The sequence below is a fragment of the Candidatus Bathyarchaeota archaeon genome, assembly GCA_023131225.1.
Classification (GTDB): Archaea; Thermoproteota; Bathyarchaeia; order Bathyarchaeales; family SOJC01; genus JAGLZW01.
The window spans coordinates 1-57,671 of record JAGLZW010000019.1 but is presented as its reverse complement, the minus strand read 5'-3'; the positions used below and the strand labels follow the sequence as shown (position 1 = coordinate 57,671).

53 protein-coding genes and 3 tRNA genes are annotated in these 57,671 nt (G+C 42.9%); 32 read left to right on the top strand and 24 right to left on the bottom strand.

Annotated features, from left to right (window positions below):
- Positions 1–64: 64 nt before the first annotated feature.
- Positions 65–547: a hypothetical protein gene (locus KAU88_05015; GenBank protein MCK4477869.1), complete on the bottom strand. Its 483-nt coding sequence runs from the start codon at positions 545–547 to the stop codon at positions 65–67.
- Between the two features lie 162 nt (positions 548–709).
- On the opposite strand from KAU88_05015, the gene KAU88_05010 reads away from it, so the two are divergent.
- Positions 710–1,882: a pyridoxal phosphate-dependent aminotransferase gene (locus KAU88_05010; protein MCK4477868.1), complete on the top strand. Its 1,173-nt coding sequence runs from the start codon at positions 710–712 to the stop codon at positions 1,880–1,882.
- A 106-nt stretch (positions 1,883–1,988) separates the two neighbouring features.
- Here the strand turns inward: KAU88_05010 and KAU88_05005 are convergent, their stop codons facing one another.
- The gene (locus tag KAU88_05005; protein MCK4477867.1) at positions 1,989–2,822 is read right to left on the bottom strand and encodes a carbon-nitrogen hydrolase family protein; all 834 of its coding nucleotides are present in this window, start codon (positions 2,820–2,822) and stop codon (positions 1,989–1,991) included.
- A gap of 1 nt (position 2,823) precedes the next feature.
- Positions 2,824–3,672, bottom strand: coding sequence for an NAD+ synthase (locus KAU88_05000; GenBank protein MCK4477866.1), 849 nt, complete (start codon positions 3,670–3,672; stop codon positions 2,824–2,826).
- Positions 3,673–3,865: 193 nt separating this feature from the next.
- Between KAU88_05000 and KAU88_04995 the strand changes: the two genes are divergently transcribed.
- Together KAU88_04995 and KAU88_04990 are read left to right on the top strand one after the other, a co-directional pair.
- A tRNA-Ser gene (locus tag KAU88_04995) sits at positions 3,866–3,979 on the top strand.
- 769 nt (positions 3,980–4,748) lie between these two features.
- On the top strand, positions 4,749–5,900 hold the full coding sequence (locus KAU88_04990) for a trypsin-like peptidase domain-containing protein (GenBank protein ID MCK4477865.1): 1,152 nt from the start codon (positions 4,749–4,751) through the stop codon (positions 5,898–5,900).
- Between the two features lie 47 nt (positions 5,901–5,947).
- Here the strand turns inward: KAU88_04990 and KAU88_04985 are convergent, their stop codons facing one another.
- On the bottom strand, positions 5,948–6,484 hold the full coding sequence (locus KAU88_04985; protein ID MCK4477864.1) for a ribonuclease VapC: 537 nt from the start codon (positions 6,482–6,484) through the stop codon (positions 5,948–5,950).
- The gene (locus KAU88_04980) at positions 6,478–7,311 is read right to left on the bottom strand and encodes an NAD(+)/NADH kinase (protein MCK4477863.1); all 834 of its coding nucleotides are present in this window, start codon (positions 7,309–7,311) and stop codon (positions 6,478–6,480) included. The genes KAU88_04985 and KAU88_04980 overlap by 7 nt, the downstream gene beginning before the upstream one ends.
- Positions 7,312–7,411: 100 nt before the next feature.
- Here KAU88_04980 and KAU88_04975 point away from each other — a divergent pair, with 100 nt between their 5' ends.
- The 10 genes from KAU88_04975 to KAU88_04930 all read left to right on the top strand — a co-directional run bounded on the left by KAU88_04975 (position 7,412) and on the right by KAU88_04930 (position 16,177).
- On the top strand, positions 7,412–7,807 hold the full coding sequence (locus KAU88_04975; GenBank protein ID MCK4477862.1) for a translation initiation factor IF-5A: 396 nt from the start codon (positions 7,412–7,414) through the stop codon (positions 7,805–7,807).
- Positions 7,808–7,856: 49 nt separating this feature from the next.
- Positions 7,857–8,780, top strand: a complete 924-nt coding sequence (locus KAU88_04970) for a deoxyhypusine synthase (protein MCK4477861.1) — start codon at positions 7,857–7,859, stop codon at positions 8,778–8,780.
- Positions 8,781–8,903: 123 nt separating this feature from the next.
- Entirely contained in the window at positions 8,904–10,685 is a 1,782-nt protein-coding gene (locus KAU88_04965) for a M3 family oligoendopeptidase (protein MCK4477860.1), read from the top strand.
- A 134-nt stretch (positions 10,686–10,819) separates the two neighbouring features.
- Complete coding sequence (gene ffh / locus KAU88_04960; GenBank protein ID MCK4477859.1) at positions 10,820–12,154, top strand: signal recognition particle protein; 1,335 nt, start codon at positions 10,820–10,822, stop codon at positions 12,152–12,154.
- 12 nt (positions 12,155–12,166) lie between these two features.
- Positions 12,167–13,498, top strand: coding sequence for a tRNA pseudouridine(54/55) synthase Pus10 (locus tag KAU88_04955; protein ID MCK4477858.1), 1,332 nt, complete (start codon positions 12,167–12,169; stop codon positions 13,496–13,498).
- The gene (locus tag KAU88_04950; protein ID MCK4477857.1) at positions 13,495–13,797 is read left to right on the top strand and encodes a 50S ribosomal protein L21e; all 303 of its coding nucleotides are present in this window, start codon (positions 13,495–13,497) and stop codon (positions 13,795–13,797) included. The genes KAU88_04955 and KAU88_04950 overlap by 4 nt, the downstream gene beginning before the upstream one ends.
- Positions 13,798–13,801: 4 nt before the next feature.
- Complete coding sequence (locus KAU88_04945; protein MCK4477856.1) at positions 13,802–14,140, top strand: RNA polymerase Rpb4; 339 nt, start codon at positions 13,802–13,804, stop codon at positions 14,138–14,140.
- Positions 14,141–14,198: 58 nt separating this feature from the next.
- Positions 14,199–14,753 carry a DUF655 domain-containing protein gene (locus tag KAU88_04940; protein MCK4477855.1) on the top strand — a complete coding sequence of 185 codons (555 nt, stop codon included), beginning with the start codon at positions 14,199–14,201 and terminating at the stop codon, positions 14,751–14,753.
- A 10-nt stretch (positions 14,754–14,763) separates the two neighbouring features.
- A complete protein-coding gene (rsmA, locus tag KAU88_04935) occupies positions 14,764–15,582 on the top strand; it encodes a ribosomal RNA small subunit methyltransferase A (GenBank protein MCK4477854.1) in 819 nt (272 codons plus the stop codon).
- Positions 15,566–16,177, top strand: coding sequence for a tRNA (adenine(22)-N(1))-methyltransferase TrmK (locus KAU88_04930; protein MCK4477853.1), 612 nt, complete (start codon positions 15,566–15,568; stop codon positions 16,175–16,177). The genes rsmA and KAU88_04930 overlap by 17 nt, the downstream gene beginning before the upstream one ends.
- A gap of 176 nt (positions 16,178–16,353) precedes the next feature.
- Here KAU88_04930 and nifU read toward each other — a convergent pair whose 3' ends face one another.
- The 5 genes from nifU to KAU88_04905 all read right to left on the bottom strand — a co-directional run bounded on the left by nifU (position 16,354) and on the right by KAU88_04905 (position 20,041).
- Positions 16,354–16,734, bottom strand: a complete 381-nt coding sequence (gene nifU / locus KAU88_04925) for a Fe-S cluster assembly scaffold protein NifU (GenBank protein MCK4477852.1) — start codon at positions 16,732–16,734, stop codon at positions 16,354–16,356.
- Positions 16,727–17,905 (bottom strand): cysteine desulfurase NifS, encoded by a 1,179-nt coding sequence (nifS, locus tag KAU88_04920; GenBank protein MCK4477851.1) that lies wholly within the window; start codon positions 17,903–17,905, stop codon positions 16,727–16,729. The genes nifU and nifS overlap by 8 nt, the downstream gene beginning before the upstream one ends.
- A 12-nt stretch (positions 17,906–17,917) precedes the next feature.
- Positions 17,918–18,148, bottom strand: a complete 231-nt coding sequence (locus tag KAU88_04915; protein MCK4477850.1) for a sulfurtransferase TusA family protein — start codon at positions 18,146–18,148, stop codon at positions 17,918–17,920.
- A 121-nt stretch (positions 18,149–18,269) separates the two neighbouring features.
- On the bottom strand, positions 18,270–18,821 hold the full coding sequence (locus KAU88_04910) for a DNA replication complex GINS family protein (GenBank protein MCK4477849.1): 552 nt from the start codon (positions 18,819–18,821) through the stop codon (positions 18,270–18,272).
- 2 nt (positions 18,822–18,823) lie between these two features.
- A complete protein-coding gene (locus KAU88_04905; protein ID MCK4477848.1) occupies positions 18,824–20,041 on the bottom strand; it encodes a DNA primase small subunit PriS in 1,218 nt (405 codons plus the stop codon).
- Positions 20,042–20,318: 277 nt separating this feature from the next.
- Here KAU88_04905 and KAU88_04900 point away from each other — a divergent pair, with 277 nt between their 5' ends.
- Both KAU88_04900 and KAU88_04895 read left to right on the top strand, forming a co-directional pair.
- Entirely contained in the window at positions 20,319–22,145 is a 1,827-nt protein-coding gene (locus tag KAU88_04900) for a DUF2079 domain-containing protein (GenBank protein MCK4477847.1), read from the top strand.
- An 83-nt stretch (positions 22,146–22,228) separates the two neighbouring features.
- Entirely contained in the window at positions 22,229–23,350 is a 1,122-nt protein-coding gene (locus tag KAU88_04895) for a glycosyltransferase (GenBank protein MCK4477846.1), read from the top strand.
- A gap of 184 nt (positions 23,351–23,534) precedes the next feature.
- Here KAU88_04895 and KAU88_04890 read toward each other — a convergent pair whose 3' ends face one another.
- Positions 23,535–24,332 (bottom strand): polyprenol monophosphomannose synthase, encoded by a 798-nt coding sequence (locus tag KAU88_04890; GenBank protein ID MCK4477845.1) that lies wholly within the window; start codon positions 24,330–24,332, stop codon positions 23,535–23,537.
- Between the two features lie 406 nt (positions 24,333–24,738).
- Between KAU88_04890 and KAU88_04885 the strand changes: the two genes are divergently transcribed.
- Genes KAU88_04885 through KAU88_04865 form a run of 5 tightly spaced genes read left to right on the top strand, consistent with a single transcriptional unit; the run spans position 24,739 to position 30,683 of the window.
- Complete coding sequence (locus KAU88_04885) at positions 24,739–24,984, top strand: hypothetical protein (protein MCK4477844.1); 246 nt, start codon at positions 24,739–24,741, stop codon at positions 24,982–24,984.
- The gene (locus KAU88_04880) at positions 24,977–25,702 is read left to right on the top strand and encodes a glycosyltransferase family 2 protein (protein ID MCK4477843.1); all 726 of its coding nucleotides are present in this window, start codon (positions 24,977–24,979) and stop codon (positions 25,700–25,702) included. The genes KAU88_04885 and KAU88_04880 overlap by 8 nt, the downstream gene beginning before the upstream one ends.
- A gap of 30 nt (positions 25,703–25,732) precedes the next feature.
- Complete coding sequence (locus KAU88_04875) at positions 25,733–26,833, top strand: glycosyltransferase family 4 protein (protein MCK4477842.1); 1,101 nt, start codon at positions 25,733–25,735, stop codon at positions 26,831–26,833.
- Between the two features lie 56 nt (positions 26,834–26,889).
- Positions 26,890–27,468, top strand: a complete 579-nt coding sequence (locus KAU88_04870) for a class I SAM-dependent methyltransferase (protein MCK4477841.1) — start codon at positions 26,890–26,892, stop codon at positions 27,466–27,468.
- 8 nt (positions 27,469–27,476) lie between these two features.
- Entirely contained in the window at positions 27,477–30,683 is a 3,207-nt protein-coding gene (locus KAU88_04865; protein ID MCK4477840.1) for a glycosyltransferase, read from the top strand.
- Positions 30,684–30,778: 95 nt separating this feature from the next.
- Here the strand turns inward: KAU88_04865 and KAU88_04860 are convergent, their stop codons facing one another.
- The 3 genes from KAU88_04860 to KAU88_04850 form a co-directional block, all read right to left on the bottom strand.
- On the bottom strand, positions 30,779–31,795 hold the full coding sequence (locus tag KAU88_04860; protein MCK4477839.1) for a DNA primase large subunit PriL: 1,017 nt from the start codon (positions 31,793–31,795) through the stop codon (positions 30,779–30,781).
- 4 nt (positions 31,796–31,799) lie between these two features.
- Positions 31,800–32,555 (bottom strand): proliferating cell nuclear antigen (pcna), encoded by a 756-nt coding sequence (pcn, locus tag KAU88_04855; protein MCK4477838.1) that lies wholly within the window; start codon positions 32,553–32,555, stop codon positions 31,800–31,802.
- A 189-nt stretch (positions 32,556–32,744) separates the two neighbouring features.
- Positions 32,745–34,046, bottom strand: a complete 1,302-nt coding sequence (locus KAU88_04850) for a TrpB-like pyridoxal phosphate-dependent enzyme (protein ID MCK4477837.1) — start codon at positions 34,044–34,046, stop codon at positions 32,745–32,747.
- Positions 34,047–34,656: 610 nt separating this feature from the next.
- Between KAU88_04850 and KAU88_04845 the strand changes: the two genes are divergently transcribed.
- Both KAU88_04845 and KAU88_04840 read left to right on the top strand, forming a co-directional pair.
- The gene (locus tag KAU88_04845) at positions 34,657–35,256 is read left to right on the top strand and encodes a hypothetical protein (GenBank protein ID MCK4477836.1); all 600 of its coding nucleotides are present in this window, start codon (positions 34,657–34,659) and stop codon (positions 35,254–35,256) included.
- Entirely contained in the window at positions 35,237–36,031 is a 795-nt protein-coding gene (locus tag KAU88_04840) for a nucleotidyl transferase AbiEii/AbiGii toxin family protein (GenBank protein ID MCK4477835.1), read from the top strand. Before KAU88_04845 ends, KAU88_04840 begins: the two co-directional genes overlap by 20 nt.
- Before the next feature lie 167 nt (positions 36,032–36,198).
- On the opposite strand, the gene KAU88_04835 is transcribed toward KAU88_04840, so the two are convergent.
- The gene (locus KAU88_04835; protein ID MCK4477834.1) at positions 36,199–37,053 is read right to left on the bottom strand and encodes a DUF2240 family protein; all 855 of its coding nucleotides are present in this window, start codon (positions 37,051–37,053) and stop codon (positions 36,199–36,201) included.
- A gap of 297 nt (positions 37,054–37,350) precedes the next feature.
- Here KAU88_04835 and KAU88_04830 point away from each other — a divergent pair, with 297 nt between their 5' ends.
- Positions 37,351–37,659, top strand: coding sequence for a translation initiation factor (locus KAU88_04830; GenBank protein ID MCK4477833.1), 309 nt, complete (start codon positions 37,351–37,353; stop codon positions 37,657–37,659).
- An 18-nt stretch (positions 37,660–37,677) separates the two neighbouring features.
- Complete coding sequence (locus KAU88_04825; protein ID MCK4477832.1) at positions 37,678–37,887, top strand: zinc ribbon domain-containing protein; 210 nt, start codon at positions 37,678–37,680, stop codon at positions 37,885–37,887.
- A gap of 143 nt (positions 37,888–38,030) precedes the next feature.
- On the opposite strand, the gene KAU88_04820 is transcribed toward KAU88_04825, so the two are convergent.
- The 3 genes from KAU88_04820 to KAU88_04810 form a co-directional block, all read right to left on the bottom strand.
- Positions 38,031–38,960, bottom strand: coding sequence for a threonine/serine dehydratase (locus KAU88_04820; protein ID MCK4477831.1), 930 nt, complete (start codon positions 38,958–38,960; stop codon positions 38,031–38,033).
- A gap of 319 nt (positions 38,961–39,279) precedes the next feature.
- Positions 39,280–40,290, bottom strand: coding sequence for an aminopeptidase (locus tag KAU88_04815; GenBank protein MCK4477830.1), 1,011 nt, complete (start codon positions 40,288–40,290; stop codon positions 39,280–39,282).
- A 131-nt stretch (positions 40,291–40,421) separates the two neighbouring features.
- Positions 40,422–40,871, bottom strand: a complete 450-nt coding sequence (locus KAU88_04810) for a hypothetical protein (protein ID MCK4477829.1) — start codon at positions 40,869–40,871, stop codon at positions 40,422–40,424.
- A gap of 184 nt (positions 40,872–41,055) precedes the next feature.
- On the opposite strand from KAU88_04810, the gene KAU88_04805 reads away from it, so the two are divergent.
- Both KAU88_04805 and KAU88_04800 read left to right on the top strand, forming a co-directional pair.
- Entirely contained in the window at positions 41,056–41,616 is a 561-nt protein-coding gene (locus KAU88_04805) for a TATA-box-binding protein (protein ID MCK4477828.1), read from the top strand.
- A 349-nt stretch (positions 41,617–41,965) separates the two neighbouring features.
- Positions 41,966–42,112 (top strand): hypothetical protein, encoded by a 147-nt coding sequence (locus tag KAU88_04800; protein ID MCK4477827.1) that lies wholly within the window; start codon positions 41,966–41,968, stop codon positions 42,110–42,112.
- Between the two features lie 292 nt (positions 42,113–42,404).
- Here KAU88_04800 and albA read toward each other — a convergent pair whose 3' ends face one another.
- Entirely contained in the window at positions 42,405–42,782 is a 378-nt protein-coding gene (gene albA, locus KAU88_04795) for a DNA-binding protein Alba (GenBank protein ID MCK4477826.1), read from the bottom strand.
- A 243-nt stretch (positions 42,783–43,025) separates the two neighbouring features.
- On the opposite strand from albA, the gene KAU88_04790 reads away from it, so the two are divergent.
- Positions 43,026–44,396: an MBL fold metallo-hydrolase gene (locus KAU88_04790; protein ID MCK4477825.1), complete on the top strand. Its 1,371-nt coding sequence runs from the start codon at positions 43,026–43,028 to the stop codon at positions 44,394–44,396.
- A 266-nt stretch (positions 44,397–44,662) separates the two neighbouring features.
- On the opposite strand, the gene KAU88_04785 is transcribed toward KAU88_04790, so the two are convergent.
- Both KAU88_04785 and KAU88_04780 read right to left on the bottom strand, forming a co-directional pair.
- The gene (locus KAU88_04785) at positions 44,663–51,091 is read right to left on the bottom strand and encodes a hypothetical protein (protein MCK4477824.1); all 6,429 of its coding nucleotides are present in this window, start codon (positions 51,089–51,091) and stop codon (positions 44,663–44,665) included.
- A 93-nt stretch (positions 51,092–51,184) separates the two neighbouring features.
- Positions 51,185–51,259, bottom strand: a tRNA-Ile gene (locus KAU88_04780).
- A gap of 93 nt (positions 51,260–51,352) precedes the next feature.
- On the opposite strand from KAU88_04780, the gene KAU88_04775 reads away from it, so the two are divergent.
- A tRNA-Arg gene (locus KAU88_04775) sits at positions 51,353–51,427 on the top strand.
- Here the strand turns inward: KAU88_04775 and KAU88_04770 are convergent.
- Together KAU88_04770 and KAU88_04765 are read right to left on the bottom strand one after the other, a co-directional pair.
- A complete protein-coding gene (locus tag KAU88_04770) occupies positions 51,428–52,456 on the bottom strand; it encodes a hypothetical protein (GenBank protein ID MCK4477823.1) in 1,029 nt (342 codons plus the stop codon).
- Positions 52,384–53,355, bottom strand: a complete 972-nt coding sequence (locus tag KAU88_04765) for a hypothetical protein (GenBank protein MCK4477822.1) — start codon at positions 53,353–53,355, stop codon at positions 52,384–52,386. Before KAU88_04765 ends, KAU88_04770 begins: the two co-directional genes overlap by 73 nt.
- A 158-nt stretch (positions 53,356–53,513) precedes the next feature.
- Here KAU88_04765 and KAU88_04760 point away from each other — a divergent pair, with 158 nt between their 5' ends.
- Together KAU88_04760 and KAU88_04755 are read left to right on the top strand one after the other, a co-directional pair.
- Positions 53,514–54,668 carry a cysteine desulfurase gene (locus KAU88_04760; GenBank protein ID MCK4477821.1) on the top strand — a complete coding sequence of 385 codons (1,155 nt, stop codon included), beginning with the start codon at positions 53,514–53,516 and terminating at the stop codon, positions 54,666–54,668.
- A gap of 54 nt (positions 54,669–54,722) precedes the next feature.
- Positions 54,723–55,208: an adenosine-specific kinase gene (locus tag KAU88_04755; protein MCK4477820.1), complete on the top strand. Its 486-nt coding sequence runs from the start codon at positions 54,723–54,725 to the stop codon at positions 55,206–55,208.
- A gap of 51 nt (positions 55,209–55,259) precedes the next feature.
- Here the strand turns inward: KAU88_04755 and KAU88_04750 are convergent, their stop codons facing one another.
- On the bottom strand, positions 55,260–56,225 hold the full coding sequence (locus KAU88_04750) for a radical SAM protein (GenBank protein ID MCK4477819.1): 966 nt from the start codon (positions 56,223–56,225) through the stop codon (positions 55,260–55,262).
- Positions 56,226–56,442: 217 nt separating this feature from the next.
- Here KAU88_04750 and KAU88_04745 point away from each other — a divergent pair, with 217 nt between their 5' ends.
- The gene (locus KAU88_04745; protein ID MCK4477818.1) at positions 56,443–57,174 is read left to right on the top strand and encodes a glycosyltransferase family 2 protein; all 732 of its coding nucleotides are present in this window, start codon (positions 56,443–56,445) and stop codon (positions 57,172–57,174) included.
- 116 nt (positions 57,175–57,290) lie between these two features.
- On the top strand, positions 57,291–57,671 hold a 381-nt coding region (locus KAU88_04740), incomplete at its 3' end, for a glycosyltransferase family 2 protein (protein ID MCK4477817.1).

The window sequence follows — 57,671 nt, the reverse complement described above, 5'->3', positions numbered from 1 at the left end:
AAAATTAACTTCTCTTAAGTTCTGAGAGTTTTAGTAACTTCCATAAATTGTGTGACATGTGACATCACGAACTGGGTGAAGTCCACGTTTTTGATAGTTGGTTAAGCATTGTTTCAAGTTCTTCGCGCAACATATGTATCATTTGCAGTTGTTTTTTTGCTTGTTGATGGTTACCTTGGAGATCCCTGTATGCTTCTGTATATGATTTTAATTTATTTGCAACTTCGAGATAAGGCATTAGGCTTGCGTCTTCGAGGATGCCAAAGTAGCCAAGAAGAAGTATCGTGTATATTGATTGTATGATGTTTTTTTTCGCTTGCTTTAGTGTTCTATTGAAGGCACCGCGGCTTATTGCTGCCTTTGTTTGCCTTAATTTGGCTTTTTCTTCGTATTTCAACGATTTGGAGGCTAAATTTTCGGCTAAAACGTCTATAAGCAGCGTTTCTAGCTGTGTTCTAGTTAAATTACTGTTTTTTGCAAGTATTTTAGCAAGCGGGTCTTCTAATGAGCGTTTCAGCCAGTTTTGAACGTTTTTTCTGAAGGACAACATCTACTCCCTAGACTTACATGTTGATTGGATACAATTTTGTATACAGGGCGAATATAGTTTTTGTGGTGAAGTTAGAGTGCAAATATGCGCTTTTGAATTGACAAAGGTAAACATTTTATGCTGGGAGAATTAAAGAAAGTCAGGGGAAAAATCTTGCAAATGCGTAGAAAAAAGGCTGAGAGACTAGAAAATATTAAACCATCTGGGATTCGCCGTCTTTTTGCGCTAACTCAGAATATGCCTAACCTCATAAGCCTTGGTTTGGGAGAGCCGGACTTTACACCACCTGTGCACGTCTTGGAGGCCGCTAAGCAAGCAATAATTGAAGGAAAAACGCATTACACACCTTCAAACGGAATTCCAGAATTGCTGGAAGCCTTGGCGAAGAAGTTCACTCGAGAATATGGCCTTTTTTATAATCCAGAAAACGAAATCTTAGTTACTGTTGGTGCAACAGAAGCAGTTTTTCTTGCCTTGTTAGCTTTCATAAATCCAGGCGATGAGGTGTTGATACCGGACCCTGGCTTTGTGTGTTATGAACCAGCAGTGTTAATTGCGGGAGGGACTCCTGTTTCAATGCCGATGCTTGAGGATGACGGTTTCAAGCCGGATATAGAGACTGTGACGTCACTTATCACGGAGAAGTCACGTGTGATTATTCTCAATTTCCCCAATAACCCTACAGGATCCATTTTGACCTATGATGAGTTAGCTGAGTTGGCGAAGCTTGCAGTCGAAAAAGATCTAATTATTATTTCTGATGAGGTTTATGAAAAAATTATTTATGATAATGCGAAGCATTATTGCTTGGCAACGTTTCCTGGTATGCGTGAGCGGACGATAGTTGTAAATTCTTTTTCTAAAACATATGCCATGACAGGTTTTCGTGTTGGATACGCGTTAGGACACGAGGATTTAATCTCACCTATGTTGCTAACTCAGCAATTTACAGTGGCATGTGTCGATGGGCCAGCTCAATATGCTGCTACGGCGGCTTTGGAAGGCCCACAAAAGTTTGTGTCGGAAATGGTTTCTAAATTTGATAAACGACGCAGACTTATCTATAGACGATTAGATGAAATTGAAGGGTTCAGTTGCTTTATTCCAAAAGGTGCTTTCTATGCGTTTCCGAATATTAAATCGTTCAAAACAACATCTGCTGATTTTTCTGAGTTCCTATTAAAAGAGGCAAAAGTGGCTGTGACGCCTGGCTCTTCGTTTGGCAAATATGGCGAAAACTATTTGCGGTTTTCATTTGCTACGTCATATGAAAAAATCAATGAGGCGCTGGATAGGATAGAGAAAGCTGTTGGGAATGCTAAGACCACGTAATTTCGTAAGCTAGGTGTAGACAAGCAGCTTTTAACGCTTTTTGACATCGTGTTCTATATGCTTATTTGTATCACGTAGACATCACATATGTGTGATTCTTGTGACATCACAGGTTTTCCGAAAGTTCCTTCAATGAAGCGTATAATTCTGGTCTTAAATCGCGAAGGGTGGGAACAAAGGCTTCTATTGGCTTTAGGTCTTCATAGTTTACGCGTCCAAATGAAATGTCTTCATCATTATATTTTGATTGGGTAATTATAGTGCCACTTGGACTTATGAGACGGCTTCCTCCCCAAAATTGAAGACCATTTTCTATGCCAACGAGGTTTACGTATGCCAAGAAGCATGTGTTTTCTATTGCTCTAGCGGCTGTGAGAGTTTCGAAGAATTTTTTCCTTACAGCAGGGGAGGCTGAGATGCAGATTATGAATTTTGCTCCTTGCAGTCGCAGTGCACGTGTTACTTCTGGGAAGAATATATCGTAGCATATGATTATGCCGAGTTTTCCAATGCTTGTTTCGAAGACGGGTGTTTGATATCCTAGTCTGAAGTATCTTTTTTCTTCGAAGACACTGTGGGTTGGTAGGTGCATTTTTCTATATTTGCCGATGTAGCCTTCTGGACCTATCAGTACGGCTGTATTGTAGAGTATTCCTTTTCCTTTTTCGCTGAACTCCGGCGTTCCGTAGATTGTGTAGAGGTTTTCTTTTTTGGCTATTTTCTCGATTTTTTCGGTGGTGGGTCCCGGGATTTCTTCAGCGAGTTCATATGTTAGGTCTCGAGTGGTGTAGCCTGTCAGGGACATTTCAGGGAAAACGATGATGGCGGCTTTTTGCTTTCTGGCTTGTTGGGCATATTTTGCCATTTTGTTGATGTTATGTCTTTTGTTTCCAATTTTGCATGGGAATTGTGCGAGGGCTACTTTAAATTCTTCTTTCATGTTATACTACCTCTGTTACACGGGCGAGTCTGAAGTCGGCGTTTATAGTTCGATATTGGAGTTTGGTTGTTAGGGGCATTTGTCTTTTATGTTCTGTTTGTAGCCATCTTTTTTTAACGGTTGCGATTGTTTTGGCGGGTAGATGTAGTTGTTTTGCTATTGATTTGGTGGGCATGAAGTGTTCTAGGCCGTAGAGGATTAGGTCGAGGATTTCATATTTTAGGCCGATTTCTTCTTCTGCGGTTTGGTTTGGCCAGAGGCCCGGGGTTGATGGCTTTTTTGCTATTGCTGGTGGTATGCTTAGGTGGAGGGCGAGTTGCCGGACTTGGGTTTTGTATAGATCCATGATGGGGGAGATGTCTGCGGCTGCGTCTCCCCATTTGGTGTAGTAGCCTATCATTGTTTCGCTTTTGTCGCTGCTGCCTGCAACGATGCGGTTTTGGCGGTTGGCATAGTAGTACCAGACAAGCATGCGGGTTCGAACCTTGAGGTTGCCTCGGCTAAGTTTGTCTTTTGGGTTGTAGTCTGGGATGGTTTTGTATAGAATGCTTAGAGTTTGAGTGAGATCGATGGTTTTCAATTTGAATTTGAATTTTTCAGCGAGGAGCTTTACGTGTTTGTGGTCAGTTTTGTTGTAGGTTTCCTCTTCTGGCATGTATAAACCCAAGACTTTGTTAGGGCCTATGGCTTTTGTGGCTAGGACGGCTGTGGTGGCGCTGTCTATTCCTCCTGAGATGCCTAGGACTATCCCTTTTGTTTTGGTTTTATTTATGTAATCCTTGATGAAGCGTGTGATTTTCTGTTGCGTGGTTGCTGGGTTGATTTGGAGTAGTTTGTTTGTTAATTTCATGACGCGGGTTTCCTTTCTGTCTGTTTGGTATTGGTTGCTTTTATCTTTAAAGGATTGAGAACTTTGTATGCGCTTCTCAGAGCTCTATAGATTTTGTTTGGGCCCAGACAGGCATCCATCAGGTTTAAAATATGAGTAGAGACATGAGGCAAAACGCTTTTAGATATGTTGCAGTCTTTTTGACCTTGTTGGTGCCGGGGTGGCAGAGCGGTAATGCGCCGGCCTCGAGATCCATAGTGTTTAGAAGTGGGCTAGTCAGCCGGTGGGTCTTTGACCCTCAGGGGTTCAAATCCTCTCCCCGGCGCCAAAATTCAAACACCAGTGCTAGTGACTGGATATCTACAACTTTCAAAAGGGAATAAGGGACAGATAGCCGCTGATACGAGCGAAATTAAGTGGTAGAGCGTGGATTCTTTCCTTCAGCACAAGGTTCCGATATGGTTGATGACTCTATTTGCAATCGTAGGTGCATTGGGCCTATTTTTCTTGTTATATCAAAAGCGCCATTGATATTCTATGTTGCAAATGGTCTGATACATGTCCTATTATTGATGGGTTGGCCATATTTACCTTTAAAGGATGAACTTGAACATGGACTGCACTTTTTCTGGGGTCCCTATTTTCTTTTCACAATCTCTTGGTAACACTCACAGTGTTTCTCACTTCTGTAAAATATGAGGGCGCTTCTGGCTTTCTTCATCTTTCAGAAACCTTCTGGTACGCCCTTGCGCACGGTCTATTCTTCGCCTTCTATAAGCTTGAAACCGCAAAGCCCTTGTAGTATTTAGTGTTTTTTATCGCTGTTTTTTTGGAATTCGCGAACCATCATGTTAGCATTTCAAGCTGCAGGGGTGCAGTGTAACTTAACGTGGAGATGATAAGACACAGACTAAAAAACGGTAATGGCTGCAAACTCGTATGCTGCTTCAATTCTATTGTCTCCTCCATACGTGCCATATTGGAATACGGTTGCCTATGTTATTAAAAGAGAGTCTAGAACACTCTTTACCTTTAAGGAACGCTTATAAGAATCAAAGGCCAGCATCTGATGATAAGATTTTGGGATACCGCAAAACTTGTTCAACGAATATGAACCTCGCTCAAACCGCCTTTCACTTATAACAGTGGCAGTGATTGCCCTCATAGTAGTCGCCGGTATTGTTGGAAGTATCTACACATATCAACTATGCTCAAGTAGGATTAGAGAGCTAGAAAACAAAGTTGCAACCCTTCAAACCCAAATCTCCGCCATGACAGAGGCTCTAGGAAGCTACAACCAAACCCTTGTAGGAAATATATCGCTTTCCGAGCTCTACGATGGCATCAAAGACTCTGTAGTTTTGATTCGTGGGCAAACAGCTCACGGGGCGGTGGCAGGCTCAGGGTTTGTCTATAATTATTCAAGTGATTCCTTTTCAGGTCCGATTGTGATCACGAACTACCATGTGGTTCAAGGTACAACGAGCTGTTCCGTCACTTTCACAAATGGCTATGCATATTCTGCCAGTGTTCTTGGCTCAGACGTTTATGTTGACCTTGCTGTTCTCTCCGTTGACGGTGCTCCTCCAGAAGAATTCAAACCTCTTCCTATAGTCAGCTCCTCGCTGGTCAGAGTGGGTGATTTCGTAATAGCCATAGGTAATCCCTACGAGTTAATCGGCTCCATGACAACGGGCATCGTTAGCCAGCTTGGAAGAGCAATTCCTGAAGAGCTTGCAGGCGGATATTCTATTGCCAATGTCATACAAATTAGTGCTCCTATCAATCCGGGTAACTCCGGCGGTCCACTGTTGAACTCTAAGGGTCAAGTGGTGGGCGTTACATTTGCCATAATCGAAAACTCGACAGGAGTAGGCTTTGCCATACCCTCCGATGCAATCCTCCGCGAGATTGCTTGGCTTGTGAATGGTGACAGTTATCCACATTCTTGGATCGGAGTGATGGGAATGGATATGACCTATGAGTTTGCTCAGGAGATGGGCACCTCAACCACTTATGGATGGTTAATACTGGATGTGACTTCTCTCAGTCCCGCCGCAAAATATGGGTTAAAAGCTGATGACATAATCCTCATCATGAACGACACACAAATAATAAACGGCGACGAAATTTCCAGCTACCTTGAAGAATATACATCGCCAGGCCAAACGACCAACATAACGGTGGAAAGAGTCGGTTCTGAAATGATTATTCCTCTTGTGCTTGGGACTCGCCCACCACCAAGCTGAAAAAAGAGATGACAATAAATCTTCTAAGTTCAACGTTTAGTGCCGCTTCATAGCGGCGTTTTTCCGACAGGTTTCCGTTTCAACTCAGTTCCGCAAATTTCGCAACGTTTATGCTGATAATCTGCTGGGTATTTGTGGTGGCATGCGGGGCAGTAAAGCATCCAGTGGAAGCGATAGCGTATTCCAAAGGTCATTAACGGCGCAAATTTTATGCCTACTTGGTTGGCCACGTTTTGTATGGAGTAGTCGTCTGTGACGATTTGAGGGTTGTAGCCCATGTCTTTCAGTTCTAATGCCAATGCTAAGACTTGTTGATCTGCGTCTGAGAGGAAGAGCAGGTCGCCAACGGCTTTTGATGACGCCTTAATCCTTTTAACATAGTCTGCTCGGGGTGTTTTGACTTTCAGCTTTCCGTTTTCAAGGGCAGCAATAAATCGGGTCCAAGGTAGCGAGTTAGTAATAAGTTCGTGTTCAACTTCTGGCACTGAATATTGAATGTCTTGGATTGAGAGGGGTTCGAATCCAGCTATGAAGGCCGAAGTGTCTAAGACGATTGTTTTTTGTTTGTCAATTTTTGTCAGCATCGTCCTCCCTTCGGATATAACAGCCTACTCTTGAGCCGCCGATAGAATCCCTCTTTGAAGCGAATAAACGAAGTTACATTATCCGACTTCATAATCGTTAAATGAGGGTTTCGTTTCTCAACGAGTTTCCGATAGTGTCCATCAACCACAACTAACACTGCATGTGGTCTCTCTATTTCTATTGTAAGTGTGCTGTTTTCGGAGAAAACGATTGGCGGGAACGGTACTAATGGACATACTGGCGTAAGGACAAAGACGTTGGTCTCAGGGTCTAAAACTGGCCCCCCTGCTGCTATTGAATAGCCTGTTGAACCAGTCGGTGATGCAACCAGAATGCCATCTGCTTGACAATCCAAAATCCGGTCGCCGTCTTTCCAGAGATTTGCATACAACAACTTGACAGGTGCGTCTGCAGAAATAAAAACTTCGTTTAGCGCATCTGGCAGTACTTCACCTTCGACAGAAGCTGCCAACTTCTTGCAGCGTTCAAGTGTAAACTTTTCTTCAAAGACCTTTTCCACTGCGGATACTGCATCTTCGGGGGATACTTCAGCCAGGAAGCCTCGCTCACCCATGTTGATGGCGAGGATTGGAGGTTCAGGCTTCGGGATGTGAATGCAGGTTCTTAGTATGGTTCCGTCGCCGCCTATAGTGATGATGAAATCTGGTTTCCATTCTTTGAGGGGCGTAGCTATGTCCGTTTTATTGATTTGCTCAGCGATTTCAGGATCCACAACAATGTCTAGCCCTTTCTCTTCTAGATGATTCAGCAGTTTTATGGCCAGGTCTAATGCTTTTTTCTTGTCATTTCGGGCCGTCAAGCCCACACTTTTGAACACCATTGCAATCGCATCTAAAGCCTTTGCAGTAACCTTAACCTATTTATTTTAGTTGTTAAACATTGCTGTATATTGGTTGCTGATATAGATGAGCAAACCTGTTGATGTTGGGGCTCTTCGCGTCGGTAGATATGTGATTGTTGATAACGAGCCGTGCCGTGTTGTAAGCCTTACAAAGTCCAAACCTGGCAAGCACGGCGCTGCTAAGGCGAGAGTTGTTGCTATAGGAGTTTTCGACGGCACCAAAAGAACTTTCGTTAAGCCCATAAGCGCGCAAATGGAGATGCCCTTGATTGAGAAGAGGAGTGGCCAAATTCTCGCTCTGTTGCCAGCTGCCATTCAGATAATGGACCTGGAAAACTACGAAGTTTTTGAGGCAACATACCCTGACGAGGAAAAATTAAAACAGAAGTTAGTGTCTGGCATCGAAGTCGAGTACTGGCGCATCTTAGGAAGAACCAAAATAATGCGAACTAAGGGATAACTGCATCTATTACTTTCTTCAATAGCTTTTTCTAAAGAAGTTGAAACCGTTGAAAAACGTAACTCAGATACGACTTAAGCGTGGAATAACCGTCGCCCAATTGACCAGAGAAATGGACAACTGTGGAGTTTTAGGTGCTGGAAAACTAGGGAAGGCAGCAAGGCTTGTCACAGGAATGTTCAAGAACCCAGACTATACCGTCTTTTTAACCTTAGCCGGGGCACTTGTTCCTGGCGGCTTGAGAAACATAATTGCTCAACTCATCGAGAGCGGCCATGTAAACGTGGTTGTGACCACTGGTGCTAACATGGTTCATGACATGGTTGAAGCTTTAGGCTACAGGCACAAGGTAGGCACGTTCAGAGCTGAAGATGAACAACTAAAGAGAGAAGATATTGGTAGAATAGGCGACATTTACATAGAACACAGAGCCTTTAAAGACTTGGAGAAATGGCTTTATCAACTTCTTGAAGAAATACCAGAGCAGAGACGTCTACGAATTTCTCCTTCCGACCTGCTTTTCGAAATTGGGAAACGGATAGCCGACCAAAACTCTATTTTAGCGACGGCTGCAAGAAAAAACGTGCCAGTAATTTGCCCAGGCCTACCAGATTCGATAGTGGGATTCCAACTTTGGATCTACGGACAAGACAAAAAACTAGTTCTCGATCCTCTTGGCGACGTGTCTAAGCTTGTGGATGAGGTTTATGAGGCTAAAAAATCAGGCACCATAATTCTAGGCGGCGGATTACCAAAGCATTTTGCCTTATTTGCCAACACTTTCCGTGAGGGAGTAGATGCGGCAGTTCAGATTACTATGGATAGGCCTGAGCCAGGCGGCTTGAGCGGTGCATCTTTGGAGGAGGCCATTAGCTGGAGCAAAGTCAAATCCGCAGAGAACACCGTTACCGTTATCTGTGATGCCACAATCGCTTTTCCGCTTATTGTTGCGGCTGCTTTGGAAGAGTTCTAGCTTTCCCACCAATGCAGGCATATGTGCCTGGGCTTGCATTTTAGACTCAAAGCTAAACGTGGCGAATCCCAGAGACTTTAAAAGCTTACTAGAGATACTGGGAGTAAACGAAGTGACTTGGAAATGGCTGAAGTTGAGATGATCTGGGATCTCTCACAACTTGTTAAGAAAATAGACACAGCTTCAATTCGAGAAGAACATGAGTCCATGGTTGCTGAAGCTGAAAAAATGAGAAAGGAATATCGTAGTAGAATCGAGAATCTTGATGCACAAGGGCTCCTGAAATTTTTGGAGATGAAGGACGCATATACTCTGAGATTCGAAGGAGTGACACGGTATTGTCGTCTAATGTATTCCGCCGACACCACTAACAGCGTGGCCAAACAGCTCAACGATGCGGTACTCAAAGCATCCACGAAAGTTGGTCAGGCATTGGCGTTCATAGAGATTGAGTTGGGCAAGCTCCTTGCCAAGAAGACATCATTAGTGGAGAGCCCGGTACTGGCAGAGTACAAACATTATCTTGAAAGAATCCTGAGAATGGTGCCTCATTTGCTCTCAGAGATTGAGGAGCGTTTGATAATTGTCAAAGACAGGAACGGGATTAATTCTTGGGAGAGACTTCAAATTGATTGGCTTTCTACTAGAACCTTCGACATAGAAATCGAAGGGAAGAAGAAGACACTTCCATATGGCGAAATTATAGGCTTGTACGAGAGTCAGAATCGTGGCCTTCGAAAGAGAGCAAACCAGATAGTTTACGAAAATCTTGGGAAGGATGATATTATTTGGGCTAGCGCTATCCGCGCGGTATGTGAAGATCACATGCAAATGTGTAAACTGAGGAAATATCCTACTCCAATGACTCGAAGCTTGATTGATAACGATGTTGACCAACAAACTATTGATAGCTTAATGAGAACTATTGAAAAGAACGTAGAATTATACAGAAGATATCTGCGGCTAAAGGCTAGGCTCATGGGTCTAGAAAAGATAGCTAACTACGATTTAGTTGCTCCTCTATCCAAAGCGTTAGAAACGGACTACAGCTGGAAGGAATCCCGACAGGAAATAGTAGAGGCCTATATGGGGTTTGATGAGGAGATTGGGGTTTGGGTTGATGAGATGTTCCAGAAAAGGCACATTGACGGAAAAATACGGAAAGGCAAAGAATCGGGAGCCTTCTGTGCTTCTTGGCTCGCTGGAAAGAGTGCATACATTCTCCAAAGTTTCAACGGAAAGATGGGCGCGGTCTACACGTTGGCACACGAACTTGGTCATGCCATCCACGCATATCTCGGTTCAAGAGCCCAGAAGCCAAGTAACTACGAGATAGGTAGTTGCATTGCGGAAACTGGAAGCACATTCGGTGAACTGCTCTTAACTGAAAGGTTACTCTCTAAGGCAAAGTCAAAAGAGGAGAAGCAGGTGATTCTCGCCCACATACTCGACGAGTTTGGCATGGCAGCTTTCCAAGTTTCGGGACGACTATTCTTTGAGCAAAGCATGTATGGCGCCATAGAACGAGGTGAGTTCCTAGATGGGGAAACCATAGCCAAGTTATGGGTGGCGGCACGAGACAAAATCTACGGGGCCTCAGTTGATTGGCTAAAAGTGATGAAATGGGAGTGGACGATGAAACCCCACTACTACATGGCGAACTATCGCTTCTACAACTATCCATACGTCTATGCTCAGCTATTCGTATTTGCCCTCTACCGAATCTACAAAGAAGAAGGAAAAATTTTTGTCCCCAAATTAAAGAGGATCTTGGCTGCAGGCTCCAGCAAGTCTCCTCGTGAACTTGCTGTTGAATTAGACTTTGACATTACCAAGGAGACATTTTGGGAGAAAGGAATGCAGCAAGCTAAAGAATTCATTAGTATACTAGAAGAAACACTCTAGCCACATCAAATGGACACAATCATTCAACTGTTCTCGCGTACGTGGAGAGGACCTAATTAGACGTGTATAAGGCCTTCTGGAAAGCTCCAAACCCTATTTAAGCATGCACCAGTTTTAAAGATAAAGTGAGAAGTATGGCGTTAGAACGTCTTGGCTCATCTATTCATGGCGCTTTAAAAAAGGTTTTTAGAGCCGCTGTCGTTGACGAAGCAACAGTGAAGGAACTTGTCCGCGACATTCAAAGAGCGCTTTTACAGGCTGATGTAAACGTACAGTTAGTTCTCAGCATATCAAAACGAATTGAAGATAGAGCTTTGAAAGAAGAGCTTCCCCCCGGCATCTCCCGAAAAGAACACGTAGTGAAAGTTGTTTATGAAGAAATAACCCGCTTTCTCGGAGAGAAACCCGTCCCATTAAAGATTGAGCCGGGCAAACGCCGTATTATTATGCTTGTCGGTATTCAAGGCTCAGGAAAGACTACCGCCTCTGCTAAGCTCGCTCGATATTTGCAAAAAAGAGGTTTGAAACCCGCCTTAGTATGTGTAGACACGTTCAGACCTGGTGCCTTCGACCAATTAAAGCAACTAGCCAGCCGCATAAACATTCCTGTGTACGGCGACCCAAAATCAAAAAACACAATTAACATTGCTCGGAAAGGATTGAAAGAATTTCAAAACCGGGACTTTGTTATTATTGACACATCAGGACGCCACAAAGAAGAGAAAAGCCTTATCGAAGAGATGAAACAGCTAGAGAAAGCCATTAAGCCAGACGAGGTAATGCTTGTTATAGATGGCACTATAGGGCAGCAAGCTGCGATTCAAGCCAAGGCGTTCCACGAAGCCACTCCAATAGGCTCAATTTTGATATCTAAATTGGACGGCTCTGCTCGTGGAGGCGGCGCACTGTCGGCAGTTGCGACCATAGGTTCTCCAATCAAATTCATCAGCACCGGTGAGAAAATCGAAGATATCGAAGCCTTTGTGCCATCCCGCTTCGTTGGGCGTCTCTTGGGCATGGGAGACCTAGAAAGCCTCATAGAAAAAGTCCGAGAAGCTGAAATCAAAATTCCAGAGAAAAAAGCTAAACAGATACTCAGCGGCAAATTCTCCCTCACCGATATGTACCAGCAATTCGAAGCCATGAAAGGAATGGGCACCTTTAAACGTCTCTTAAAAATGTTACCTGGCATGTCCTATAACATTCCAGACGACATGATTGACATGGCTCAAGACCGACTGGAAAAATGGCGTGTCATCATTCAGTCAATGACTCCGAAAGAGCGGGGAACCCCGAAAATCTTGTCTTCTTCTCGTATACGCCGGGTCGCGAGAGGGTCGGGGACTTCGGAGAAAGAGGTTAAGGAGCTTTTGCAGCAGTACAATATGATGCGGCGAATGATGAAACAATTGCGACGTAAAAAGCTTCCTTTCTTGACTGGAAAGAAACTTCCAAAGGGCTTCAGGTAGGCAGCAACACCAATGGGAATCCTGGAAAAAGCCATGCAAATGCTGACAGAGCATCCTCTTTGTAACCATTGCTTAGGCCGACAATTTGCCCTCCTTGGATACGGCGCAGAGAATATGAACCGCGGCAAAGCAATTAAGCTGCTACTTACTATGAGGGGACATCAGCTTACACTTTCTGAAGGCAAAACTGGTATTGCTCTGTTGAAGACAGTTGCCTCTAATGGTTCTTTTGAAATGGCTCGTGACATTTTAAAACGCTTCAACAAACGCGCACCAGCAAAGAGGACATGTTGCCTCTGTGATGGCAGGTTCGAACGCATCACTGCCTTAGTGAAAAAAGCTGTGAATGAATTAGAGAATTATGAGTTTGCCACTTTTTTGATTGGTGTAGAATTACCACTTGAAGTGGCGGAGCGAGAAGACGAGTTTAAAGCCAACTTCAACGTGACTCATGGCGAAAGCATGAAAAGCCAATTCAGCCGCGATATCGGAAAAGAAATCTGCGAAATAACCAACAGAGAAGTTGACTATGGAAAACCTGACATAGTTGTGCTTGTGAAGCCCTTTACAAATAGTATTAGGCTACAGATAAATTCTCTTTTTATTGCTGGTAGATACAAAAAACTTGTCCGTGGCATTCCCCAATCGCGGTGGCTGTGCGGAAAATGTAATGGAAGAGGCTGCGAGAGTTGCAACTGGACCGGCAAAAAATATCAAGAATCCGTTGAAGAGTTAATCGGCATTCCAATGTTAGAACTGGCAGAGGGCCAAGAAATTGCTTTTCACGGTGCTGGAAGAGAAGATATCGATGCTCGTATGCTTGGCTCTGGGCGCCCTTTCGTCCTAGAGGTTAAGGAACCCAAGAAACGCTTTATAGACTTACAGAGACTTGAGCATGCGATAAACGAGCGTGCGAGAGGAAAAGTTGAAGTGCACAACCTTCGTTTTGCTGATAAAGATGTGGTAAGGCGGGTTAAGAAGGCAGAAGCAGCCGAGAAAGTTTATTGTGTGATAATGAAGTTTAGCCGTAATGTTTCTGGCGATGAGCTGGAAGATGTGGAGAGAATGCTTTCTAATGTTACTGTTCGCCAGCAGACGCCTCAACGCGTTTTACACCGCCGTGCCGATTTGATACGGGAAAAGTACATATATAAGGCAAAGGTAAAAAGGTTGGCACATAACCGCGCGGAAATGCAAATCCGTTGTCAAGGAGGCCTCTATATAAAAGAATTAGTTACTGGGGATGAGGGTCGTACAAAGCCCAGCATTGCAAGCATCTTAGACATCAAAGCTACGCCTCTTCAATTAGACGTGTTAAGCGTGGTTGCAGGAGAAGAAAAATGAAGTCAAAAGGCTACCGTCGCAGAACCCGTTCGTTGCTGAGAAAAAAAGCAAGAGAAAAAGGAAAGGTGGGTCTAAGCAAGATACTTAGGGAATACAAGCCTGGTGACCGGGTGGTTGTGAAGCTAAACCCAAGCGTTCACAAAGGCATGCCTCACCGCCGCTTTCATGGGAAAATTGGGATCATCGAGGATAAGAGAGGGCAAGCCTACGTAATGAATGTTACTCAAGGTAAAGCAGTCAAAGAAATAATAGTTAGACCGGAACATCTTGAACCCTTCGGAGTAACTAAGGGAGAATAGAAGAATGCCTAGAAAAGCGTTGAAAGAAAAAATATTAACTGTGCCAGAAGTTAAGCAACTATTGGAATCCATCGGCGAAGAGAATCTGGACCAGTTTCAACGCCGAGCCCTAGACTACACAGCTAAGTTTGGCAAAACAGACGCAAAATCCGCTAAAAAGCTTGTGAACGGCTTAGTGGAAAAGTTTGAACTTGAAGAAGAGGAAGCAGTGCAGATGGTTAATTGCATGCCAGAAAGTATCGCGGAGATTCGCGTTTTTTTAGCGGGAGGCCGAAAAATTGTGGAAACTCAAAAATTGGAAAACATTTTAACATTCCTGAATCAGTATAGAAAAAAGGAATAATAGCTTTCACAATAATAATACGCTATTATCTCGGTTTGAAGGGGCGAGAGAAGAGAGTATGGAGAAGAGATACGAAGAACACGCCTACGTACTGGATTTTCTACCCCACGGTCGTGCTGGCATGAGACCTGGATACCGAGCAGGGGCAGTTGTCCAAGTGATAGGCGAAGATTTCTTCACCCTCTTAGAAGCTATAGTGAAAGAAGGTCTAGCTCTCAAGCCTCATGACCGAGTTTATGTTGGAAAAGACAAAAGGAAGGAAATCACATACATAATTGGCCGCGTCAGCTTCGACGATTTAACCGCGAACGCCAGGATGGAACTATCAAACATAATTGAAAAAATCGTTTCAACGCGTGAGAGTTGGATCGTCAACTTTTTCAATACTACTCAAGCCCTGACTCCGCGCATGCACTCAATGGAACTCGTTCCCGGCATTGGAAAGAAGTACATGTGGCAAATTATCAACGAGCGTGAGAGAAAACCCTTTGAAAGTTTCAAAGACCTGCAAAAGCGTACTAACATACCTAATCCAACCAAACTAGTTACTAAACGTATCATCGAAGAATTAGCTGGAGAAAGCAAATACCGACTGTTTACTCGGACACCCTAGTGGAACCTTCATGGACCTCTACCAAAAAACAAAGTATCTTATGCGCACTTACAAAATTATTCCCAAGAAGCGCTTAGGTCAAAACTTCGTGGTTAACAGTCATGTTTTGCGACTTGTGAGTTCATATGCGGCTGTGGGGCAGGCAGATGTAGTTCTGGAGGTTGGCGCGGGGTTTGGTTTTCTTACACGTTTTCTCTCTCAGAAGGCAAGGAAAGTTATTGCTATTGAAGCCGATGCCTGTTTGATAGAGGTTTTGCAGAATGAGCTTAGTGAGTTCAAAAATGTAGAGGTAGTAAAAGGCGACATTCTTAAAGTCACCTTGCCCTCCTTCGACAAGATAGTTTCCAATCCGCCCTTCTCGATCTCCTCACCACTGCTTTTCTGGCTTCTTAACAAAACTTTTGACTGTGCCGTCTTGACCTTCCAAAAAGAATTTGCAAATCGTCTCAATGCACCAATAGGCAGCAAGGACTACAGTCGCCTAACAGTCTACACGTCTTACCACGCTGAAGTAGAACTGTTGGACCCTATACCCAAAACAGCGTTTTATCCTCCACCCGACGTAGACGCTGTCATAGTGCGGTTGAAACCCAAGAGACTCCCCCCCTTCAAAGTAGAAGACGAGAAAGTCTTCGATGAAGTCGTACGAACTCTATTTACGCAACGCAATAGAAAAGTCCGAAAGGCCGTTCTGCCGCTTCTTCACAAGTATGGATTGAAGAGCACAGCGGCTGTAAGGAAAGCTGACATTTTGCCTTTTCGTGACAAACGCGTTCGAGAGTTGGCGCCTGAAGATTTTGGAGCGTTAGCGAATGAACTTTCGGTCTAGAAAGGTCTTTTTTGAGAAGTACATTTTTGTCGTTCCTGACGATGTATACCTACCTTCAGAAGACACTTTTCTTCTAGCTCGGAACCTGTCGGTGATCGAAGATGGGAGGGTCTTAGACATGGGTACCGGCTGTGGCATTCTAGCTGTGTTAGTTGCTGAGAAGGTGAGCAAGGTGATTGCAGTAGACGTCAACCCTCACGCTGTGGCCTGTGCACGGAAAAATGTTGAGCTGAACGAGGTTGTGGCGAAAATTGAAATACGTCAGGGAGACCTTTTCGACGCGATTGGAGGTGACGAAAAATTCGACTTAATTCTCTTCAACGCGCCATATCTACCAGTTGAGCCAGACGAAGGAAAAAGTTGGATTGAAAAGGCTTGGGCAGGCGGAAAGACAGGACGAACGGTTATTGACCGATTTATCCAAAAATCTTCGAGACACTTAATGGAAAACGGTTGTATTCTGTTGGTCCAGTCAAGTCTTTCAAACGTGGAAGAGACGCTAAAAAAGTTTTTGCAACACAAACTACGATCAAAAATAGTTGATGAGGAAAAATCGGCTTTTGAGAAAATTGTATTAATCGAAGCTAAACGGTGACTCTAAAAATCTAAGCAGCAGAGTCCATTATGTTCTTTTCTTTTTTTGGTACTTTTCAGCACATTTTTCGCAGCAGAACACATATTCTTTACCGTCGATGATATGTGTGTAAATTGCCAACTCGCATTTATCTCCCGTTATCTTCATGTTGCACTCCGTACATTGTACAAATTTAGTCACTTTTCGTTTGCCTCCTGCCTTTTTTGATAGTCTTTTATGGCTTCATGCAGTGCATCTGCTGCCAGGTTTGAGCAGTGCATCTTTATTGTTGGAAGACCCCCCAAGCTGTCTGCCACGTCGCTTCGGGTGATTTTCATCGCTTCTCCCAACGTCTTGCCTTTGGCTAGCTCGGTTATCATGCTGCTTGTAGCAACTGCTGCGCCGCAACCAAAGGTTTTGAATTTGATGTCCGCGATGCAGTTGTCCTTGACTTTGATGTATATAGCCATCACGTCGCCGCACACCGGGTTCCCAACCGTGCCTACCCCGTCAGCGTCTAGGATTTCTCCCACGTTTCGGGGGTTTCTGAAATGTTCCATTACTTTTTCGCTATACACTTTCTCTCAACTCTTTCGGCGTTAATGGTGACATAGCACGCAGCTTTTTAACTATATCGGGAAGCAACTCCACCACGTAATCTACGTCTTCTTCAGTGTTTTGCTTGCCCAACGAAAACAGCAATGAACCATGAGCTTCCTCATGTTTTAGCCTGATAGCTCGCAGCACATGAGACGGTTCCAGTGTCTTAGCGGTACACGCTGACCCAGAAGATGCTGCCACACCAGCCATGTCCAAGTTGAGAAGCATCGATTCGCCTTCAATGAAGCTGAATCTTACGGCCACGTTGTTGGGCAACCGTTTCGACGGATGGCCATTTAGAAAAGAGTACGGAATGTTTTCTAAGAGTCCTTTGATAAACTTGTCTCGTAGCTTAGTCAGCCTTTGGCATTCCACTTCCATATCGCTTTTCGCTAGTTCCGCGGCTTTTCCCATACCCACAATGCTTGGAGAGTTTTCTGTGCCAGATCTTAATCCGCGTTCTTGCCCTCCTCCATAGATAAATGGCTTCAACCGTGTACCTTTCTTTATGTAAAGCGCGCCGATTCCTTTCGGTCCATACATGTCGTTTGAAGACAAGGTCAACAAGTCAACGTCCTCTTTTTGCATGTCTATTGCAACCTGTCCTATCGCAGCGGTAGCATCCACGTGTAAATAGGCATTTTTGTTGTGCACGATTTTGCTTACCTCCTCAATGGGTTCGATTGTTCCAATTTCTCCGTTCGCATACATGACCGAAACAAGAATTGTTTCATCAGTCAGTTCCTTCTTTAAGGCTTCAAGGTCAACTATACCATATTTATCAACTGGCAGAAAGGACACTTTGAACCCTTGTTTCATCAGATGTTTGCAGACGTTTATCACTGACATATGTTCTATGCTGGTAGTTATAATGTGCTTTCCACGCTCTTTGTTTCTCGCCGCTACTCCCCTGATTGCCAAATTGTTGCTCTCAGTGGCGCACGATGTAAACACAATTTCACTTTTTTCTGCGCCAATCAGATTGGCAACTTTTTCCCGAGCGCTCTCAAGCCCTTTCCTCGTTTCTTGGGCAAAAGAGTGCAGTGAAGATGGGTTCGCGTAGAATCTTTCAAAGTATGGGTTCATGGCGTCAATGACACGAGGGTCAACAGGCATGCCTGCAGTGTTGTCCATGTAAACTTTTCTCATCATAAAAGCCTCTTATCTCCCCTTTTTAATCAAGAAGTAAAGCTTGTTTCCTTCTTTCCTTTTTTCTAAGATTTCATGGCCTAGGCGTCTGGTTAAGCTTTCTATGTCTCCCTCTGCTGCCGGGTCGTCTGCCCAAATTCCTAAAGTTTCGCCCACTTCCATCTTATCTAGTTCTATTCGCGTTCTATAAACTGGCTCTGGGCAGAAGAGTCCTAGACAATCTAATGCTCTGTCAGCTTTCATATCCTTCGTCAAGGCTTTTCCCAAGTTCTCTCTGCTGAGGGTTAAGAAAAGGTTTGCTATAATGGGGGTATAAAGCAACCGCGGAGAAATTTTAAGGAGCTTTGCATCTGGCAGCAGCTTTTTACCTAGTTTCTATTTCCATGGCAATGCCATGCTTCACTAAAACCTTAGCGTTTTCAATAGGCAACGTAGCCACATCTTCCACTGAGAAGGGACCATAAATTTTCAAATCTGCACCCACAACGGCTGGGACTTCTTTTAAAAATCGTAGTAGCATCCTTTCTGGCAACTCACCTTTTTCTTCGACCTTCGAAATCTTTCCTTGCAAGGAGTCTTTCAAAAAAGATTGAAAATCCTCTAGCGAAGGTCTCATCCCAAGAAATATTCTTTCTTCCTCAAATGTTAGTTCTTCTTTCTTCACGGTCTTTGCAGACGTTGCGTGATCAACTATTTTCTTGAAACGAAGTCTGACAAGTTCTTCCATCAACCGTTTAACGTTTGGCAGCTCTTGTGAAATCAATTTTGCTTTGGCAGATTTTTGATCCAGCATTCGTCCTTCTCGTCGAATTCGGCCCACATACTCTGCTGTTCTGGAGTAGAAATCTTTAGGAAGCATCTGCAACTCTGCACTTTGCTTCTCTTTCAACCAAGCATCATAAAGCATATCATACATGACTATTTCACCACTTTTGCTACACCTTTGCAGAGTAGAAACAAGGCTGCTGCGGTGGGCAACTCCACACGCGAATCGTTCTTGAACGGTCCATGAAGTGTGTCTCCTATCCGAAACCTGGGTGCTTCAACAACATCAACAATCACCTGTCCTTCTTTAAAGGCTACTGCCTCTTTCAAGGGATCAAATTTGTCAAAGCTGTGAAGCGGTGCTTCAACTTTCATAAACCCTGTCTTCCCATGTAGACTTCCAGTCAGCCGAATCAACCGATGAATATCAGTTGTGACCACCGTATCAATTTTCGCCGATTGCTGGTCCATAATCCATTGGATAATTTTTTTCCAGTTTTTGGGTCCTACACCTTTTACAGTGATCCATCCTCTACGCTTCAAGCTTTCTCGGAGTTTTTTCTTATTTTTGATTAAGAAGTCAATGCGCCGTTTGCTTAAGCCCATTGTCTCAATTTCGCTGCGCGATTGTTTTGTTAGAAACGCGTCGATTCCCTTGGCGATGCGGTCTCTCCAACCTTTCAAGTTAGGTCCAACAACAATTCTATTTTTATCCTTATCTATCAACCTGTGCAATTCTACTTTGAAGCCTAACCCGATAACATAATCCACTATTTCTTTGCGCGCCATAGAATCAAGCAAACGAATATTTTCGTTTTCTACATGCACGTGATAGCCGCGATTTCCGCTAAAATAAACCTTTATTTCGTTCTCTGCAAAGCCCAAGTCTTTCATCAACATTTCCAAGAGCTTGATTGTCTCTTTTTTGGCGGATTCTAAACACTCGTCGCACATCCAAGTCTTGGTGTTAAATTTTGCTTCGTCGCAAGCGGGACATTTTTCAGGAGAAGGTCCCTTACCGGCAAAACCACAATGGCTACAGACCCATGTGTCATGAACTTTGCCGCATGGCGTAGGAATGTGATCTGCGTCGATGTCAAACACTAAATCTGCCCCCAGCCAGCCTTTTTTATCCATCTCAGCCTCAGGTCGTTCATAATAAGCGCTAGAGTAGTAAGCATTTGAAGGGACGATTGTACTCAAGGAATGTTTGAGGTTGTCTATGCTTCTGAAGCTCTTGTGCCTAAGCATAGTTTTTCCCTCGAACAAAAGGAAGCCGAACTCACGTTTTTCCAAAGATGTGGGGGGTTGAATGTTTGAAAAGTGTTTTTGGTAATATTCAAAGAATTTGTTTCGAGCGAAAACTTGCAAGACACGCTTCTCCGTGAACTACTTTAATGGGTTAGGTAAGAGTTCGATAATAAGGGTATTGACGCTTCCCGTTGGCGCACCAAAAAATGATAACCATAGTTTATAAATCTTGAAAACACCTAAACCTGCAGTATATGCACAAGTATGTCTCGTTTTATTGAGGAGGGTGTTTAGGGTCCAGGTAATAAAGACGTTATTCGCGAAGGGGCAGGTCCTTAGAAATCGTCTAGCCTTGATGATCTTTTTTTATACTGTTGTAATGAGTGTTGTAGCCATTTTGAGGCACCATTCTTTATTCTCACACGCTTGGGATCTTGGTATATTCAATCAAGTATTCTGGTCTACAGTTCATGGGCGCTTTTTCTACTATACTGTGGAGCCTTGGTTTGGTCAATGTTTTTTTGCAGTCCACTTCTCACCGATCCTCATTTTTATTGTACCTATTTATGCAATTTGGCCTTATCCTGAAACACTTCTAGCGCTGCAGAGTTTTATAATAGCCCTAGGCGTCGTACCTCTATACCTTTTAGCGAAAGACAAACTCGGTGAGCGATTAGCATTCATACTTTCGTTGTCTTATTTGACAAATCCCTTGATCTTGGGGGCTAACCTATTTGATTTCCACTTTGAGGCTTTCATGCCTATCACTCTTCTAGTAACTGTGTACTTTTTAAGAAAGAGAAACCTGAAATTCTATAGTCTTTCGCTGCTTCTTTCACTTATGGTGCATGAGTATATGGCTTTCTTAATGGTTCCAATAATATTGTTTGAAACAATTATGGAAATTAAAGCGAAAGAAAAGTTGAGAAAGATCGCTCCGTATGTGATTCTCACAGTTTCTTCATCTATTTTGTGGTTATTCTTGGCCTCTACTGTGCATTCTTATCTTAGGCAACCGGAGACTCAATCGATGACTGTCTTGGCGCCGTTGTTAGAGGATGTCAGTCGCCCACTTCAGTTGTTCAACTACTTGGGGTACAATGCGCTCCTAAAGCTCTTGTATTTGACGCTGTTGCTGGCACCCTTATTATTCACTCCTCTTTTTTCTCCGTACATCTCGTTGAGTGTGCCTTGGCTTCTTTTCATATTCATGTTGAATTATAGTCCGTACTATGAGATTGGTTATCAATACTCATTGGTCATAGTCCCTTTTGTATATCTTTCCTCAATAGAAGGCATAAAGAGACTATTACGCTTGAAGCCCTCAAGGATCCATGTCTTTTCCAGAATGCTGCTTTTTCTTGCCTTGGCTTCGCTTGTGATTGGCGTAGCGCGGATCCAGCCTATAGTGCTCAATACGGAGAAAACCAATGCTGCTCATGAAATTATGCTATTGATACCGGAAAACGCGTCAGTTTTAGCTACAAATAACCTTTTCCCTCATATATCAAACAGATTCAATGCTTGGATTCTACCAACCAGTTACGACGAACCCTACCCTATGCATAATACTGGTATTTCCAACGTGTGGAAAGAGTATGCACTTATCATTTTGAGCGAAAATGATCCAGATTTTGTGCTTCTGGATTTAAGAAATGAAAATGCCCAGAACATGAAGTTAATAGCCTCTGAGTTGCTAGCGAGAAGCAGTTATGGAACCTATGCGTATGCTGAAGATATCTTGTTGCTTAGAAGAGACTATAGGAATGAACCATTAATCTTCGTTCCATTGAAATCTAGTTTTAATTATGAGACCTTGGCTCTTTATGATGGTTCAATAATTGCGGAAACAGCGTCGAAGAATGGCAAAGTCTTGGTTCACACTACTGAAAATCTTAGCAACGTTACTTTTTGGGGTGGACCAGATTACGCAGTTCCTCCTGGGCGATATGAAGTGATTTTTAGATTAAGGCTGACTGGGGCTTCTCAAGATGTCAGCGTGGTAACTCTTGCCATAACTGCTGATAGAGGGGCAACTCTCCTTAACTCAACAGTTTTAGATGTCGGCGACTTTGAAGGCTCAGGGACTTGGGGAGAGTTTACTCTAAGCTTTCAGACGGAATTGCCCTTGAGTGTTGAGTTCAAAGGGGTGCAAGTTAATAATGCTGTTAATCTGTATTTAGATTACATTAGGGTTGTTCAATTGGACCCCCGGATTAGTTAGGCAGAAATTCAAAACGTGACCAATGCTGCAACTTAATTACTTGAGTTAGTCAGTAATAAAAGTGCGCATAATAAAGCGTTGATATGGCGATTAAATGGAACAGTAAGTGTGAAAAATTGAATTTGCATATAATCTGTGATCCCATGTTGGACGTATATGGTCCTATAGCTCCTGCGCTTCTTGTAGCAAAAGTCATGGTTGAAAAGAAGCATGATGTTTCCATAGTTTCCACAAAAATTTCTGACGATGTTCAAATTTTCCTCAAGGCACAATCTTTAAGGTATATAGACCTTAATGCTCACACGATTAGTAGAGGTGGACCTCCTTTTTCATGGCTTGAAACTTGGGCTCGCGAAGCTTTTTTTGACCTCAATTCCAGAAGGTTTCCTCCTCAAGATGGCGTGGTGATCAATTTTTCTCATACGATAGCAGTACCTTCCACAATATGGTATGCCCAAGGTCCTACTACAGATGCACTCAAAGATATGCAGTACGAATTTCCGCTACGTTACAGATTTCCGTATGAAATCTTGAAATCCATACTTACTTTCGCTGACAACAGATTGATAAGGCTTATAGCTTCGAAATCAAAATTCATAATCGCCAACTCGAAGTTTTGTGCATCAATGTACGAGGAGAGAAACCTTGAAGTTCATAAAGTTATATACCCCCCTCTTGATTGCATCGCATTCAAGCCTACATCAACACGCTCTGGTGATTACATCTTAACTTACTTTGGTAAAGAGACTGATTTTTGCGTTTTAAAGGAGATAGGAGATGCAGGTGTGAGGATTAGGGCTTTCGGATCGAAAATTCTTCTTAAGCCAAAGAAGATTTTTGGGCATAGAAACATCGAGTTTCTTGGCGAAGTATCTGATAAGGAGCTTGTAAATCTATACTCAAATGCCCTCTTTACATTGTTTACTTTTAACCATGAACCCTTCGGATACATACCAGTGGAAAGCATGGCGTGCGGTACTCCTGTATTATCTTACAACCGCCAAGGACCATCTGAAACAGTCGTTAACGGTGTGACTGGCTGGCTTGTCGATACTCGTGAAGAAATTATACGTTTGGCTGTAAAGTTATGGAGAAGTGGTTACTCATCAACTATGAGAATGAACGCTAGAAGAAGAGCTTTGCTTTTTGACATAAAAAACATAGCGGAAGAATGGAGCCAAATGGTAGAAGCCGGCAGGTGTTAAGTGAACCTCGCAAAGGAGGCTTTGATGGAGAAAGATGTGTGAGACAGAAGGGGTTCGGTGTGCAATTACTCTTCGGGTTGTTGAGGGAGAAGTCGAACAAAATTGATGGACGAACGAAAATAGTCATTACGCGAGTCTCTAAATTTATATTTGCTTTTCGAAAGATTCTCTTCGAGTTTCAAGTTTAAGTTTTTGGAGCTCTGTTTAGAACGGCAAGTTTAGCTTTGACAATATAGAAAAGAAATCCTTGAAATTCTGCCCTTGTAAGTTTCGACTTTCCCTTTTTCCGATTTTCAAATATTATAGGTACTTCTGTTAGAGCAAATCCTCCTATCCACGCCTGCTTCACTGTTTCTATCTGTATCTCATATGTCTGGCTGTGGAGACACCCGATTACACTCTTTATATATTCTTTTGAATAACATCTAAAGCCGCTTGTGCAATCATGTATCCTCAACCCCACCATTGTGGACGCCACAAGATTAGCAGCACGGCTAATTATCCGCCGTAGGATATGCCAGCCGACAATTTTGCCGTCTTTTAAATACCGGCTTCCAATAACTAAATCGTAGCCTTTTTCTGCTGTCGCAAGTAGTTGCGGTATGGCTTGTGGGTTGTGAGAGTAGTCCGCATCCATGGTAATAACGTGTTCTGGAGGGTTCTCCAAAGATAAAATTGCTTTAAATCCATCTGTGATAGCTGTTCCAAGCCCAAGTTTTTCAGGTCTTTCCAAGAGCAAAATGTTGCTATATTCTTTCTGCAGCTTCTTGACTCTGTCAGCTGTCCCATCTGGACTCGAATCATCTATTACGAGGATTAATACATCTTGGTTTGTATCCTTGATTTCCCTGATTAAATTTTCTATGTTCTCAGCTTCACAGAAAGTTGGAAGTATGATGCCAAGAGATTGCTTATTTGCTAGGCTTTCATGTCTTGCGCTGGGGGGATACAAACTTCTTTCCTCTTCTGTTGCAGAGAGCATGTATTTCTCCACTTTTTAACCTAGCTATCATAGACGATGTTTCTATTGAAAAGACAATTTCAGTGTTTACCCTTTATAAATTTATTTGACGGTCAATAATTTTTTACTCCATCTCTTGGAAATTTTCAAGCTTCAACTTCTTGTTCGGCTTTTACCACAGAGTTTGGATTCCTTGACATTTACGTTCGTGTTAATTCTGAGCTGAGTTCCGAATCGTTAGTCGTACATGTGCAAGTGCCTACAATCAATGTGAGAGAACGAAAGCTACTTTAAAAGAAATTGTGAATACATTAGATTATTCGAAAAGTTTTTTATATTAATTGCAGCGTAGAGAGTTTCAATATGTCAAGTCTAAAGATGGCAGAGGAGAGAGGCAATGATATCTAAATCGTTGGTGAAGGGACCTATGAAGCTCGAGATTTCTCTGTCGGGTCATTGGTTTGATAATCTCAAAGAGAATATAGAAGTTTTATTCGTTCTAATTTTCCACGGGCTCATATTCTTATGCGCAGGCTTGTTAATTCAAGGTAGCTCAGCGCTGGCAAACGGCGTTGCGCTGGGCGCTTACTTTATATTAAACATCGCTCTTGTTCTACAAATCACTTACTTTATCCAGCATAGAAAAGTTGAAGATCGTGAGAAAGATGATTAGAAAGCCTGAGCTCACGGTAGTTATGCCCGCTTACAACGAGGGGCAACAAATAGAGGACAGTCTAGAAAAAGTTGATTCTGTTCTTCAAAAAAACGGCTCTAAATATGAAGTTATTGTAGTGGACGATGGGAGTCTAGATGGCACATCAAAAAAGGCTACAAATTACGCCAATAGAAACGGCCACGTCAAAATAGTCAGCTATGAGAGGAACTCTGGAAAGGGTCACGCAGTCAAAACAGGCTTTGCAAATGCCCGAAGCGACATCATCGTTTTTATAGATGGCGACCTCGATGTTGAACCGGAACAGATCACCCCTTTTGTAAAGGCTTTAAAGCATGCAGACATAGTCATAAGCTCAAAATGGCACCCTGAATCTAGGGTAGAAATGTCTGCGATGCGAAGATTTCTTAGCCACGGTTTCAATCTGCTTGTTCGACTACTTACAGGAGTGAAATTTAAAGATACACAGACGGGATTAAAAGCAGTCAAAAGAAGACAATTGGAGAAAATCTTTCCTAGACTCATGGTAAAGCGGTTTGCCTTCGACGTTGAACTATTGGTTTTGGCAAACATTCACGGTTTAAAGATTGCGGAGTTACCAGTTAAAGCACGTATTAAGAAAATGGTTAACTTTCTGGAAGTATGGCGGATGCTGATTGATCTACTTGGAATCGCGTATAGGTTAAGAGTTGTCAGATGGTATCAACGTGCCATGTAGACTTTTAATTTTCTGTGATAGGATATAACGTTGAAAATTCTAATTTTTAATTGGCGTTGCTGGCTCAATCCAAGTATGGGTGGGGCTGAAGTTTTCACTTATGAGAATGCGAAGAGATGGGTTAATGCTGGGCATGAAGTTACATTATTTACATCTCAGTTTGAGGGCTGTAGAAAGAAAGAAATGTCGGATGGAATCAAGATTGTCAGAGCGGGGGGGAAGTACTCAGTTTATTGGTGGGCTAAAAAATTTTATAAAAAGCGTTTCGCTAAAGAAAACTACGATATTATAATTGATGAAATCAACACGAAGCCCTTTTTAACACCAAAGTTTGTGGATGATGAAGAGAAAATTGTGGCTTTGATTCATCAGTTAGCAAGGGAGTATTGGCTCTACGAGACACCATTTCCAATAAGCTACATTGGGTATCATTTTTTGGAGGAAAGGTGGTTAAAGAATTATGTTAAAATTCCCACGGTCACTGTTTCTGAGAGTTCGAAACTTGATCTGGAGAAGTTGGGATTTAAGCAGGTTTTTGTTGTTTCTGAGGGATTGAATGTTGAGCCTTTGAAGGAGATTTGCGAGAAAGAAAGGCATCCAGTGGTTGTCTATGTGGGTAGGTTGAAGAGGGCGAAGAGGCCTGATCATGCTGTTAGAGCTTTTAGGCTTGTGAAAGAGCGATTTCCGAGTGCTGAGCTTTGGGTTATTGGGGATGGCTATTTTAGGAAAGTCTTAAAGAGGATGAGTTTTGATGGTATTCGATTTTTTCCCGAAGTTGGGAATGTAGAGCGGCGGCGGCTTTTAAAGAAGACTTGGGTTCTGGTTAATCCTAGTGTTCGTGAGGGTTTTGGTTTGAATGTTGTTGAGGCAAATGCGTTCGGTGTTCCTTGTGTGGCATATGATGTGAATGGTTTGAGGGATTCGGTCAAAGACGGCAAGACTGGATTGTTGGCTGAAAGCGGGAATGTACGGGCTTTGGCTGATGAGTTGATTAGAGTTTTGGAAGATGAAGATTTAAGGTTGAGGCTAAGCAGGAATGCTTTGGAGTATGCTAGGGGGTTTAGCTGGGACAAAAGCGCGGAAGAATTCCTGAGAATTCTCATAAATATTGTTAAAAAGTCAAGCTTCTAGGATGCGGGTAAAACACTTTATATAAATAATGACGTGATTAAATCAAAGGAAGGATTATGGGATCCAAAGAACGTCAAGAAACAAAGCTTGTTCTTAACCTAGGTTGTGGAGAGCAAACATATGGCGATGTAAGATTAGATCTCTATCGTGGAAAAGCAAACATACTTGCGGACGCTGAAAAACCTCTTCCCTTTAGAAGCGATTCATTTGACGAAGTGTATTCGAGCCATTTCTTTGAGCACCTTAGAAATCCCTCCATTGCTTTAAGCGAAATGGTGAGAGTGTTAAAGCGTGGAGGTAAGTTTGTTTTAATCACCGATAATGCGGCTTACATACCTTTTCATCTTCATCCTAGGTTTGGTTCGGGTTTTCATGCGTGGAACGGTTATCAGGGCATCTCGCCTCTAGACAGACATTTTGCTCTCTATACTCCGGAACACTTAAAGAATCATTTATTGAATCAAAGGGTGCGAATTGTTACGATTAAACATGCTTACTCTTGTGATGTGGCAGAGGGTTCTGGCGGACCTTTTCAGAAAATCACTAGGCTGTTAGCTCTGTCCAAGTTGTTTCCGTTTTTAAGCTCATTTATTCATCCGAATATATTAGTTGTGGCTGTCAAACCTTTTAGGTGAACGATTGGATGGGTCAGAAACCACTGGTCTCCGTTATTATTCCTACATATAACAAAAAGCAAGAGCTCATCAGATTGGTTGAATCTCTTAAGCAAAGTGATTACCCACCTGAAAATATAGAATTTATTATTGTTGATGATGCTTCCACTGATGGAACTTATGATGCAATAAAAACAAGATTTCCCGACCTGAAAGTAGTTAGAAATAACAGTCGAAGAATGACTTCTGGGGCGAGAAATATTGGAATTAAATTTTCAAGAGGCGACTATCTCCTTTTTGTGGATCACGACAATGTTGTGGATAGGGCTATGATAAGTGAGCTTGTAAACTTGATGGAAAGGAATAGAAATGTAGGGCTTGCTGGCCCAGTTATGTATTATTATAGTGACCCTAAAAGAATATGGTGCGCTGGCGGCAAACTAGGAAAGCCATTTTATATTTCAAAGTACATTCTTCAAGATAGCTTATCTCAAACTCTTGGAGAAGGAACTGAAGTTCAGGCTAGAGAGTGCGAATATATCCCTAACGCATTTATAGTTAGAAGACAAGTCATTGAAGAAATAGGCTTTTTCGACGAAAGGAATTTTCCAATTCTGTGGGAGGATGCGGATTTTTCACTACGAGTAAAGCATAAAGGATACAAGATAGTTATAGTTACAGCAGCAAAAATTTGGCATGATGTGCCAACGGAGAAAGATTTTCATATAAACGAAGAAAGAGCTTATTTTAGAGGAAGAAATCGGTCCTTATTTTATCTGAAGTACGCGCCGCTCAGAACGTTGTTGTTACCGCTTGACTTTGTGGGATTTTGTTATGTTCTTGCTGCGTACGATAAAGACGTAGGAAAACGGAAAAAGCTTTTGCAATATTTTAAGGGGATTATACACGGGATATCTTTCAAAATTGCTTCAAGAAGCAAGCACACTTGTAAAAGTAACATTTTGCTTTCAACAATAAAGAATTCTTCGAAAAGAGCTATATTATCACTCACCCTGTTCAGTGTAATTTACACAATGCTTAGTTACCGAGGCAACAATCTTACTATTGGCGGGGACTATTTTATTCCTTTTCACGCAACAAAATACTTGGAGAGATTTTTACATTCCTCCAATTTATGGGGGGGTTCAAATACGACTTTACCTCCAATTTTTTTTCTCCCAACTTTGCCCAACACTCTGCTCTTTTCGTTGTTCTCTATTCTAGGCGTCGACATTTATTTTGCAAACAAAATTTATGTATTTGTTTTGGTCGTGTCAAGCGCCATTGCAATATATTATTTATCAACAACAGTTTTTCATAAAGACAAGCACAAACACTTAATCGGATTAGCTTCAGCCCTAGCATACTTGTATAATCCATGGATCATTGCCGACGGCATCAGCACCATGGTTTTTATTGAGCTTTCGCTAGTACAAACCGGATTTGTTTTCTTCCTTTCATTCACCATGAGATATTTTCAGACTAGAGAAATTCGATACTCACTCTATTCTGGACTTGCTTCATTCTTAATGTTAAGTGTAATAGGTAGTGGCGCATATCGCATGACTTTATTAGCTTCTGCTGGTTTTGTCATAATTGCACTTTATTACTCAGTTCTTAGGCGTAAAACTGGAATCAAAGACATAGTTGTTGGAGTGTCAATTTTGGCACTCATAAGTTTTGTTCTTAACAGCTATTTGATAATCCCATTCATACAGAATAGGACGATATATATTTCCCTTGTTGAAAGCCATCCAGCAAGTTCTTTTTTCAATAATTTTTCCGTGCTTATTAACACTCTTCGATTGTTGAATTATTGGGCTTTTTACAGTGGATACGTGGTTTACGCTAACATATATTTTAACAATCCAATCGTGCTCGTTTCTACTTTTGCGTGGCCAATTTTTGCCTTTGCGCCTTTGCTGTGGAAAGAAGTGAGGAAAAGTTCAAAATGCTTCGTAATATACCTAACAACTCTTGTAGCTATAACGTTTGCTTGCGGCTCGAACCCTCCATTAGGACCATTATATAATACAATAATACACTCAAACATAGGCGGTATTTACTTCCTGAAACCATTCTACATAACGAGAGAAGTAACTGCACAGGTCCTAACAATCTTATACGCTCTCTTAATTGGATTATTTTCAATTTTAATCTACCGCAAGCTAACAGAAACTAACGGGAAACTGTTCCACGTTGAGAAAAGGAAGAAGATAATCGCGACTATGGGAGTAGCCCTTATTTTTGTTCCGTTACTGGTATCCGCATGGCCAGCTCTCACTGGAGATGTTATGAGAAATTGGTATGATCCGACCCAGTATGGGGTGCGAATTCCGCAGCGCTATTGGAACGCAAATAGCTATTTGGAAGGAACTTGTGATCTCAACCACAAGGCCCTTCTTCTTCCTCCAACAGAAGTCTACATTGGTCTTTCCTGGGGATTCTATGGAGCAGCCCAATTCTACAGTTTAATGTTCAATGTCCCGCTCATAACTGGAAACGAACTTCCATACAATGTAGGACAAAACCGAACCTTGCTAAACCAAGTCTACTCAGTGCCCTACATAATTACGGAAGACGAACCCATCTCAACCAAAATAAAAAACATCACGGCATACCACGGTGATCAGGTCCGTCTCTTTGAAAACTACACTCTGCAAATAGCATTCAACAAAACCATCCAACCCAACACATGGCACGACATAGAACTCCAACTAGCAAACAACGAAACATGGTCCCCATACACTCACATATTCATCGAAATCGATGGAAACTTCAAAACAGAAAACCTCCAAATTAAAATGACAAATACACAGAACAGCCTAGAATATCTCGCAAGCAGCTACGCCTACCAAACTATCAACCAAACACTAGTCCCCCTTCAGCCAGAAACTCAAAACAACCAGACAACAATAGTGCTTCTACCTTCACTGAACTCAAACCACACACAATTTAACTCGATCTGGATAAGATATCTAATAGACGACGCCACAACACCGTCAACGATCACAATCCACAAACTAAGCAAAGCAAAAATAACCCTAGACACATACTACTACGCCACAATCTTAGCCAACAACAGCATCAAATACATAATCATCGACCAATCCATAAAAGAAGGCGCGAAAACCAACCCAACTTTCTGGCTAAACGCCATAAACAGCTCGACCCAATTCACGCTTTTATGGCACAACGAAACTCTTTACATTTTTGAGAATGTCTTAGCAAAATAACCGACGTGCAACATTGAGATGCTTAGAAGGTTGGTTCGAATTAAAAATGAGCCCCGGTTCGCGCACGCAGGGAGTTCCAGAAGAGCCCACGATTCTTACGCGTGCACACTCAATTTTTTCTTGTAGTATGCTAGTGGGTGTCTGATTCTTTTGCAGTTTTCGTTTGGGTTGGTGCATACGCCGTGGGTTTGGAGCGTTGAGCACCTTGGGGGTTTGTATTTTGTTCTTGATCCTCTTTGGCCTGCTATGTGTTCTACTTGGTATCTTGTGAGGCGTTCGTTGAAGTCGGAGAGTGTTCGGAAGAGGTCGAGGACGTTTTCGGTGGTCATGCCTATGTTTACTAGGAATGTGGTTAGGGTGAAGCGGCCGATGTGGGAGAGGTGATGACCGCTGGATATGGAGTTGTAGAGCGCTTTTATACATGGAGGGAAGGCTTCGACGTCTACTGTTTTTGGGTATTCTTCTAGCTTGATTGCTCCTTTGCGGGCTGTGAAGGTATTTTTGAGTTTTTCTGCTATTGCTCTAATTTCTGGGGGCAGTGAACTAACTTTTGTGTCAAGTTTTGCCTCTACATGTCGTCGTATTTCTTCTTGGAGGAGGCGGCAGACTTCGCGTGTGGTGAGGTGGACTTTGCCTTTGCTGAGTTGTCTGTTTATGAGTTTCCATTCTGATTGTTGGAGGGTTGTGGTGTTTTGTAGGTAGTTTGTGAAGTGGAGTGTGAAGGGGTATGGTTCAGCGTTGGTTTGGGAGATGTTCCAGTTGAAGAATTTTGCGATTTCTAGGGGTTTCTTTTGTTTTTCTTCTTTTAAGTGTTCGTAGGTTTTTTTTGCTTCGTAGAGGGCGTATCTTTTTTTGAGGTATTTGTCTTTGATGGCTGTGACGATCATGATTGCTACGGGGAATGAGGGGATTTCTATGTTGGGGTTTTTTGGGTGGTATGCTGTTTGGGGGAAGGTTTGGAAGGATTGGGTTATGCGTTTTTCAGCGTGTTTGAGGATTTCTTGCATGGTGGTTTCTGCTAGTTCTTGTATGGTTAGATCTAGTTGTTTGATGTAGTTTGCGGCTTGGGGGAGAAAGGGGTATTTAGCTAGGTCGTATGTTGTGAAGGGCATGCGGTTATTCTACTTCTATGCGTGGGGCTAGGTAGAAGGTGAGTTTTCCCTCTTTTGGTTGTTGGAAGTCGATGCGTATGGGCATGTCGTTTGCGAATTGGAGGGTTGCAATTTCGCTGGTGGCTGAGGCTGCTTTGATGATTTCGGCGAGGTAGCTGAGGCTGAAGGTGGCTTTGGCTGGTTCTTGGGTTTGGAGGTCTAGGAGTGCATCGCTTCCTTTCTTGAGTTCTATAGTGGCGCCCATGAGGTCTCCCGTGGCTTGGAGGGTTAATTTTTCAGTGTCGGCTTCAATGCGTACGTGGTCACTTACTAGTTGGGCGTCTTCGATTGCTTGGCGTAGTCCATCTGTGGTTATTTTGGCTTCGACTTTGAAGGTTATTTTTGGGGTTGGAACTTCTTCTTCTTGAGGTTCTAATGTGGGCATGTTGAAGGTGCGCGTGTATCTGCCTGTAATTGCGATTTGGAGACGAGCAGTTTCAGGGTTTAGGGATAGTTCTACGGTCTCGTCTTTGCCTGTTCTTCGGAGTAGCTTGAGGAGTTCGGTTATGTTTATGCACATTTTTTGGGGTTGGTCGCATTCGTATTCGTCGAAGATGGTTTTGGGCCATTGGAAGTCTATCATGGCAACGCGGCTGGGGTCCATAGCGCGGAGTTGGATGTCTTCGGGGTTTAGGTTGAAAGTGGCCTCGTCTACGAGGATAGCTATGGCTTGGAACATGTCTCGTAGGAGCTTTGCATTGGTCATTTTAACCTTAAACAATGCTGATTAGTCTCCTTTGTAGTGGTTAGGTATGTGTAAGTCAGCCAAATAAAAGCATACCGCTCAAGAGATTCTTTCGTTTTGATGTGCTAAAACAATCATACACGCCAGTCATCAGCACTCTGTTTGAGGCTCTATTAGAGCATATTGCATAGGATCTAGTCTAGGCGAACCAATAAGCTAGCCTACTCAGCTAATACTCAGCTTGTCCCTATACGCTTCTATATCCAAAAACCCATGTCCACTAATATTCATGCAAATAATTTTTTCTTCACCTGCTTTTTCAGCCTTCAAAGCCTCATCTATGCTGGCTCTTACTGCATACGCCGATTCTGGCGCAATCAACCATCCCTCACTCTGTAAAAATATCCTCGCCGCTTCAAAAGTCACTCTCTCATCCGTTGGATATGCCACCGCTTTCACCATGTTACGGTTTCGCAACGCGCTTACTAATGGTGCAGCAGCATGATATCGTAACCCGTCCGCTCTGATCGGCACCATCTCAGTACGGTGACCTAATGTGAACATTTTTAGCAATGGAGTATGCTCAGCGACATCCCCGAAATCATACCTATACTCACCTTTCACAAGATTGGGGGCAGCATTAGACTGGGCTGCCAAAAACTCGCACTCACGCTTACCTTGCAAAACTTCACCTGCAAAAGGCAATGCAATCCCTCCGAAATTCGAGCCTCCACCTAGACAACCCACAATTAAATCTGGTTCATCATCTACTAGTTTGAACTGCTCGATGGTTTCCAAGCCAATTACTGACTGCTGTATGAGAACATGATTTAGCACTGAACCTAAACAATAAACTGAATCTTCATGCGAACTGGCATATTCTAGCCCTTCAGAAACTGCGATTCCTAACGAACCCGGATGATTCGAATCCTTAGCCAATAACTCTCTGCCTATTTTCGTCTCTTTACTTGGCGAAGCATGAACTGTCGCGCCAAAAAGTTTCATGAACGTCATACGATCAGTCTTCCAATTATAGACAGCTCTGACCCAAAAAACCATGCAATCTAACCCCATTAACCTTGCTGCGTAGGACAACGCGCTACCCCACTGCCCCGCGCCAGTCTCTGTCACCAGCGCTGTCTTGCCTTCCTTCGCCGCAAAATACGCTTGAGCTAATGCAGTATTCACCTTGTGAGACCCAGTTGGTGACAAGTCTTCACGCTTGTAATACAACTTTACCTTTTTCAGTCCAAGATGTCTTTCAAGTCTTCTTGCTCTATTCAAAGGTCTAGGTCTGCCAGCTTGAATGTAGAGCTCCCTAATTTCCTCAGGGATGGGAATCCAACGGTCAGTAGAAGCCTCTTGTCCTAAACATTCATGAACCATCGTCCTCCCTAAAAATTCCATCCGAGAAGGCCCACTTTCAGGTTCTTTAGGAGGAGGCAAAGGCTCCGGCAAATCGGGCGCAATATTATACCATTTTTTAGGTAATTCGTCGACAGGAAGAGAAATCTGATTTGTTTCCATATTCACTCACCAATTCAAGAGAGAGGTATATTGTGCGTAGCTTCTTGAAATAAATGTTGTGTTAGATAAACATATCAACAAATACACTTTGAGATAGCAACAGGTGCGCCCTTCGCTGTAGGGAGGGTTCAGATCCTCTCCCGGCCCACCAATTCTATGGTATAACAGTTTCTGTTCGCGCGTATGCTCCTTGCGAGGAAACACCGACCCCCTCCTCCCCTCCCCCCCCCCTCTAAGTTTTCGCCTTTGGCGCTAGAGTATTGAGGCTTGGCTTTGCAGCAAGAACTTGGCTCAAGGCTTCTGAGTGTACATAGCTTAGCGCGTGCAACGGTTGTTCTAAATGGATAATGAGCATAATGTACGTCGCGGAAATTAACACAAAAACAGAGAAAGATTGGGCTACCAGCTTTCTCCGTAGTTTCGTGTGCGTATAAATTACCTGAGATACCTCATCTTGGCGCACTTTAAAAGCTCCAAAGTGACCTAAAAAGTCCAGCACACCGGACTTACGTAGCGGATATATCGGCAAGATATTTAAAGCTCCAACGTTACCGATATATCGGCAACTCTGCCAATTAATATAGCTTACCGATGTATGCAGGTGACAAATGTGAAGCGCAGAGGAATACTTCGAGAACGAATAATAAGGGTCCTCTTAACCGAGCCAAAGGGCTCACTGACCAAATACAGGTTAGCCAAAGAGGCGCAATGCTCATTCCCTTGGACTCACGAGTTGCTTGGCAAACTAGAAACGTTAGAACTTGTAAAAGGGACAAAAGTCGTAAACTATACTGGTCTTTTAAAATATTGGCTTCAAGTCAGGATTAACCGCGAAAAAAAGGATTACATGCATAGAGATCCAATTAGTCTAATTAAAAAAGCAAAACTGCCATATGCACTTACGACCTATCAGGCAGAAAACCTCGTTCAGCGTTACCTCTTTCCTTCACGCACCGACCTATACATCAAAGCAGAAGACAAGGAAAAATGGCACAAACTAATAACAAAAGAAGGCCTAGTTGGAAAAGGTAATATAAGACTGCTCATTGCCAACTCTCACGTCTTCTACCGTTCATTCAAACGCCAAGGCTTAACTATTGTGTGCATTCCACAACTAATCGTTGACCTACTTGAAGAGGGCGGAGTATGTATGGAAGCCGCGGAAAAACTACTCGACAAGGTAGAGCAACATGTTATACGAACCCAATGAAATTAAAACCTCAGAAAAACAGCTGGGAAAAATCTTCAAGCAACTAGCAGACTCGACATGCCTTATGGGAGGATGGGCTACCTACCACATCATAAACACAAACTTTGAAAAAGCCAATGGAAGAAAATACATCGGATCACGAGACATTGACATCGGCTTCCACATCGGCAAACAATGGAACGAAGAGCAGCTTAGAAAATCACAATTCATGGCTGCAATAAAAACCATTGAAAACATGGGCTTCAGATCAGTAAGTTTCAGGCTTCTCAAAGATTTCGACATTGACACAGGGAAAGAATTAACCCCAGAAGAGTCAGCTAAGCTCCCGATGTATCAAATCTTCCAACTATACATAGACCCCATTGTAGATTATATACATCCAAAAATAAAGAACCTGTTAGGCTTCGTGCCAATAGATGAACCACTTCTCTCACTAGTTTTCCAAGACAAAATGTACACCATTGCCACTCTTTTCGAAAAAACAGTATTGCTGCCAAAACCACAGGTATTACTAGCAATGAAACTGAACTCTGCACCCCACAGAGACAAAGAAAACAAACGAATCAAAGACATCGCCGACATCTACGCCCTGCTCTGGTACTCTGGCATTGCATTACCCCAAATCAAAAATCTGCTTTTCTCAACTTACCCCAAAGAAAAAGCAAGAAAAACAATACAAGGCTTCACAAAAGAAGACATCAACAAAGTCTCAACCACAATAGGAGTCAGCGCCCAAGAGATTTTGAGAGTACTCACAGAGCTAACACGACCTTAAACGCTGGTTTTTACAGAAAAAAAGGGGAAATGCGGGAGATGTCTCTACTGTGCAGCGGAAATGAATGTTTCCACAATTACTGCTCAACTTCTTGCAGTGATTTCTAAGTGTACGATTTCTAGCCGCAGTTCCCTCAATAAAGGCTGACCTTACCATCCCTTCAAATATTAAATGCGGAAGTTCTCTGGGTTATCTAGAATTTCTGCATTAGCGAAATCATCTACATGCAACTCTAGCAGTCCATCTCGACGGTTCTTTCTCACTTTCACATTCATCAGTAAAACAGCCATTCCCTCCTTCGCGTCAACCACATCTTCCACCTTCTCATTCCAAAACACAACAGGAATCTGTCCAGTTTTGTCCTTTAGTACCATTTGCATTACTCGACCTTGTGTTTCATCTCGCCGCTGAAATGTGGACGCGGGATATACGCTTTGAATCACTCCTTCTACGTTGACTTTTCTGCGCACTTCAGTTATATTAGCAATCTTTTCGACGAAATCATTGATAGAGGGGAAGTCGCTTTCCTCTACGTCAGAAGGAGCAACTTGAATGCTGCCTCGCTGTCCGACATGTAATTCCATCTCGCCACGTCTAGACCGCCTAACATATCCATGCGAGACTTTTACTATCTGTCTAAGTTTAATTTTCCTAGTGGATTCTGCTTTTTCATTCCATAAAACAACCTCAATAGAGCCTGTCTTGTCCGCAATTAGAAGCCGGGCTACCTGACCATTTCCGTTTGGTCGAGGAAATACATGTAGCGTACTAACAAGCAACACACGACCAGAAACAGTTACATCAGTTAGACCAGAAACGAGCTGATGAATGTAAATTCTTGGACGGGGCTTTCTAAATTCAATTTTCACTCCATATTCTGTAGCCACCAACCGCGCAGAGGCTTCATCTGTCAGCAATCCTCCGCTAACATCCTTCTTCTTCTCTATAGCCATTACTACTTCTTCACGAGTCAAACCCTGCCGATGCGAAAGGATGCGCTGTATAATTTCTTCGACACCCATTCTATTTTCACAACAATGCCTAACACACATGGATAGTTTGCCATAAGCTTATTTAAGTTCACACATTCTTCATTTCTGCTCTAGAACCCTGAAGCAACTGTTCAGGTCAAAATTCTTGCCTTACGCACGAACGTTGCTCTTCTTTATGCACTTGCTCAATTCGCCTGCACACGTGCATCCAGACAAACGAATGAATAACCTACACAGTTAAACGCGCTAAACTCCATACTGACCAAGTTCATATTTTAGCATTGAAAATCTTAAATATCGCCAACATTCTTTAGCTAGTTGAGCAACATGGCAGAAATTTGTCCAATATGCGGACTCCCCAAAGACATATGTGTGTGCGGCGAAATCAGCAAAGAACAACAGCGCATAAAAATACGCCGAGAAAGCCGCAAATGGGGAAAACCAGCAACAATAATTGAGGGCATTGATGATAAAACCCAAGACCTTGGACGACTAGCAAAGAAGCTTAAAAATTTCTGTGCATGCGGCGGAACCGCCAAAAACAACCAAATAATTCTTCAAGGAGACCACAGAGACAGAGTTAAAACATTTCTCATGCAGCTAGGTTTTCCGGAGCAAAACATAGAACTTCAATAAGTCCAAGGTGAATAAAACTTGGGACAACTACGAACTTTGCGCGAAATACTTAGCAGTCTGAAACGCAGAAACCCAACCAAAAAATATTGCCCAAAATGCGGCAACCCATACATACATCTGTCAAGTAAATTCGATCTTTGGCTTCTGCCGGAGCGATATGTATGCGAGAAATGTGGTTACAAAGGTTCATTAACGCTGGAAATGGAAGAAGAAAAACAGAGTGAATAACCAACTCGCGATATTCTTTGCAAAACAGAGTAAAGAGTTAGAAAATTAACATAGAGAGACATAAACCCCACTAAAGCGTGGAGACTTCCTCCGCAGTCTACCTTTTTCTAGATGAGTTGTAACAAGAGATGCAAATCGTCAATTCAATTCTCAGGTCGCATGTTTTTGCGCGTACAATTGTTCGTTTCTGAAGCTACTAGGTTACGGAAGAGCTTTTCTTCGATGTTTCCTCCACTTATCACAGCAACGACCGTTTTTGCTGTGAACATGCGTTTATTTTCTATTATTGGGGCAATAGCTGCGGCTCCTGCACCTTCTGAAACCTGTTTTTCCCTAGCCCAAAGCAAACAGATTGCTTTTTTTATTGTTTCCTCTTTACACAACAAGAGCTCATCAACATAGTTTTTGACAATCTCGAACGTGAGAGATCCCTTTTCGATACCCCCAAACAAGCCATCTGCGATAGATTCCTTCATTTCTACATCGACAATTTTGCCGGCTTTCAATGATTCGTACATGGCTGGCGAAGCCTCTGATTGCACTCCCAAAATTTTCACGGTCGGTTTAACGGTTTTTATGACGAGGCTTATTCCCGAAATTAAACCTCCGCCTCCAACAGGCACTATTATAGTATCGACATCTGGTAAATCTTCAAGAATTTCTAGTCCAATTGTTCCCTGCCCTGCGATGACAAATCGGTCGTTGTAGGGAGAGATATAGATTAACCCGTCTTTCCTTGCTAGCTCTATCGCTTTCTGTTCTGCTTCGTCGTAAATTTCTCCGTACAGAATTGGTTCTACATTATGTTTCCTGATTTTACCGATTTTCACCTTAGACGTATTCTCTGGAACTATTATTTTGACGGGAATGTTTAACCTTTCTGCGGCGATGGCAACTGCTAAGGCGTGGTTTCCTGCAGAGGCGGTGACAATTCCTTGTTTCATTTTTTCGATATTCAGATGCAGCATCTTGTTAAGAGCGCCTCTTATCTTGAAGGAGTTAGTTATTTGCAGATTTTCAAGTTTCAGGTACACCTGCCCCTCACAGAAATCGCTTAAAGATTGAGAACGCACTAGAGGTGTTCTCTTAACTAGATTTCTTATTGTTTCTCTTGCATCTTTTACATCTCTGAGATTTATCATGCTGTAACCGAAACTAAAGTGGAGCCTTCCATAGAAAACTGTTTCGAGTACGTCTCTGTCTCTAACTAGAAAAGTATTTGGAAATCATGAGTAGGACCGTTCATGAGTTAATTTGTAACGAGTGCATAGGATTTGACCTCTTGCCAGTGGTGCATACGATGTACATCGCAAACATGAAGTGAATGTGGATGAAATGAGGTTGATAGGTTGGGAGATTAAAGTCCAATGATGTCTACGCATATGTATGTGTTCATTTCCACTGAATTTTAAACTCTCCATCTTTCAGAACTTCTATTATCTCCCTGTTTCTCTTGGTTACTTTTACCGTTGGCTCAGAGACCAGTAAATCCATGTGATTGCTGGATGGATTCTTTCCGCCAGGCATGTCAGTGTTGTGTCCAAAGGCAATGTGGATTGTCCCAAGAATTTTCTCTGCTTCCAGAAATTCCTCAACGAACCTCGCCTTGGGATTTATTCCGAAAGCAAACTCACCTACAACTTTTGCCCAAGCATCCGTCTCCATGGTATTGTTAACTTGCTGCAATGTCTCCTTGTCTTGTGAACTAGTATCCTTCGCTATGCCTTTTTTCACTATAAACTCAACAGGGCTTTTCAAGGGTCCAACTCCGCCGATAGCTATGTCACATACAAGTGTGCCTTCCAGCGAGTTTTCAACAGGTGCTACTATGACCTCTCCCGTAGGCAGGTTCATCCATTTCATCTTCTTCCAATCAATGGCGGTGTCGGTGAAGAATGGTCTTCCCTCGGTGCTAAATGTGAGCTCAGTGCCTGAAGGAGATGTTACTTCAACCTTAGTTGTTTGATCTAATTTTAACATTAGCCTTTGCGCAAAATCCTGCATCTTTTCATGTTCTTCCACAGTCAACGCTAAGGCCCCTTCACTAAGCATATCTAAGGTTACTCCTGGGCAGTGTCCCAGACGAGATCTTTTGTCCCTAGTCTCTAAATGAATGAGCTTGATTCTGAACGGCGTCTCTTCTCTAATCCCTCGTAGCAGGTTAATGTATATGTCAGGCTTTGCACTTAGAACTTCGAGAAGATGTTTGGGGACCTCTTTTCTGAACCCTTTTGTTGTTTCTAGAGTAACAAGTCTTCCCCAAAGTCCTAAAGCTAATGCCCCTTGAGAGAAAGCCTCTCCCACTTCTGCTTTTTCATCATCACAAACTATGACGGCTCTTTCCCCGACAGCAGCTTCAAAGACACATTCAAGAGCATTCTTAGCAGCTTTCCAAGTGCGCATAAATGTCATCTCACAAAAGCCGACGTGAACAATTCAGATAAGCTTTGCGTATGCGCATAAAACTAGTTACGAGAACTCAAAATCTGTTGTGGCGCGGTGTCACTTATGATGAAGAACAAGCGCGGCTTTGGTCAGAACTGGACGAGTTTTGCGCATTGAAGGCCTCTAACTGAGTCGTAGACGTCTTTTGCTGAATAGCTAAAAGGACTTAGTAAGTTTGAGGCTGCTATATACAAAAGCGAAAGATATTTTTTAACGTCAGAGTAAATGTTTTCTTCAATTAGTTCTTCTGCTCTAACTCTTCGTTCATAATGTTTGTTGTCTGCACTGGTGAAAAGGAATCTAACGTTCTTTCCAGCGGGTACTTTGACTCCCTCTTTTAGAAGTTGTTCAGCGGCGATGACTTGGCTGACTTTTTGTTTGTAGCTGTCTAGAGACTTGGAGAGTCGCTTAGTGATAATTAAGTCCCAAATTGGAATGTCTCCTTCGATAAGCCTTTTTCTGTATTTTCTAACTATATTCAAGGCGTCGGGTATTTTCGCATAGAATTCCTTAACGTTGTTTGCTGTGCATGCATTCACTGTCCGGGGATTTTCTCGACATATCGGTTAGCTTTTTCCAGAATTTGCTCAGCAATTTGAACTTGCTGATCATTACGGATTGATGCATACATGCAACAAAAAAGTTGTGCAGAGAAATATCCACCTCTTGAATCTAAGGCTTTATAACAGGTGTTTAAACACTTCACTATGCGAGCTGTGTTTAATGCCAAAGACTAAAGCCAAAATAACCATTGAAAACGTTGTTGCTTCTGCCGCTTTAAACCAGAAGATTGACTTAAACGCGGTTGTGAAAGGTTATCCAGGGGTTGAATATCGCCCAGAACGGTTTCCTGGACTTGTGTTTAGGCTTAAGAGACCGAAGACGGCTACGTTGATTTTTAGCACTGGAAAAATGGTTTGCACAGGAGCAAAATCGGAGAAGGAATCCAGGAGAGCTGTTATGACAGTTGTTAAAGAACTGAAAAAGGGCGGAATAATCATCATCGGCAAGCCGGACTTTAAGGTTGTGAACATCGTTGCTTCTGTAAGGTTAGGTGGAAAGATAGATTTGGAGAAGGCAGTTTTCACGCTTGGAAAAGCGATGTATGAGCCAGAGCAGTTTCCAGGCTTGATCTACAGGATGGACGAACCTAAAGTGGTCATACTGATATTCGCAAGCGGGAACCTTGTTTGCACTGGAGGCAAAAGAGAACAGGACGTCCATGGTGCCGTGCACAAGCTTCACAGGATGCTCGAAGAACAGCAACTGATATTCTACGAATAATCTACTCGCCAAATATGCAAAGGATTATGGGCGCGCAGAATAATCAAGAATATCCCCATAACGCGAAGGGCTTAAAGAAATCCATGGTGTGACCATCACTCTTTTCTTTTTTGAACCTTGTTTACCCACCTGTTTTTCTGTTCATATGCTTGACGAAGACTTTCAGAACTATAGATAGGCGGTTCTCTCTGTCTTTCTAACATCCTTCTCTTTACACGTGAAAGCTTCTTTTTCCCCATACTCAAATCACCAATAAGCTTCAAATTATCTACTGTGTTCACTAAACTTAAATAGTCTAAGGTGAAGAATCAAACCCTCCCTTTACCACGTGATAATAGGAGGGTGATTCTTGACAGAGGAAATCAATGTTACTACCCTGAAGAATTGGGGGCGACCAAGGAAAACAAAGACGCTACCTGCTTTTCTCCTGCCAAAAGAAGAAAGAGAAAAACTACTTCATTACAAGAAGCATGTTAGGGGACGCCCAAAGGGATAATTCATAAAGCAGTTTGACAGTTTTTATCTGGGAGTTAATGAGAAAACAAAAGCCTTTTAGCAGATCAGAATGCAAAGGATGTGTGTTTAAAGGTAGCAGATACTGTTGGAACCAATGCCCCTATAACGTATGGCGAAGAGAATAATGTGGGTCATGGAAAAGTGCATGCGCACGCATTGGCATTGCAGTTGTGCATGGATTCATTTTTATTATTCAAGAACACCGCGTGCGCAGAAACCGTCACCTCTACAAAAATAGAGTGGATAGGCGGATCTGTTTTCTCCAATGGTTCTCATTTTTTAATGATAATTTCCATTGTTGAGACATTTCTTGGGTTGCCGCCTTCTCTGGGTGTGATCTGCTCTGTACCTATGGAGATAGCGTTTACTTTGGCGTCTTTGAAGAATCGGTTGCGGAGGATTTCAGTAACATCAACAGCCGTGCTTATGGCGCGACCTCGCGCTTTTAGGACGACTTTATCCGTGTCACTCATATTGAAAGCTGTGATGACTGCCATGACATAATTCATTGGAGGTTTGTTTCCAATGTAGACTGTGTTTTGGTCTTTGCGAGGTGTTTTGCGGGGTATAACTTCTTTTTCCTTTGTCGCCTCTTCGCTTTCCACTTTTTCGGCAGATGCCTCGATTTCGGTTTGTTCTTTATCTGACATGTATTTACACCAGTTGTTATCAGGCTTGTTCATTAGAAGCATATGTCTTAAATGTTATGGTATAAGGATGCGACATGAACAGGTACGCGTATGAGCATGACAAAATCAATAAAGAAAGAATGTGCGCGCCCTTTTTTAGGTTGATTGTTTCTGAATTAAGGTTTTAAGTTTAGAATTGCTAAATGATTAGAAGAATCGTTTGAATTGTGTAGTTGAGTGAGTATTGATGGTGGTCTGTTTGGAATGGTGAGTTTGACGTTTTACGGCGGAGTGGATGAGATTGGTGGAAACAAGGTCTTGTTAGAAGATGGCGGTGTCAGGGTTTTCTTGGATTTCGGTCAATCTTTCACATTGGGCTGTGATTTTTTTTCGGGTTGGCTGTCTCCACGAGCCATCAACGGGTTAGGGGATTATTTTGAGTTTGGTTTGCTGCCAAAATTGAAAGGTTTGTATGCGAAGGAGCAACTGCAGTTCACGGATGTTCCTTATGTGAAGCCAAGGTTTGACGCTGTGTTTTTGTCCCACGCCCACTTCGATCACGTGAAACATATCGAGTTTTTAGACCCAGAGATACCTGTGTATCTTGGTGAAGGCACCAAACTGTTTTTGGAAGCGATGGAGAAGACCAGCAGTTTCTGCAGTTACGGAGAGCGTTGGTATGAGACGTTTCGAACTGGAGACAAAATTAACGTGGGCAGAATAGTGGTGGAGCCTGTTCATGTTGATCATTCAATCCCTGCTGCGTACGGCTTTTTAGTTCATACGTCTGAAGGCACAATCGTGTACACTGGAGATCTTAGGGCTCACGGTCCTAGGAATGATATGACTGAAGAATTCGCAGACAAAGCGCGTGAATCGGAACCTGTGGCCATGATATGCGAAGGTACTAAAATGGTCGAGAAGGAAAAACGAAAGAACTATTCTGAGTTGCAGGTTGAGAAACTAAGCGGCAAGGTTGTTTCCTCAACGGATAAGATTGTGTTTGTTACTCGTTACAGTAGGGATATGGACAGGTTCAGGAGTTTCTACAATGTGGCTAAGAGCAACGATAGAAAGATTGTTATTTCTTTAAAAACCGCTCATTTGCTAAGCAGACTTGTGGAAGATAGACGCCTTGATCTTCCTGACCCGTTTAAGGACAAGAATATTCTGGTTTATTACAAACGGAAAAAGTCCGGAGGGTTCGAGGAAAAGGACTATTATGTTTGGGAGCGAGATTTCATAGAAAAAATGGCGACCTATGAATTTGTGCACAAAAATCAGAGCAAACTGGTCATGGATTTGGATTTTCATCAATTTGCAGAGCTAATTGACATTAAGCCGAAACCAGGCAGCCATTTTATCCATAGCATGAGCGAACCTTACAGTGAAGAAGACATTGAAGATCGGGTAATGCATAACTGGCTCAACCATTTTAAAATACAGTTTCATCAACTGCATGCTTCCGGCCACCTAAACAGAGATCAATTAACGGGTCTAATCAACTACATCAAGCCAAAGAAAATTTTTCCGATACACACGGAAAACCAGCAATTGTTCAAAAAGATAAGCAGTAACGTTCAGACGATTAGATACGGAAAAAAATACAGTTTGGACCCTCTTCAAAAAACGTAAGTAACCCCTAAAAAAATCTGAAACAATGGTCCAGGAAAAATTCTGAAGTGGGCCGGGAGAGATTTGAAACCCCCCTTTTTTTCTATGCAATCGCGAACTTAGGCAGCCGTTAAGAACAATAAATATAGATTGAGTTACGATGAGAAAATCACTCTTGCGAGGCAAGTTGCAGAGAAGCTTGTTGATGCCTTCGGGCAAAGATTCCGCTGGTTTTGCTTGATGGCTCAGTGGAAAAGATACGGAGTGTTTTAAACTCGAGTGCGCCCTTAGTTTGTCTCTGTAGCGTCGTACTTTTGCCCGTCGTCTATGCAAATGCATCCTTTTTGGTTGTGTGGAACGTAGACAGTCACGGTGCCTATGGTTTCTCCGCCTCTTCCATCGCTGGCTACAAACGTGATCACGTAGACTCTACCATTGCCTGTTCCTAGTCGTTCGGCTCTTAAGCTGACTACGCTGGTTCCAACTCCATATGCATCTGGCGCATGTTTAGAGGTGGGCTCATCGCTTGTAATGCCGAGTATAGTTATTGTAATTTCGTCACCGTCTGGATCTGTGACGCCTTCGATGGTTACGTCAACGAATTTGTGGTTTGGCGACCAAAGGTATTCTATGCTTGGACGTGCGTCTGAAACATCTGGGGGACGATTACCCGTAAGACCTGCGAGCCCGTACAATGAGAAGTGCGATACGTAAGCCCAAACATAGCCCGCGTATTTCTTGCCATAAAGCTCAATATCCGTAGTGTTAACCCCAACGTCGATCACCCCATCCAAATATCCAGATAGTTTTGTCCATGAGCCAGTGGATTCATCGAAGAAGTACAGTGTTAACGTGCTTTCAAGGAAATCGTCAAGGTCGTTGGCGTCTCCGTCTCCAGTTCTATCCAGTTCGGACTCTGCGTAGTATATTTGGATAAGCGCTGCTTCTACGATCTCTGAGGTTTTGTTTTGGATGTCTTCGCTTACGTTTATTTGGAAGTACTTTCCTACTGCTTTTTCGTTGGAGGCTAGGCCAGATGTGTGGGTGAGTTCGAAGGGTGTTGTGGAGGCGTTGTATCTGTTGATTTCAACTCTTGGCTTTACTGCTTTTTCCAGAATGGCATTGATAATGGAGTCGGTTGCTTTCACCGTGTCGATTTCATCTATCTTGAAGAAATTATATGAAACGTCGGAGTGGTTCAAGGATCCTCCAGCAGGATAACTCACTGCTACGCTCATGTTATACTCAATTATAGCCGAGTTTGACAGTATTGTCACAGTTTTGCTTCTTAGGATGTCAAGCACTCTGACGTGGTCCATGGGGTAGGGATACGATAGCATTATTATCGTCTGAGTGTTGTTCCATAATCCGTGTCTAACTGCGAACCGATTGGCATCCGACTCAGTCATCTTTGTCAGGGCATCTCCAGAATCAAGCAGAAGGTCGTGGATGAGGGTTCCAACTGTTCCGTTTCCGTCGGGTCTTCCAACAAGCACTATGTAACGTGCATCTGTGTAGTTCATCAGAAGTTCATCTTTTGAGACAATTGTTACGTTGGTGTATTGCGCAAGTTTCCCTGCGAACTCGTTAGTGGCATTGTCTGGATCGAATGACAGGATTATGTTTGGCACATGTGTGCTGTTCGAATCAAGGTCTTCGCCGTCGGGTATGCCATCGAAGTCGCTGTCTCTGTTCCAAGGGTTGGTGCCCTTTTCCAGTTCTGTTGAATCCAAGAGCCCATCGCCATCTGTATCGTTAGACAGGGGATTAAGCCACAAGTTTACTTCAGTGCCATCGGAGAGGTTGTCTCCGTCAGTGTCGTTGCTCAGGGGATCCGTGCCTAGAAGTATCTCGTAGCCGTCTGGTAAGTTATCGTTGTCCGTGTCGCTGTTTTGCGGGTCAGTGCCTGCGGTTTTTTCATAGCCATCAAACATGAAGTCATCGTCTGAGTCTGGGTTGGTGAGGCTTGAATTGAAAAGTTTCTCCTCATAGTCTGAGAGCCCGTCATCGTCGGTGTCTGGGTCATTAGGGTCTGAGTTGAACAGGAACTCTTCGGGGTCTAATAGGCCATCGCCATCGGTGTCGATTTTTGTTGGGTCGCTGCCATATGTGATTTCGACGCCGTCTCCTAGTCCGTCCCCGTCTGTGTCCCAGTGGTTCGGATTTGTTTGTGAAGGGAATCCTTTCCATTCTTCAAAGTCTGTTAATCCGTCATCGTCGGTGTCTGGGTCCCTCGGATTTGTTAATAGACCATATTCCTGATAGTCTGTTAGACCTTCAGTGTCTGTATCATTTAGCAGAGGATCACTAGTCACTGAAATCGTGAAAGTGCCAGTTGTATTCGTGAAGACCACTGTCCAACCAGAATTTTCTTCGTCATTTTCTAGTCCGTCGCCATCCCTGTCTGGAAGGACATCCTCCCTGATTGGGCGGGTAGGACTTTGGGAAAACTTCTGTACCCGGCAGGCAGGCCATGTATTCGGTTGCACAGAGCCCCATGAAAGTACGTAGATGTTTCCTTCCGCATCAACGTCCAATCTGTAGGGGTCTACAAATTGTCCATCTTCGAGACCGTATTCGCCCCATGATGTTATGTTCATTCCGTTAGAGTCGAATTTGTGGACGCGATGATTATCTGTATCTGCAACATAAACGAATCCTTCTGAGTCAACTTCTACTCCTGTGGGATTATTGAAAGTGTATGGCAGGTCAGTGAGCCAGTTTCCATCAGTATCAAACTTTGCGATGCGATCTTCCCTGTCTGGGAAGTCAGATGTTGCTTTGTCGATGACGTAGACGTAGCCGTTTTTGCCATCAACTGCTATGCCAACAATTCTATTGAACTGGTCTGGAGCGGGACCGTAATTACCCCATGAAGTTATGAGTGTCTCATTAGAATGGTACTTCTCGACAATCATTATGTCTCGTTTTGGCCACCCAAAATCTAGAGCTCCTCTGGCAGCATATACATAGCCGTTTGCGTCAACATCTAACGCTATTGGCCGATCACCTTGACCCCATGTTTTAATCCAAGTTCCATTGTAGTCGAAAGTTTGGATGCCATAAAAATAGTGGTCGTAAACCCAAGTCCCAAAGAAATCGTAAACATAACCATTTTCTTCATCGACAGCGACAGAGAAGGGAACACCTATTTTGTCTTCCCATGTCGCATTTAAAGTCCCGTCTGAACTATACTTCAGAATTTCAGAGTCCTGAAGTAGTGCTACATAGACGGTTCCATTAGAGTCAACCGCCATATCACTCACAGTGTGTTCAATGTCCAAGGGTATTTCCCATTTAGTTTCAAACCAAATTTGTGTAAGAGACCCCTGTTTTGCAACATCTTTTATTCCGTCACCATTGGTGTCTTGAGACCGCGGATTCAAATCGCTCCAGTATTCTGCTTCATCATCCACTCCATCGCCATCAGTGTCCGGAACCCTTGGGTCAGAGTAAACACGCATCGTAAACGGTTTATTCTGATCGCCAGTATAGTTGAAGCCAATCATCCATCCTGCGACCTCCAAATAATCGGGGAGCCCATCGCCGTCAGTGTCCCTGTTTGTTGCGTTCGTGTCATAAACAAACTCAAACTTGTCAATTAACCCGTCACCATCCGTATCGTACTTCCTTGGATCAGTTCCAGTTTCAACCTCAAACTTGTCATTCAATCCATCAGCGTCAGTGTCATATTTCCAAGGATCACTTATCGTCTCGTTACTGTCCCTAAGACCATCACCATCGTGATCCAACGGTGTAACGCCTCTCCATCTCGCAAAATCATCAATGCTTCCAGGAAGCACATCATAACGCAACGTAGTGAAATGAGATGATGACACACCTGTTTGCAGGTCTTCATGACGACACCATTCCCAGTAAACCAAATAGAAAATGAAATGCTCCCAAATATGCCAAAGTCCATAATCAAAGTTTATCCGAACATTCACAGGAAAGTTGGGCATACCAATTCCAGGCTCTATCCAAGCACCTGTCTCATACTCCTCTGTCTTCCAATTGACTCCCTGCTCCACAATCCAAGTATCTTCTGGCGGAATCCCAGTCATACTCGTATTTGAGAAGGAACCCCTCGGAGCACTAATACTTAGGTAAGGACGATACCAGCTTTTCGCAGCCCACCCCGTCTCTCTACCAGACGTAACGTTAACCTTGCTTGTTGTTTGTACTGTAATACTGATGCGGTCTCCAACGTCAAGTCCATTATTGTCCTTGTCCCAAACAGTTACGTTGGTCACGTTTATGTCTTCCAACCAAGGCGTTACTACTGACAAGTCATCAGGACCAAAAAGATCCATCAGCCACCCCATCAAGGCATCTGAAAAACCGCCGAAAATGTCAGCTATGACAATAGTGAGCGAAATAATCCAACCAACATATGGGATTTGTCCAATGGCAATGAGAATACCTGTATAGATAATAGCGTAGGTAGCGGCGATCATGCCATATGATGCACCAATCGATTTACCCAGATGGCCCCCGATCTGATCAGCAATCATAAACCCTGACAAAATTGATAAACCTACATCCAGGATTACACCGAGAACTGCCAAACCCTTCATCACATTTTTCAGCACTTTTAGCCCTTTGATTCCAGCCCATCCCTGCTTGGCTTTAGTCAATTTGTTACACATCTTCGCCCAAAGTCTAAATCCGCCAGTCTTGCCTCCTGTCTTCAACATCTTCGCTATGGAGGCACTAGTCCAACCTTTCATTCTCAAGAACTTTAGAGATTGATACGCCTTCAGCCCTAGCCCTCCCCGAGCAGCAAGCATCAAACTCTCAAAGGCAAGAGGAACCGCCAAGAATGCCTCAGGAGCTTGAGCAACAATTTCTTGAGAACCCTTACTGGTGATAGACTGTTCGCCCGTGTTCCACATTAAAATCAGACTTGACGCGCTAAAACCTGCTTCTTCACTCAACTGCCAACCATCTACATGACGCATGATATCCTCTATCTCAAGTGCCACGTAGCCAGTTGTATTATAGAAGTTGGTCTTCAACATCCTCGAATTTATTAACGCGTTTTCTAGCTCAACAACCAAATCTACAGAATACCAGTCTCCCAAAATGTATGAGCTGGAAACAAGTTGAGACATCTCAACCATTGTGAGGTTCTCTTCAATACAGATAATTACAGGAAAGACTTGACTGTGAGGCAATGAACTCAAGGCTTGAGGTATCATAGTGTTGCTCATTTCCACGAGGGCCGCGTCCTTGTTCGAAAATGAACCAAGTAGACTTTCAACATTTACATTGTAGTTCTCAAGGATTGACGGCATGTCGGATAGATGTGTTGTTGAATTCCTCAGAAAATCGTAACCCAGCAACATGTTAGCCCTAATCGTTTCATCCTTATCCTCGCTATAGAACAACCCGAGATCCGAACCATAGCTTTCACTAATGGTAAACCCAGTTAACATAAAGGGCTCATTGTATGTAGCGAGAATAGTCCACTCACTAAGATAGTCCCTATCGACAAGTTCAAAACTTTCCATGTTCCCTATAGAATCGCTGCGGGCAACAAAAGTTCCGTCCGCTGCAACTGAAACATATTTGCCATTATACGCCTTTAGAGACACCGTGTCATTGCCTTTAATTAACTCGAAGGTCTGCATGCTGCCTATCTCATAGCCTTGTGCAATAATCGAACCATCACCAATCACAGAAAGATACGGTCCATCATGAACCTTGAGAGCCACTTTATTCTCGCCTAGTTCGATCCACTGTAACGTCTCAAAACTGGTAACTTGAGTTGCATTAGCAACCACAACACCATTGGACGCAACAGAAACATAGAATCCATCATATGTCCTTAAAGCAGTGGCTTTTTCATCATTGGACCCAATGACACGCCACATGAGTTCAGCATCCATCGAGAGAGTCATTGGAGAAGAAGCATTGTAGAATACTAGGGCAGTGAAGGCAACGATAGCGTCGTTTTCCCAGACAGGATACACGGGCACATGCATGCCATTATCGGTTACAAGAATTCCGTAGTCTGCAACATCTGATTGGTTCGGTGGGACATTAACAGTTACATTGAGTTGGGGAACGACTTTAATGTCTTCCTTTGAGTTGTCCATATCCTTCATGGAGCCTTCACGATCGTAAGGCCAGTCCCACAACTGATAGTAAAGCTTCAAATTCTCAGGGTTTCTAGGCTTCAACTGTAACGTTATGTAGGTTGGCTTGCCGCTCATGTTTATGTCAAAATGAAACGCATCGTGCATGCTAGACTTGGAGAAAGGCGACAGGTCGACTTCATCGTTCAAACCATCTCCATCATTGTCAAAGTCCCATACATTCGAGATGTTGTCACCGTCGATATCCAGAGAAGTCACGTTGCACACTTCGTTGTAATCGGGCAATCCGTCGCTGTTCGAATCTGGATCCAGCGGGTCTGAGTCATTCTGCACTTCATCGTAGTCATACAACAAGTCAAAGTCCGAGTCAGTGCTGTTGAAATCAGTGCCGATGACAGCCTCCACCGAATCTGGAAGACCATCACCATCGGTATCAGTCATATTCGTGGTTGCCTTGATAAGCTCTTCAACAAGCTCCCTCAAATTGGACCCAGTTCTTGGCGGAATTATAGAGCTCGCACTTGTCAACGTAGGCTGAACGGCAGCCTGAATGTCAACACCTGATAACAAAATTATTAGTGCAAAACCTACAAAAATACTGGTTGTTTTTTGCATACCAACTTCTCCCAAACATACGAGAAGAAAGAATAATCACGGAACCATAAAAAGCTATTTGGAGAATGATTATAGAAGACTATACCCCAAAAGTGGGCCGGGAGAGATTTGAACTCTCGACCTTTCGGTTATCAGCCGAACGCTCCAGCCATGCTGAGCTACCGGCCCGCAGTTCACTGTCGCGAAATTAGAATAAACTATTGCTAATTATAAGCATTTTCAGAAAGAAAATCTTTAATCACCTATTCTCTATCTCTCTGTGGGTCCGTAGCCTAGTCTGGATAAGGCGTCGGCCTTCGGAGCCGAAGACCAGGGGTTCAAATCCCCTCGGACCCGCTAGTTCTCCTGGCACTTCTCACCATAGTAGTTGGCTATGACGACAATATCGTATATATCGATTACACCGTCTTGGATTAAGTCTGCGCTTGGATTCCAATTGCCGTCGCCTGGTTTTGAGCCGTATGCTGCCGCCGCCAAGACAACATCGTAGATTTTTACTACTCCATCATTATCTAAGTCACAGAGGTAAATCCAAATCAGCTCTTGCAGGCTTAGTTCCAAGGTTTCTGCTTCCAGAATTTTGTCGTAAGCTTCAAGGTATCGTAGTTCGTCGTGAAGTTGAAGTGTTTCATTAATCTTCGCGTACACTTTGTGGAATTCTTCTTCTATGATGGATGTCGAGTTCTTGCGGCTATAAAGAGCAAGGTCTTCATCAATGTGCCCTTGCAAACCGAGAACCCTGAAATCGACCACTAGTCTTCTAAAGCAGTCCTTCCTCATCTGAGTAAAGAAAAACGAGTAAGGGTAGTAGCCCATAACATCGAAAGCAAAGTCTCCCGCATAGGCAACCCCATGAATGAAAGTGTGAGGAAAGCCAAGGTTGTGACCAGCTTCATGGATTAAAACCAGTCCAAGCCCGGATTTTGACGAAATTCCATCTTCTTGAAAATAACGCCCCACCTCTTTCATTACCAATATTTGTCCCACTCCACCTAACCCTGTATATTCTCCGCCGTAGATCATCATGCTCATATTCTTTTCTAAGAACACGTAGCCATTGATTACCACGTCAGCTGCGCTCAAGTTGAAGTACGTATTTCTGACACTGTAGAGACCGTTCCAAACTTGATATCTATCGTAGTATGTCCAACCGTTCTGTTTCTCGATTACCGCATCGTCAAAAATAGCTTCTAATTGAGGGTAATTGGAAAGATTTTGAAACTCCACTATAACTTCTACATCTATGAACGGCGCCAAATCTGCTATTGCCTCTTCGGCGAACGTGGAGTTAATTATCCAGCGCATGACCTCGTTTGAGTAACCGGAATCTGAAGCATTATTAAGGACAAGTACCTGAATTGACATGGATTCAGCTTTAGACGTATCGATGCTGGTCCAGAGATCAGGACCAAGCATGTTGTTACCGTGTCGTCTATCCATCCTGCGAGATAGTAGGCTAAATCGGTTTTTCCTTGGCTAGTGCCAACATCATGTGTAGCCAAGAATTCGTCCAAGTCTTCATAGTAGTAGTCATACTTGGGTCCGCTTACTGAAAGCCCCCACCAAATTCTCGCCCACGTAAGATACCATTGAAATGCAGAAGGGTCAATGAAGAAAACTCTGCTCTGAGAAGTGAAGCAAGCATAAGGAAACTTAACGTTTGGGTTTAAAGCATTATCCCATTCAAGTCTCCAGAAGTCACGCATGTTGTTTGCCTCAAAATCCAGCTCAGTGGTGTTATACCAGTGCTCTAAACTATGATCTGGCGAATCGAACTCGGTGAAATTCATAACGTAGAACCAATATGAGGACTCTAAACCCGCTACATAGGGATTTGCCGCAAACCATTCTTCAACCGCCACAGCATTTATCGCTCTGCCCGATTGAGACAGGAAAATCGACATTTTTGCACCTGTTACCTTTTGGGTTTGCAAAGCCGTGCCATTCAATGCTGACGTGGTATCCGTGCCATTCACAGAATTTGCTAAGATGAAAGTTCTCAACGTTGTGTAATATGAAGAATTCGCAAATCGGTAGCTGACATTAAAATTATAATGCATCGTATAATCTCCGTGGCTGAATTGATGGCTTTTCTGGATATTCAAATCGATGAAATTGGTGTCAACCACTTCTTCTTTGAAACCAACAAAAACAACGTTTATTGGGACGGTGTGGACGATAGTGCTTAGGTTTTGAGCGTCACCAGATCCTTTTATATTTCCGCCAATTGGGATTATTGGAATTAGCAGAAGAACAAGTGACAAAAAATAAAGCTTCTTCATCTCTCTATCATGAAACATACACACACGCTTTTTTATATTGGTTATGGAAAGCACCAAATTTTGCTGCGGTAACTCTTCAGGTGTTTGAAAGAATAGTTTAAAACATCTTCCCTTATCTTTTATTGAAGGAGTGGTTCGCGATTAAAAAAATCTATGTTGACTATGCCGCTACTACACCAGTTGACCCTCATGTAGTTGAAGCTATGAAACCTTACTTCACCAAATTCTACGGTAATGCTTCCTCCTTAAACTCTTTCGGTGCTGAGGCAAAAAGGGCCTTAGAAAAGTCCAGAGAGACTATCGCGAAGTTGATGAACGCTGATGCAGACGAATTGATATTCACGGGAAGCGCAACAGAAGCTAACAACTTAGTACTGAAAGGATATGCCTTCAAAGAAGGCAAAACCCGATGCCACATCGCTGTTTCAACAATTGATCATGACTGCATAATAAATTCTGCAAAATGGCTGGAAAAGCAAGGGTTTAGAGTTACATACTTGCCAGTTGATCAATATGGCTTTTTGAAAATGGATGCTCTTGAAGAGGCGCTGAAGGAAAACGTGACACTTGTATCTGTTGTCCACGGGAATAATGAAATCGGAACAATTCAGTCAATTAGAGAAATCGCGAGGGTATGCCATGAACACGGTGCCCTTTTCCACACAGACGCAGTTCAAAGCTTCGGCAAACTACCAATCAATGTCAAAGAGATGAACTTTGATTCCATGACAATCAACGCTCATAAATTATATGGGCCTAAGGGAGTAGGTGCTCTATATATCAACAAGGACCTTAAAATCGAGCCCTTAATACACGGAGGTGGACATGAATTCAGCTTACGGTCGGGAACAGAAAACATACCGGGGATAGTGGGATTTGCCAAAGCAGTGGAACTTCGAAAAAAAGAAATGAAGCCAGAGACAGAACGCCTTACCCACCTGCGTGACAAACTGATAAAAGGCGTGTTAGAAATTAAAGCCGCATACCTTAACGGGCACCCCACAAAGAGACTTCCCAACAACACTAATTTCCGATTCTCTTTCATAGAAGGGGAAGCCGTGGTTCTAGGCCTCGACACAGAAGGAATAGCTGCCTCCTCAAGATCTGCATGTTCCTCAACGTCTGGAGAGCCAAGTCACGTGCTTCTCGCTATCGGATTAAAACCGGAAGAAGCTCGTGGCAGTTTAAGGCTTTCACTTGGAATGTACAACACCGAAGAGGACATAGATTACATTCTCCAGGTATTGCCAAAAATTGTAGAACGACTCAGAGCGATATCGCCATTAAAACCTTAACCAAACATAAAAAATACCGAGAATACAGTACTAGTCTAGAGGCAATGGCAAGATATGTTAGATCTCAAAGTAGTGAGGATTGAGGTGGCAAAAGATTGCAATGTTATTCTAGGCATGGCACATTTCATAAAAACAGTCGAAGATCTTTATGAGGCATTGGTAGATTCTGCTCCAAACGTGAAATTCGGTATAGGTTTCTGCGAAAGCTCTGGTCCATGTCTGGTGAGGCGTGAAGGTAACGACGAGGAACTGAAGCATCTAGCTGCTCAAAAAGCATTCGAACTCAGCTGTGGTCACTGCTTTGTAATTTTCATCAAAAACGCCTATCCCATAAACGTCTTAAGCAAAATCAAAAATGTGTCAGAAGTGTGCACAATCTATGCCGCTACAGCTAATCCACTACAGGTTGTTGTTTGTGAGACTGGGAAAGGCAGGGGAGTATTGGGCGTAATTGATGGTTTGAAAAGCAAAGGAATTGAAACTGAAAGCGATGTGAAGGCAAGAAAGGAATTTCTCAGAAAAATCGGCTACAAGCTCTGACTCTTACTTTAATTTTTTGCGAACGCTATTTGTCTAAGCAAACGTTGAAGTTCAACGTCTCTTAGTAGGCAGTACTATTTTGGCGTTTTTCCATTGGTCTCTTATTATTTCGATATTTCCTTGGACATTTGCGTGGAGAGAATAGAACATATAGCACATGTAGGAGCAGCTTTTGCATTCTCTGTACATCTTTCTCAAGGTTTCAAATTTTTGGCTGTTCCATACTTCAGGCAAATCGAAGACTGTCGTAACGGGGTTTTGAAGGTGACAACCAGCTACCTTGCCTAGAGGGTCTATCGTGAAAAAGGATTGAAGAGCTTTGCATTCCCAAGGTCTTTGCCCATTTAAACATAGTCCTTTCAAGGTGTTTAGCATTTTTCTCGTTATTAGAATTCCTTGACATTTTTGTTTCTTTTCGACAAGCGCATCCCAGATTCTTGCGAGAGCTTCATTATCCATGATTTCAAGCTCTTTGTTTTTCTCTCCTATTTGAAACATTGGCTGGTCAAGAGCATCATGCTGATACAAACAATAAACGACTGGAATTCCCCTTTCAGTAAAATGATCTGTAAAATCCAGAATCTCATGTATGTTGAGTTGTGAAATTGTGGGCGAGACACCTACTGTGATTCCTTGGGTATGCAGAGTTTGAACAGCATTTAGCGCGTTTTTCCAAGCGCCGTGGACACCCTTCAGATAATCATATTTCTTCTCGTTCATTGTATCGAGAGATATGGCGACGAAATCCGCTTTCTGCAACGCATTTATCTTTCTTACCGCTTGGCTTCCATTGTCATAAATTGTTGTGATGAAGTATCTAGAGGCATATTCGATTATTTCTCCAATATCTTCACGTAGAAGGGGATTTCCTCCAGAGAGGACAACTTCTATCACTCCCATTTTGCGAAGAACATTTAGCCCCGCTATTACTTCCTCCGTGGAAAGCTCCGCTGTAGGCTTCTGATTTCGCCACACATCACAGCTTTTGCAGCGATAATTACAGCGACGTGTAAGCATCCACTGTACATGATGAGGCTTATTGAAAGCAAGAGAGCGTTTAAATAAGCTAAGAACTTTGCGTGAGGAGAGCCTCATACAGAATACTCCATTGAAGGTTTTTAATCTTAGGCTAAGTCGGTCGGTTATTTAAGCATAAATGTTATAAGTGTTTTGTTGACTGAAAGAACCTAGTAGGCCATTAAACATAGCCAAGACCACCGAGTTGAACATCCTAATGAATGTAGATGTGGTTGTCCTAACAAAAGACAGCGAAGAAACCTTAGGGAAATGTTTGGACTCCATTTACACGAATGTTCCGGTTAACCGATTAATTGTGGTGGACGGTTGTTCAACAGATAAAACGTTAAGGATAATTAGAAAGTTTAACAAAAAATACAATAATGTTGTTCTTCTCAGTGAGAAGGGAACGAGAGGAAAAGCGAGACAGAAAGCTATAGAACAAGTCATGACTGAATGGTTTATGTTCGTTGACAGTGATGTCATTTTGTGCAATGGATGGTTCGAGAAGGCGAAGAAGCTTCTGAAAGACGGTGTAGGCGCAATTTGGGGCATAGAAGTTTGGTCAGTACTGAAAAACACAACGATCTTAAAATTATTTGAAAGAATTACAATGAAGATTTTTGGCAAGAGAGGTGGAACCCACGACTTATTAGTGCGATATGAAGCGGTCAAAGATATTCATATCCCTTCTAATCTGCATATATATGAAGACGCTTACATCAAATCATGGATTTGTGAGAAAGGATACAAAGTGATTTCCGCTTATGAACCCTATTGTATTCACCACCGACCAACAATTGTCTGGACAATAAGGAAAAGTGTCTCCTTAGTTGCCAACGAACTTAAATTCGCGATTCGTTGTCCTCAGTTGTTGTTATCGTATGCTTTCTACGCAGTTATTGTTTTATATCAAAACTTGTTGCGTAATATTAAAGCCAAAAGTTAAAGCCCGCCCTGGTTGGAGAAAGGAAAAAAATTTTTACATTTGATTATTCTAGAGTTACATGGAAATCAAAGTTGTGCTGAAAGAGAAAATGCTTAACATTTGGTAGAAGAATTGAAATGACTGTTTCAGTTGTTATCAGATGCGCTGGACGAGAAAAACTATTCAGCGGTGTCTTAGATTGCCTGCTGCATCAAACAACAAGTCCTTCTGAAATATTGATTGTGATGGATTCTGAAAGTGAAAATGAAATACGGTTTGTGCGTAGAAATTTGGAAAACTATCCTGACTCCAAACTTCTAACTTTTAGACATGAAGATTTCTCACATCCATATTCAGTGAACCTTGGCGTAGCTTCTTCAAAGGAGGAACTGGTGTGTATCACTAATGGGCATTCTTTGCCTACATCATCGAGTTGGCTGGAAAGTGGATTGAAGCATTTTGAAGATGAAAATGTGGCTGGTGTAAGTGGTTTTTTCTTACCATCAAATAAAGGATTC

Excerpts from the sequence above, each read along its gene's own strand:
- KAU88_04915 (MCK4477850.1), bottom strand. The coding sequence starts at position 18,148 with ATGAAAGCTGACAGAGCATTAGATTGTCTAGGACTCTTCTGCCCAGAG.
- KAU88_04895 (MCK4477846.1), top strand. The coding sequence starts at position 22,229 with ATGGCGATTAAATGGAACAGTAAGTGTGAAAAATTGAATTTGCATATA.
- KAU88_04985 (MCK4477864.1), bottom strand. The coding sequence starts at position 6,484 with ATGCTGACAAAAATTGACAAACAAAAAACAATCGTCTTAGACACTTCG.
- KAU88_04955 (MCK4477858.1), top strand. The coding sequence starts at position 12,167 with ATGGGAATCCTGGAAAAAGCCATGCAAATGCTGACAGAGCATCCTCTT.
- KAU88_04790 (MCK4477825.1), top strand. The coding sequence starts at position 43,026 with ATGGTGAGTTTGACGTTTTACGGCGGAGTGGATGAGATTGGTGGAAAC.
- KAU88_04870 (MCK4477841.1), top strand. The coding sequence starts at position 26,890 with ATGGGATCCAAAGAACGTCAAGAAACAAAGCTTGTTCTTAACCTAGGT.
- KAU88_04950 (MCK4477857.1), top strand. The coding sequence starts at position 13,495 with ATGAAGTCAAAAGGCTACCGTCGCAGAACCCGTTCGTTGCTGAGAAAA.
- ffh (MCK4477859.1), top strand. The coding sequence starts at position 10,820 with ATGGCGTTAGAACGTCTTGGCTCATCTATTCATGGCGCTTTAAAAAAG.
- KAU88_04770 (MCK4477823.1), bottom strand. The coding sequence starts at position 52,456 with ATGTCAATTCAGGTACTTGTCCTTAATAATGCTTCAGATTCCGGTTAC.
- KAU88_04865 (MCK4477840.1), top strand. The coding sequence starts at position 27,477 with ATGGGTCAGAAACCACTGGTCTCCGTTATTATTCCTACATATAACAAA.
- rsmA (MCK4477854.1), top strand. The coding sequence starts at position 14,764 with ATGGACCTCTACCAAAAAACAAAGTATCTTATGCGCACTTACAAAATT.
- KAU88_04745 (MCK4477818.1), top strand. The coding sequence starts at position 56,443 with ATGAATGTAGATGTGGTTGTCCTAACAAAAGACAGCGAAGAAACCTTA.
- KAU88_04945 (MCK4477856.1), top strand. The coding sequence starts at position 13,802 with ATGCCTAGAAAAGCGTTGAAAGAAAAAATATTAACTGTGCCAGAAGTT.
- KAU88_04860 (MCK4477839.1), bottom strand. The coding sequence starts at position 31,795 with ATGCCCTTCACAACATACGACCTAGCTAAATACCCCTTTCTCCCCCAA.
- KAU88_04885 (MCK4477844.1), top strand. The coding sequence starts at position 24,739 with ATGAAGCTCGAGATTTCTCTGTCGGGTCATTGGTTTGATAATCTCAAA.
- KAU88_04890 (MCK4477845.1), bottom strand. The coding sequence starts at position 24,332 with ATGCTCTCTGCAACAGAAGAGGAAAGAAGTTTGTATCCCCCCAGCGCA.
- KAU88_04940 (MCK4477855.1), top strand. The coding sequence starts at position 14,199 with ATGGAGAAGAGATACGAAGAACACGCCTACGTACTGGATTTTCTACCC.
- KAU88_04750 (MCK4477819.1), bottom strand. The coding sequence starts at position 56,225 with ATGCTTACACGTCGCTGTAATTATCGCTGCAAAAGCTGTGATGTGTGG.
- albA (MCK4477826.1), bottom strand. The coding sequence starts at position 42,782 with ATGTCAGATAAAGAACAAACCGAAATCGAGGCATCTGCCGAAAAAGTG.
- KAU88_04910 (MCK4477849.1), bottom strand. The coding sequence starts at position 18,821 with ATGTATGATATGCTTTATGATGCTTGGTTGAAAGAGAAGCAAAGTGCA.
- KAU88_04815 (MCK4477830.1), bottom strand. The coding sequence starts at position 40,290 with ATGCGCACTTGGAAAGCTGCTAAGAATGCTCTTGAATGTGTCTTTGAA.
- KAU88_04975 (MCK4477862.1), top strand. The coding sequence starts at position 7,412 with ATGAGCAAACCTGTTGATGTTGGGGCTCTTCGCGTCGGTAGATATGTG.
- KAU88_04835 (MCK4477834.1), bottom strand. The coding sequence starts at position 37,053 with ATGGGTGTCGAAGAAATTATACAGCGCATCCTTTCGCATCGGCAGGGT.
- KAU88_04755 (MCK4477820.1), top strand. The coding sequence starts at position 54,723 with ATGTTAGATCTCAAAGTAGTGAGGATTGAGGTGGCAAAAGATTGCAAT.
- KAU88_05000 (MCK4477866.1), bottom strand. The coding sequence starts at position 3,672 with ATGAAATTAACAAACAAACTACTCCAAATCAACCCAGCAACCACGCAA.
- KAU88_04785 (MCK4477824.1), bottom strand. The coding sequence starts at position 51,091 with ATGCAAAAAACAACCAGTATTTTTGTAGGTTTTGCACTAATAATTTTG.
- KAU88_04830 (MCK4477833.1), top strand. The coding sequence starts at position 37,351 with ATGGCAGAAATTTGTCCAATATGCGGACTCCCCAAAGACATATGTGTG.
- KAU88_04850 (MCK4477837.1), bottom strand. The coding sequence starts at position 34,046 with ATGGAAACAAATCAGATTTCTCTTCCTGTCGACGAATTACCTAAAAAA.
- KAU88_04880 (MCK4477843.1), top strand. The coding sequence starts at position 24,977 with ATGATTAGAAAGCCTGAGCTCACGGTAGTTATGCCCGCTTACAACGAG.
- KAU88_04840 (MCK4477835.1), top strand. The coding sequence starts at position 35,237 with ATGTTATACGAACCCAATGAAATTAAAACCTCAGAAAAACAGCTGGGA.
- KAU88_04965 (MCK4477860.1), top strand. The coding sequence starts at position 8,904 with ATGGCTGAAGTTGAGATGATCTGGGATCTCTCACAACTTGTTAAGAAA.
- KAU88_05010 (MCK4477868.1), top strand. The coding sequence starts at position 710 with ATGCGTAGAAAAAAGGCTGAGAGACTAGAAAATATTAAACCATCTGGG.
- nifS (MCK4477851.1), bottom strand. The coding sequence starts at position 17,905 with ATGAGAAAAGTTTACATGGACAACACTGCAGGCATGCCTGTTGACCCT.
- KAU88_05005 (MCK4477867.1), bottom strand. The coding sequence starts at position 2,822 with ATGAAAGAAGAATTTAAAGTAGCCCTCGCACAATTCCCATGCAAAATT.
- KAU88_04930 (MCK4477853.1), top strand. The coding sequence starts at position 15,566 with ATGAACTTTCGGTCTAGAAAGGTCTTTTTTGAGAAGTACATTTTTGTC.
- KAU88_04805 (MCK4477828.1), top strand. The coding sequence starts at position 41,056 with ATGCCAAAGACTAAAGCCAAAATAACCATTGAAAACGTTGTTGCTTCT.